Genomic DNA, 55,454 nt, shown 5'->3' on the forward strand with positions numbered 1-55,454 from the left:
CGCGCGTGAGCGACCGCCCCGGAGACATCGACGACTTCGAATCGTGCTTCGTGACGCTCTCGACTATCCGCATCAAACCGGCCGACAGCGAGGTGAAAGAACTAGACGCCGGCGATACCGAAGTCGACCTCGTCGACCTCCAAGGCGACGCGTCGGCACTCGTCGCAGACACCGAAGTCGAGGCGGGAGACTACGAGTACCTCCAGTTGGACGTGAGCGACACCGACGCCACGCTCACCGACGGGTCCGACGCGACGGTCGAAGTCCCCGGGTCGGCACCGCTGAAATTCGAGCAGTCGTTCGAAGTCAGGGCCGACGAGACGACGACGTTCACGGCCGACTTCACACCGGTCCAGACCGGAAACGCGGGAAAGTACGTCATCCAACCCGTCGCCGACGAGGTTTCTGTCGTCTACGAGTCCGAAGAGACCACGACGACTGAATCGGCGTCGACGAACACGACGACAGCGTCCACGAACACCACCACGACCGAGTAACCTCCAGGTTCACGAGCCAGAACACCGCTGACGCCCATCCCTCCACTCCCGGTGTCGTCCCCTCACGCACCGGCCCGCGTGGTCTCCGCTGACACGCCCCCGTTTCGGCCCACCGACCCACTCTTGTTTCACTCGCTGTTCTCTGACTCAATCGCACGACTGCGCGGCCCGATGGCGGCCCGCGTTGCCATGGTCGCAACTCCCTTTATCAGTGACCACCGACTTCCGGTGACATGGTACGGGTCTCGGCCGGTGCGCGCATCCACTTCGGGTTCCTCAACCTGAGTCTCGCCCGTGACCGACTCTACGGTGGGTTGGGCGTCGGACTCGACGAACCGAGCGTGGTCGTCTCCGCCGAACCCGCGACAGACATCCAGTGTCACCACCCTACCGCCCACGAGTACGCCGAGCGAGCGGTCGACCTTCTCGGCGTTCCGGGTGCACACGTCGTCGTCGAGCGGACACTGCCGCGACACGCTGGTCTCGGGAGTGGGACACAACTCGCACTCGCCGTCTTGCAGGCGGTTGCGACCACGACAGAGACCGACGTCAGTGTTCGACACCTCGCTCCCGACATGGGCCGCGGTGGCCGGTCCGGTGTCGGCGTCGCGTCTTTCGAACGCGGCGGTGCAATCATCGACGCTGGCCACCCGACGGCGCGGTTCACCACCGACCGACCGGAAGACGGGTCGTGGACGGTCCCAGCGGTCGCCGCACGGCACTCCGTCCCCGACGACTGGCGTTTCCTCCTCGTCGTTCCCGACGTCGAACCGGGGCGAAACGGCACGGCAGAAGAGGCGAGCATGCGCTCGGTCGTGGAGCGTGCAGACCCGGCGACGAGCGACCGAATCGCAGGTATCGTCACCCGCCGACTCCTCCCAGCCCTCGCAGACGGGTCCGCCGAGCGTTTCGGCGATGCGGTCGAATCCATCGGCCGACTCAACGGAACGTGGTACGCCGACGAACAAGGCGGGGTCTATCGGCCCCCAGTCGGTGCCCTCGTGTCGTCGCTGTCGGAGTCGCCTGCGGTGTATGGTTCCGGCCAGTCGTCGTGGGGGCCGACAGTCTACGGTGTGACCGACGCTTCCCGCGTCGACGAAGCTATCGAGGCCGGCAGAGTGGCGCTCGACGCCGCAGGAATCGACGGAACGGTCACCGTCGCACGCGGACGGAACCACGGTGCGAACGTCGAGTGACACTGGGTCGTAGCCGACTGAACAATCCGAGTGCTGGCAGACGGTGTCGGTGATTGGACGAGTCTGACACTCCCCGAAACGCCTATCCTTCGGCATCGAGACGGGTTGGACATGCACTCCATCCCCTTCGGGGTCCCTCGACTCGACAGCATCATCGGCGGTGGGGCACCGCCGGGAAACGTCGTGCTCCTCGCGGGGGAGTCCGGCGCAGGTGCGCGAGAGTTCCTCTACACGAGTGCGACGATGAACGCGCTGTCACGCGCCGACGAGGACCTCTTCGACCTGCACTATGGCACCCTCGACGACGCTGCCAGTCCACCACCGGAGATTCACTACGTCTCGTTCACCTCCGGTGAACAGTACCTTCGAGAAGAGATGGCGTACACGATGGACAGCGACATCGTGGAGGCTGCAATCGACTACATCGAGTTCCACGACCTGTCGCCGGAATACTTCCAGTTGAGTCCGATTCCACGCGAGTGGTACCTCGGGCAACCGACCCAGTTGGAAGACCTCGGTCACAGACACAACCGCGAGTCGGTGCTGGGCGCACTCGGAAACACACTCAGTGAGCACGCACCCGGGAATCTCGTCGTCATCGACTCGCTGACCGACCTCGTCGCCGGTCGGTCCGAGGACATGACGTGGTCGGACATCGCCATGGTGATGAAAGGACTCGAAAAAGCGTCCTACCAGTGGGGTGGACTCATCCTCGCCCTCGTGAGTACCGAGGCGCTCTCGGAGACGGAACTCGGTATTCTCAAGGGTGCGACCGACGGGACACTCCTGTTCAAATGGGAGACTGGCGGGTCGAAGCGGGCGCGAACGATGGTCGTCCAAGAGTTCCGTGGTGTCCTGTCGCGACTGGAGAGCGAGAACATCGTCCAGTTCGAGACGGAGATAAAAGAAAGCGGCCTCGACGTGAGCGACGTTCGGAAGATTCGTTGACTGTCGTCTCGGTATCTCGTTCAGGTGGCGACACCCATACGATTCGAGTGATTCGAACACCTACTGCCTCGGCGATAGTTCTTAAGGGCTCGTGGACGAACGCAACATGAAGATGGAAGGGGATGTTGGGGGCACGCTCCCGGAGGACCTCAGAGAGTGGGTCACCGCGCGTGCCGAAGCGCTAGATGCCGACCCGGCGACGGTGCTCGCGCGAGCGGTCAGCACGTATCGACTCGCAGTGACCGACTCGGGAGAGGCCCTCGACGACATCGAGTCCGTGCCGCGACAACTCGATACCATCGAAGGGCGCGTCGATGGCCTCGAAACGACACTGGACGAGAAGATAGACGACGTCCGGATGCGTGTCGTACAGGTCAAACGAGAGGCCGACGAGAAGGCCCCGCGTGACCACTCTCACCCCGACTTACAAGCGGGTATCGACCAGGTGACGAGCGATATCGAGGCCACGCGCGAGCGAGTGGCACAGATGGACGAGCGTGTCGACGCCGGGTTCGACAACTACGAAGAGATTCTCACGTACCTCGACGAGACGACGGCGACCCTCGACGAGAACCTTCGCGTGGTCGCACAATCGCTCGTGGACCTGCGCTCCCGTGCGGCCGACATCGAGGCGGCGGAACTCGAACGCAAAGCCCTCGCAGACCTGCTCCGCGTCGCAAACGACGCCGGCGAGCACAAGGCAACGTGTGCGGACTGTGGCCAGACAGTGCACCTCGACCTCCTCACCGAACCCCGGTGTCCGGGCTGTCGGACGTCGTTCGACGAACTGTCACCGTCGCGCGGGTTCTTCGGGTCGGCGACGCTCCACACCGGAGAACCACCCGCACTGGAGGGACGACCGGCGTCCAGCGAAGACGACGTAGCGACCATCTTGGACGAGACGGCCCCCGAAGAATCGGATTCCGTCGACACCACCGTCGAAACGGACGATACCGACGGACCGGTACGCGAGGCGGCGGCGAACGGAGAACACGCGAATGACTGACGACAGCGAACACAGCGAACAGGAACAGGCCACCGAGGACGACCAAGACACCTTCGACGACGCGCACACCGACGCCCTCGGCGACGGCCACGCAGACGACGACTACCCCGACGGTGACCAGACTGGCCCAGAACACGGTCCTACCGACGACGACGACCAAGACGCCGCGGCCCCGCTTTCGGACCTCGCAGGCCGGGTCGAAGAACGCCGAACCCAGTCTGATACGACGAAGTCGGCCCGTGACGAACTGTTCGAGTCCGTCCGCGTCGACGAACTGGACACGGACGACGTGTGGACCTCGCTGGTCGACGCGGACGAGGAGGAAGAACACGTCGGCGTCGGTGGCGACGCCGAACCGGTCGACGCGTCCGACGGCGTCTCGGACTACGTCGTCCCAAAGGCGTCGTACTGCCAGCGCTGTGAGTTCTTCGGCGACCCCCCGGAACTCGTGTGTTCGCACGAGGGGACTGCTATCGTCGAAGTCGTCGACACCGACCACTTCCTCGTCCGAAACTGCCCGATGGTCGACCCTGACGACGACTGACCCCTTCTCACGCGTTCGACTCTCACCGAAGAGAGTGACAGATTCTTAGTCGCGCGCCCACTACCCCCGGGCATGCAGTTTTGCGACGAATGCGGGTCGATGATGGTCTCGCAAGACGGTGTGATGACGTGCACGAACGACGAGTGTGGCGCGACCACCGAGCGAGACGAAGAGTTGGCCGAAGCGTTCGTCTCGACGGAGGCCCAATCCGGTGACGAACTCATCGAGACCGAAGAGGGTGCCGAGTTCGAGGGGAAGCCGACTGCGAAAGACGTTCACTGCGACGAGTGTGGGCACACAGAAGCGTGGTACACAATCAAACAGACGGCGTCTGCGGACGAACCCCCGACGCGATTCTTCAAGTGCAAAGAGTGCGGCTATCGCTGGCGCGAGTACAATTGAGGCCCCACATTGTTTGGACGGGAGTCTCGCCGAGACAAATCACAGGTGCAGTAGCGGTGTGAATTATATGTCCGGCAGCCTGAGATCCTGTGAGGCAATAATTTGAGCGCAGATACTGTTCTGGTCGTGGACCCGTCCAGCGACACAGCCGCGGGGCTGCGAGAACATCTCGAAGTGGTTCTCGACCACGCTGAAGTCGAACACGTCGAAACCGTCCAAGAGGCATGCTCAGCCATCGAAGCGCGTGATGTGGATGTCATTGTCTCAGAGTACGTGCTTCCAGATGCGGAATTTTCGACATTCGCCGACACACTCGGTACAGAGGCACCAACAACCCCACTTATTGTCTTTTCGTCGGCTCCGTTCGCGCTACTCAAGTCAGCCGTCGAAGTGGCAACCCTTGCAGACGTTCGAACAAAAGGGGGTCCAGACCAACTCGAGTTGCTCGCTGCATCGGTTTCACGGCTACTCACGTCCGCTCACAAAACACCGCCGACTGGATTAGACACGCTGTTTTCGGACCACGTCCTTCCAATGCTCCTCGTCGAACCGGATAGTGGCGATATCGTTGCTGTCAACGACGCTGCTGTTTCCTTCTACAAATACTCACACGCTGAACTCACCTCGATGGCGATTCAGGACCTAAACGCGCTTGACGCCGCGGAGGTCGCACGGAAACGTCAGCAGGCGCTATCGAAAGAATCCTCACATTTCGTGTTTCCACACCGGCTAAAGACCGGCGAACTCTGTACCGTCGAAGTGAATTCTACTCCCATCGAGTACGAAGGTGACGTCCTCCTCTTTTCGATTATTCAAGACATCTCCGCGCAGGTTGAATCCGAACAGGCACTCACCCTGGCAAAGACACGGTTCGAACGACTGAGTGAACAAAATATCGTCGGCGTGTACACTATCGAAGACCGGAGGTTTTCGTACGTAAACCCTGTCGCGGCAGATATCTTCGGGACCACGCCCGACCAGATGATTGGAACGTCCGTCTTCGATTATATCGCAGCAGAAGACCACGACCTCGCTGAATCGCACATCGCCAACCGGGAACGTGGCACTGCAGATGCAGCACACTACACATTCACCGGTGTCAGAAGTGACGGTACGCGAGTCCGTGTCGAAGCCCACGGCGGCAGAGTTCAGACAGACGACGGTGTCTCGATTGTGGGCGTCCTCATCGACGTGACGGATCGTGACACGTACGAGCGCGAACTTCACCGGTTGTCACAAGTGCTCAGGTACGTCGCACCTGCGATATACATCACAGACGCAGACGGTGCCATCGAGTATGTCAACCCGGCGTTCGAACGAATCACAGGATATACCGAAGCAGAGGCATTCGGGAGGAACCCCAACATCCTCAGTTCTGGTCGAATGGGGGAGGAGTACTATCAACAAATGTATGCGACACTCACCGCTGCTGAGGTCTGGGAGGAGTCGATTGTCAACCGGCGAAAAGATGGTGAGTTCTACTACGCATATCAGACAATCGCACCATATTTAGACGACGAAGGGACGATCGAGGGCTTCGTCGCAATCCAATCGGACACGACCGACGCGAAGATTCGAGAACAGATACTCGAAGTGTTCCAACGAATCTTTCGCCACAACTTACGAAACAAGATTAACATCATCAGAGGGAATACGGACCTTCTCGAGCCCTTAGTCGTCCAGACTCCCGAAGAGGCGTACATTGTGAGCATCCAGAACGCTGCAGAGGCTCTCAATTCGCTCAGTGAAAAAGCGGCAATCGTCTCTGAGACAGTCGACTCTTCGGACGGTGACAAACGAATCGACCTTAGCCGCCTTCTCGAACGCCAAGCGACGCAGTTCTCAGAAGCATATCCACACGCTACGATAACGTGTAATGGGCCAAAGAAACTGGTTGTTCCCGGAGACGGGTCGGTGGAAGTTGCGATTCACGAACTCCTCGAGAACGCGATTATACACACCGACCGCAGTGAGTCCGTCGTTGAGGTCACACTGCGGGAAGATGAGAGCGAGGAGATGGCCGTACTCGTGATTGCAGACGTCGGTCCCGGACTCACGGACGTCGAACGCCTCCCATTGGAACTGGGCAAAGAAACACCACTCCAACACACGACCGGGCTTGGCCTCTGGCTCGTCAAGTGGATTGTCACGAGCCACGGTGGTGAACTGCTGCTTGAAGACAACGAGCCGCGAGGACTGAAAGTGATTATTTCGCTCCCGCTCGCAGACGGGATATGAGTGGCCTGACGGCACCCCCACGTGCAGACCCCTGAGATTGTATTCTACCGTATGGTTCTCCGTATTCAGGAAACATAGAATATACCATATCGTTACATGTCATACACACATGTGAGCGAGGGGGCCGACAGGGCACCTTCACTCAAGGATAGTTAATCACGATGACATCACCAACACGTGGCGCTAACCAGCACGTAAATGTACGACGGTTGGACGGTGAATCCTCAGTCGTTGAGGCAATCGTTGAATCGGCGATTGAACTCGGAATCGATCCGGCGCAAACGTCTACCAGTCTTCAAGACACGGTCGACGTAGATGCGTTGACCACACTCGTAAAAGAGGCGTCGAGTACAGAGAGTACGCTTCATGTATCGTTCGATGTCTGGGACATCAATTACGTCGTGACGCCGCTCTCAGTAGTTGCAACAAGCCTCGCATGAGATTTTTTGTACTGCACGTTCCCTCTCCAGACGCGCGCGGACTGTCGTGCCATCGGTAGTACCGAGCATACGCAAAAATCAGCGTTCAGGCGGGCGTTGCAGTGTCCGCATCTGCACGTACGATCGGTTCTTCTCCTTCTTGTTTCGCTTCGAGCGCCCGGCGGTGAGCAACTCGAATGACCTCCTGCCACGGGAGGCTCATAACGACGAAGTCGTCGTCGGTGCGAAGCATTTCCTTCGTAGTTTCGGTCATGCTCCTCCACCATATTTCGATACGTTCGCCAGCGAAATAACTGCCATTCATCATTTCACAGACTTAGTATGTCTAAAGGACATCCGAATTTAGTGACAGCTCTTCGAGAGAGTCCAAATCACCAGATAATGGCAAGTGGGCGACAGGCAGGCGCAGGACCCTCGGACAGGGGCGGCCGGGACTATTGCGAGTACAGTTCTCTCCTTCCAAGAATCATCGTCTACCCCACGTCCCACCGTCTCCTAGCCTCACGTGACGGTGAGTTGTCCCACTCACCAGCCGGTTGTGACAGAGATGAAGTCCATGCACCCGTTCGAACCTGAAGTCAGGATACGATTGACAGATGATAAGGACGCACTCACAGCTGCACTCGTCGATGCAGCGCGCGAACTCGGTGTCCATCCAACCAGAGAACCCACTCGATTACAAGATGCAATCGACGTGGAGTCACTCGTCACGCTCGTCAGGAATTCTGACCCAGAGAGCGACCTACAGGTGTCGTTCACAATCTGGGATATTCGGTATCACGTGACGCAGGAGACGGTTGCCGCATCGAGCCGCGACTGAGCGACACGCCGGGCGTAGAGACGAGCCCCGGGTACGCGGGCGTCTGTGTCCAGTACTTACTGTGTCATCGATTCCTGACTGGCGGCACAGTTGTTCGGGCCGAGTTCGAGTTGGAACGCCACGTAGTTGGGAGTTTCAATCTGCCCGAGGTTGGTCTGGATAATCTGTTCGTGGTTCGACGGGCGCGGCGGCACGTCGGCGGTGATGTACTCGACGAACTCGTCTTCGGGCATCGAGAGTGCGTCCATCTTCGACTGCAGGTCGCCGAGCGTCGCGGTGTACGAACCGTCGTCGGCAGGGTCGGCGCTGTCACTGTAGTGGGCGGGCGCGACGATAGTCTCGTCCGCCAACGTGAGGATGCGGTTCTGGAGCGAGTCGTAGAGGGTTGCGGCCATGTCGGACGCACCGTCATCACCGTCTTCGAGGTCCGGGCGGGCGACGCTCTCGGTGAAGAGGCCGTCACCGCTGAGGAGGACGGCGTCGTCGACGAGGAACGAGGTCATCCCGGAGGTGTGGCCGGGCGTGTGAACCACGTCGATGGTGCTGTCGCCGACCGAAATCACGTCTCCGTGGGCGACGGTTTCGTAGTCGACGTCGTAGTCGATGCCGCGGGCGACTGCGGGTTCGGGGACGACGACGTCCGCCTCTGTCCGAGTCGCGAACGCCCGAACACCGCTGATGTGGTCGGCGTGGACGTGCGTATCGACAGCCGCGGTAATCTCCGCGCCGTACTCGCGGGCGACTTCGATGTAGTCGTCGACGAAGGCGAGGAGGGGGTCGACGACGACTGCCTCGTCACCGGAGACGACCATGTAGGCGAGACAGCCACTCGACGGGCGACTGAACTGCAGAACCGTTGCACTCGCGTCCGTCTCCAGTTCCTGATGGACGTAGAGGTTCGCCCAGCCGTTCATCCCGTACTGGAGGTTCTTGGCGTCGATGCCGGCCTGCTGAAGCATCCGGACTGCCATCTGACTCGTCTGGCCAGAGGCACAGACTGCGACGACTTCGCCGTCGGACGCACCGTTGAGGAGTTCCGTGGGGTCAACCGCCTGCAACTGTGTTACCGGGACGTTCAGCGCTTCGACGCCGTCGCCGTCGATGTGCCACTCGTCGAAGTCGTGGGGGCCGCGAACGTCGACGATTGTGACGTCCGTTCCGTTGTCGATGGTCTCCTTCAGTTCCGCGGGGTTGATGCTGGGGATACCTGCCATGGTGTCTGGTGCGAGATGCGGGCCAGGTGCACATAAGAATTCCCATCATATTGTGGTGATAATGCAAGACAGCCAACGGGGTTGTTTTTCCGCGGGAACGTTCCCACATCGCTCGAGTGGGTGACAAATGAGGCACACCACCCAGTTACCTTTCAAACGTTCGAGGATAGGTGTTCACAAAATCCGAACTGAGCGATGTGGGATCCAGACGTGTCTTGCCCAGAGGGAGCACAGCAGTTCGTGTCGCTGTGGGCGAGTGTAGTCAGTTGGCCGGTGCCTCAGTCGCCGCCACATCAGGGTCGACAGCGAACAGGTAGCCGTAGGGGACGAGGAGCAAACTTCCGCCCCATCCGACCACGATACCGAGCGTCCCGAATGCTGCACCGAGGACGCCGAGTGCCGCCACGTCGACAGCGAAGACGACACCGCAGAGGACGACGCTCCCGACGGCGAGTGGTCCCCACGCACGCCTCCGGAGACACAACCCCGCGAACAGGCCGAATGCAGCGACCACACCGATGAATGGGACGAGTGCGTATCGCATCGCCACCGACCCGGTTCCCGAGAGCGTCGTCGCGACCCACATGACTGCGAGGGTTGCCGGAAGGACGGCGAGCGCACTCCGGGTATCTACCGGTCGAGGACCGTCGCGGGTTTGGAGCGCCGCCAAGAGTCCGACTCCGGAGACGACGTACGCCCAGCCAATTGGGTTGAACAGGAACCCACCGACGGTGGCGAAGAAGTTCCCGGCGACTGCGCCCTCACTCTCCGGGCGGACGAGGTGGTACGTCCCGTCACGAACGTACAACCCGCTGACGACGAACGAATCCTGAGCGGCCGAGCCGTCGTCTATCGCCTTCCGCACCTCGGGGCTCGCGTCCGCGGCGGGGTCGGCAGTCGCCTCGGCGACGGTCCGCCAGTCAGTCGGCGAGAGAGTGATTTCCGCGCCGATTGGCTCGTCCGAGACGTCGAGAGAGAACCGATAGTACCGACCCTCGTAGACCGCGAACCGAACGTCGTCGTGTACGTCGGAGAGGACGATGTGCGCCTCTGGCTCGACAGACCCGTCGAATCGACCGGTCTCGACGGCGGTCTGGAGTGGGTCTTCGAGTTCCGGTGTTCCTGCGACGTGGTCAGTCAGGTCGACGACGTCGGCATCGTTCGTCGCGACGAGTTCTGGCGGCGTCTCCGCCGTCACCTCGTCGGCGACGTAGGTCGTCTGGAGACCGGCGGCGAGGGAGAACGACTGCGTGAAAAAGACGCCGACGACGAGGAGTGAGACGACGGCGGCGAACCGCGTTGGAGGGGCCATAGGGCGGCGTTCAGTCTGCACCGAAAAATGTCGTTCGGTCGACCGGTGTGCGCGCGTCAGTCCGCGGTCACGAGGTTGGGAACCAGAAAGTCGGCGACTGCGTCGGCGACTTTCTCCGTCTGTCCGACGAAGAAGTGGTCAGCAGCGAATTCGACCGTCGACTGGTGATACTCCTGTGCGCAGTCGACGACGGGTCGCCAGTCGGCGATGTCGTCGCGCGTGCCGTAGACGACCTGTACGGGGACGGGAATCTGGTCGAACACCTCGGTCACGTCGAGGTCTGCAGCGAGTCGCCCTGCGGGGCCGAGCGCAGAGACGGCTTCGATATCGGCACCATCGGCGGCGGCGAGCAGTGCCATCGCGCCACCGAAACTGAACCCAAAGAGCCCGACGCGGTCGTAGCGTTCGTTCGCCCACTCGACCGCTCTGCGGGTGTCGGCACGTTCACCGTATCCGTCGTCCCACTCGCCGTAATCGAACCGGAGACAGTCGATACCTCGGGCACGGACTGCGTCGCTCACTGCTTCGAGGCGAGCGTCGCCGCGATGACCGCCGTGTTGTGGATGTGGTGGACACGCGACGACGACGGCGTCGGAACGGGTTCCATCGGTGGCGGCCGTGTCGAGCGTCGCCCGTACGTCTCGCCCGCCGGGAACGAGAATCGTCTCAGCCATATCGACCTCTTACACTGGTGAGGTTTTAAGCCGAACGTCGCGTAGTTATTGGGTATGGGAATTCTCTCTCGCACGTCGTACGTCATCCGGTCGAAGATAAACGCCCTCCTCAACCGTGCGGAGGACCCAACGGAGACGCTCGACTATTCCTACGAGAAGATGCGCGACGAACTCCAGCAGGTCAAGCAGGGTATCGCAGACCTCACGACCCAAAAGAAGCGACTGGAGATTCAGAAGCGACGACTCGAAGAGAACGTCGAGAAGCACAACGACCAGGCGCGACAAGCAGTCCAGCAGGACCGTGAAGACCTGGCGCGCAAGGCCTTAGAGAAGAAGCAGGCCAAGATGAACCAAATCGAGGAACTCGACGGACAGATTGCGCGCCTCCAAGAGACGCAAGACACCCTCGTCCAGAAGAAAGACGAACTCCAGAGCCGTATCGAGGAGTTCCGCACGAAGAAGGAGACGATGAAGGCGCGGTACGAGGCCGCAGAAGCGTCGAGTCGCGTCTCCGAGGCCATGTCCGGCGTCGGCGACGAGATGGCGGACGTGGGGCGCGCCCTCGAACGCGCCGAGGAGCGAACCGACGAGATGGAAGCGCGCTCGGCCGCCATGGACGAACTCATGGAGTCCGGCGCTCTCGACGACGTTCTCTCCGACAAGGACTCTATCGAGCGCGAACTCGAAGCGGGTCGGACGAACGCGGAAGTCGACGCCGAACTGGAGACGCTGAAAGCCGAGATGGGCAAGTCGTCCGAACCGGCAGAAGCGGAAGCGCCCGAGACGGAGGCGGACGTCGACGTGGAAGAAGAAGTCGTCGACGAGGAAGTCGAGGCCGAACTGGAAGAACTGAAGAACGAAGAAGAGTCGTCGTGAAGACACCCTCCCGCACGCTCGGGAGTCGGTCGGTGCCACGCTGACACCGTTCGAGCGAGCGACACCACCGATTTTCGCGGACTACTACACCATGTCGAACGAGGGCGGGTCGTCTGGCGAACCCAGCGATAGGATGCGGGAGCGAGGGTCGACGAGTCGTGCGAAACTCTCTGTCTACCTCCGTGCCGACCGCTGGGTCGTCGCCGCCGTTCCGCTTGCAGTCATCTTCGTCAGCATCGTCGTTCTCGGAACACTCGACTCGACGACCCTTCGGAGTGCCGTGGAAGCCTCCGACCCGATAGAGACGCTCGCACAGGGCCTCCTCACTGCTATCGTCACCGGTGTCACACTCGTCGTCACCATCAACCAACTCGTCTTGTCTCAGGAACTCGGTCCACTGGGCGACCAGCGCGAACGGATGGAGGGGTCGATGGCCTTCCGCGACGACGTCGCCGACCTACTCGACGCGCCTGTTGCGCCACCCGAACCCTCCGCGTTCATGCGCTCGCTGGCTGAGAGTATCGCTGCGCGGGCACGAGCAGTCGGTGAGTCTGTTCCCGACGACGACACCGACGACGTGACGACGCGCGTCCGCGAGTTCGCCTCCGAAGTCGCAGAAAACGCCGACGAGGTGGCTACTCGTCTCGATGGCCGACAGTTCGGGTCTTTCGAGGTGCTCTCGGCGGCGCTGGACCTCAACTACTCGTGGAAGATATATCAGGCGACGAGACTTCGCGAGTCTCACGACGGCCTCTCGTCGGAGACGAAGGCGGCACTCGACGACCTGTGCGAGGCCCTCGAACTGTTCGGCCCCGCGCGCGAACACGTCAAAACGCTCTACTTCCGGTGGGAACTCGTCGACCTCTCGCGGGCGATGTTCTACACCGCAGTTCCTGCACTCGTCGCGAGTATCGGCGCGATTCTGTTCCTCGACACCCCCGGAAGCGCTCCCGGTACGACACTCGGCGTGTCGAACCTCTTGCTCGTCGTCGCCTCCGTCACCACCGTCTCACTCGCGCCCTTCGCAGTGCTCGCGGCGTACGTTCTCCGTATCGCCACGGTTGCCAAACGGACCCTCTCTATCGGTCCGTTCGTCCTGCGGTCAGAGACGAGAGCGGAGAACATCGACTGGGAGTCCTGACACACCCCGTGTGTCGGGCCTCGAACTCAGCGGAGGTGCGCGCCGGTCCCCGTTCGGTCGAGGTCGGCGAGGTCGATTGCGCCCTGCGGCATCGGAACGCCCTCGTAGGGGTCGTCAGCGAGTAAGAGCGACCCGTCGAGGTCCACGTAATCGAGGAGCGGTGCGAGGTGGCACCCGGCGGCGATTGCGGCGTTCGTCTCTATCATGCACCCGAGCATGACTTCGAGGCCGTGCGCGCGGGCGGTATGAATCGCGCGCTTCGCCTCGACGAGACTCCCACACTTCATCAGTTTCAGGTTCGCGATATCAACCCGGTCGGCTATCTTGGGGATGTCGTCGGCCGTGACACAGGACTCGTCGGCGGCGATGGGAAGCGCCGCGTGGTCGTAGACGAACTTGAGACCCTCGTAGTCCTCGGCGGGAACGGGTTGTTCGACGAACTCGACGCCGTAGTCTGCGAGGAATTCGCTCATCTCGACGGCCTCACGCGGCGTCCACGCCTCGTTCGCGTCGACGCGAATCGTCACGCCGGGCGCTTCGTCGCGGACGGCCTCGATGATAGCCTTGTCGCGGTCGGTGCCGACCTTCACCTTGAGGATGTCGTACCCGGCCTCGTAGGCGTCTGCGGTCTTTTCGCGTATCGTCTCGATATCGTCGAGACCGATAGTGAACGAGGAGGCGGGTGCGTTCTCGGGGTCGAGACCCCAGAGTTTGTAGAGGGGGACGCCGAGTCGCTTCGCCGCGAGGTCGTGGAGCGCGATGCTCACGGCGGTTCGCGCCGCCGGGTTGCGGCGAATGCGCTGTTCCATCCGGCGTTCTATCTCGTCGATGGCGTGCGGTTTCCCGACGGTTTCGACGACTTCGAGGAGGTCCGGGAGAACCGCTTCGACGGTATCCGCAGTCTCGCCGTAGTGAGACGACGGCGCGGCGGCACCGACGCCCGCCATCCCGCCCGAGTCTTCGATTCGGACGATGACGTTCTCGGCTTCCGTCTGCGTCCCGCGGGAGATACCGAATGGGTCGGCGAGCGACATCGAGATGCGTTCGAACTCCGTCGTGAGCATTCAGAACACCTCGTCGATGAGGTCCGTCGCGTCCTGTCGGACTGGGTCGACGGCGGGGACGCCGAGTTCGTCGGCGTACGCGTCGACTGCGGCGGCGGCCTCGTCGTCGTCGTCGACGTTCGACGTGTTGAGCGCACCGGCGACGATGTCCGCTTCGTGGACGGGCGCGGCGAGGTTCTCGTAGAGCGAGACGTACTCCGAGAGGTCGGGGAGGGCGAACGACTCGTAGCCGTGGATTGCATCGCGGGTGGACTCGTGACAGAGAATCAGTTTGTCCGCCATCGCGCCGTGGAGGATGCCGCAGGTGACCGCGGAGTAGGCGGGGTGAACGATGCTCCCTTGCCCTTCGACGAAGAGGACGTCGTACTCGTCGCCTTTCTCCAGAATCATCTCTTCGACGGACCCCGCGGTGAAGTCGCTCACGACGCGGTCGACGGGGTTGCCCCACCCGGCAATCATGATGCCGGTCTGGCCAGTCGGGATGAATCCGGCGTCGATACCCTGTTCGCGCGCGGCCTCGACGAGTTCGAGCGTCGCGGTCATCTTCCCGACAGAGCAGTCCGTGCCGACGGTGAGGACGACTTCCGCGTCTACGTCTGCGGCCGTTCCGTTGGCGACGCCGATGTCGTCGTGCGGTTTGCGAACATCGTTGATTTCGCACCCGTGTTCGTCGGCGAGGGCGGCGAACTCCTCGTCGTCGTTGAGGAAGTAGTGGAGGCCGGCGATGACGTCACACCCGCGTTCGAGGGCCGTGCGAACGTCTTCGCGCCACGTCTCGTCGAACCCGCCGCCGATGGGGGCGATGCCGACGAGGAGGGCGTCCGCCTCGGGCGCGTCGGCCATCGAGGAGACGATTGGCACGTCGGGGAGGTCACGACGGTGGTCCGCCGTCGAAGTGCCGGGTTTGTCGCGGTCGAGAACGGCCACCACGTCGTAGTCGGCGTACTTGAGGACGCCCGTGGCGGTCTTCGCGCGGTCGGGGAACTTCTCGTGTGCGAGGACGACGACTCGTTGTGGGTCGCTCATACTGGGTGTGACTACGTGCCACCCTAAAAGGTCGGGCGATTCGGCAGCGTCTGTCAGTGAATCGTCACCGATGATTCGAGTCGTACGTGAGTCACCTTCGGGGGTGTGATGTAACGAGTTAGCGCGTGGACAGGCGACTCAGATTCGGTACAGACGCGTCGTCCAGAACTCCCGCGAGGCTTCTTCGAGGGCCGTCTCCGGGTCGCCGCTGGCGTCGACCGTCGCGGTCAGCGACGCCCTGTCGCGGAACTCGCCGAGGATAGTTCGTTCGCCGAGGACGACGAGGTCAGACTCGTCTGTGAGGTGGTCGTCGAGCGCTTCGTGGCACGAGTCGAGGTGGTCGTCTATCTGCCCCTCGCGGATACGCTCGAAGCGTGCCTGCGAGAATCCACCCTTGGAGTGTGCCGACTTCACGTCGCTCTCGAAACCCGTCTCGTAGACGAGTTCGCCGTCGTCGTAGTGGCCGAGGGCGAACAGGTTGGAGCGGACGAGTGCGACGACAGTCTCGGAGGTGGGGAAGAACCAGTCGGGTTCGAGGACGAACCCGTCACCCCACGCGTCGAACTGGTCGGAGAGGCGCGGCGGTGAGAGGGCGACGCTCACGAGTCCGGCGTCGTCGGTGAGAGCGAGACAGGGTGCGGCCCGACGGACGAGAGAGACCCGGTCGCCGAACGCCGATTCGACGGCGGCGGGGACGGACTGTTCGTCGGCGACGACGGCGGTCAGCGCACCTTCTGGAGCAGTCGATACCGACCCTAAGCGGCGGACAACCTCACGGAGACGGTCGCCACCGAGGTCTTCGGTCCCGCGGAAGTCGAGTGAGTCGTCGTCGCCAGAGAGGCGTTCGACCCGGTCTTCGAGTTCGGTGATACGGTCTTCGAGGCGGTTGACCTCCGCCTCTGCGTCCTGTCGCGCCCGGACAGCGTCTTTCCGCCGGTCCGACTCGCCTTCGAGCCGCCCCGCTAACGCGTCGCGTTCGTCTTCCAACTCCGCGATGCGTTCTTTGAGTTCGGCCCGACCCAACAACTCGTCCAACATACGCGGAAGCGTGCGGGCCGACCACTTGAGAGTTCGGACGTTCGATGACTGTCCGTGCCACCGAACGACCGTTTACTCCCTCAGTCGTCACCCGACGCGGGTGCCAGTTCGGCCGCGCGCATGTACTCGTCGAGTTTGGCCGCCATGGTCTCGGCGAAGGCCTCGTCGTTGATGTCCGCCTCGGACTCTATCAGTTCGACGTGGTCGTCGAGTGTCGTCCTGAGCGCCTCGAATAACGCGTGGTCGGCCTCGGGGTCGTAGAAGTCCTCCCCTTCGACGTCGAGTAGTGAGACCCCGCCGAGCGGAAGGGCGAGGGCGGTCGGACCCGTCGCAGCGTTGAGTTTCTCGCCGATGATTCGACCGAGTTCGGCGCATTCGTCGGCGGTGGTCCGCATGAGTGTCACTTGCGGATTGTGGACGTGCAGGTGTCGGTCGCGGAACGTCTCTGGCACGTCGTCTTTCGCACCGAAGTTGACCATGTCCAGCGCACCAGTCGAGACGACTTGTGGCGTTCCGGTCTCGGCGGCAGCGTCCAGTCGCTCGGGGCCGGCACTGAGGACACCGCCGACGAGTTCGTCTGCCCACTCGGTCGTCGTCACGTCGAGGACGCCGTCGATGACGCCCTCTTTGATGAGATTCTCCATCGCCTGTCCCCCCGTTCCAGTCGCGTGGAAGACGATGGTCTCGTATCCCCGTTCTTCGAGATACGCGCGGGCGGTCTTGACACAGGGCGTCGTGACGCCGAACATCGTGATACCGATGGTCGGCCGGTCTTCGACGTCGACGCCGGGGTCGTTCGTCACCATCCCGACCATCGCGAGGGCGGCGTTCGAGATGACGAGTCGTGAGAGTTGGTTGAGTCCCTCGATGTCCGCCACCGAGTACAGCATCATGATGTCGCGCGATTCGACGTACGGCCGGACGTCCCCGGAGGCCATCGTCGATACCATCAACTTCGGGACGCCGTAAGGGAGTGCTCGCATCGCTGCCGTGGCAATCGACGTGTTCCCGGACCCGCCGAGTCCGAGGACGCCGTCGAGCGACCCCTCTTCGTGGAGTCGACTGACGATGGACGCCGCTCCGTCTCCCATCACCTCCATTGCTTCGCCTCGGTCTCCCTGTTCACGGAGTTCCGAGAGGGTCGACCCGCCTGCTTCGGCAACCGCCGCCGCAGTCGTGTCGGGTTCGATGTCAGGGTCTTCCATCACGCCCGTGTCGACGAGGTGCACGTCGACTCCCTTCGCGTTGAGGACGTCACGGGCGAACCCGATTTCCGCACCTTTCGTGTCGAGTGTACCGATGATGATGACGCTCATGTTCGTGAAAGTGGGTGCGCGCGAACGACGCGCTCAGAAATCTATCTCCTTGAATTCGCGGGCCTGGTCCTGAATCGCCTTCTCGGTCGGAAGCCGTTCGATGCTCGACGCACCGAAGAAGCCCACGACGTCTGTGGTGTTGTTCAGGATGTACTCGGCGTCGTCGGGCCACGCGATTGGGCCGCCGTGGCAGATGACGAGTACGTCTTCGTCGACGTCTTTCGCGGCATCACAGTGCGATTGAACGCGCTTTGCGGCGGCTTCGAGGTCCAGTGACGTCTCGGCACCGATGTCACCCGACGTCGTCAGCCCCATGTGTGAGACGACGACGTCTGCACCCGCTTCGGCCATGTCGCGGGCCTGTTGTTCTGTGAAGACGTACGGGCAGGTGAGCATGTCCTGTTCGGCCGCCTCGCGAATCATCTCGACTTCCTTGTCGTAGCCCATCCCCGTCTCTTCGAGGTTCTGCCGGAAGCCGCTGTCTTCGTCGATGAGTCCGACAGTGGGGAAGTTCTGGACACCCGAGAACCCCTGTCGTTTGAGGTCCGCGATGAACACGTCCATCTGGCGGAACGGGTCGGTCCCGTTGACGCCCGCGAGAACGGGTGTGTCTTCGACGACTGGGAGCACTTCGTGACCCATCTCCTGTACGATTTCGTTCGCATCACCGTACGGAAGCAACCCGGCAAGTGACCCACGGCCACCCATCCGATACCGGCCGGAGTTGTAGATGATGAGCAAGTCGACGCCGCCGCGTTCGGCGAACTTCGCCGAGATTCCCGTCCCTGCACCCGCGCCGACGACTGGTTCGCCCTCCGAAACCGTCTCACGAAGTCGTGAGAGTGACTCCTCGCGTGTGAATTGCATGTGTAGGACCACAAACAACAAGATTAATTATTAAATTTTGGGTCTAGATATCGAAATCGGCGTCGAGGGGGCGTGAGATAACCGAATATCGCGTGTCCGAAATTACTATCATTCTGCTATCCGATTTGCATGTGAGAGGATGGCTACCAAGAACTACGTCGAACCAGACATGGTCGACACACAGCAGTTCGATTGGGGGACGCTCAAGTGGATGTGCACGCCGGACGTGACTGGTGCGGACCGGCTCAGTGCCGGTGTCGTGCAACTCGAACCCGGGAAGGGTCACGAGTTACACACTCACCCCGACAGCGAGGAGATACTGTACGTCGTTCACGGCCGTGGAGAACAGGAAGTCGAGGGCGACACCCGGGAGATTACACCCGGTGAGATGGTGTACATCCCGGCCGGCGTCGAACACGGGACGGTGAATACGGGATGGGAGACGCTGACACTACTGGCAGTGTACGCCCCGCCCGGGCCGGAAGACGTCCTCGCGGAGCTCCCCGAGTGTACGATTATCCCTGCCGGAGAGATACCAGAACGGGACTGAATCTCGCCAAGAGCGTATCACGCGCCGCGGAGTATCACGTCTTGCGTCGTGACGGGTCGAACTCGTCGATGTCGTACCCAGCGTACCGAAGGAGTTCCGCGGCGCGAGTGGCGTCAGCGAGGAACACCGGTCTGTCGTCGGGAAGCGCGTCCGGGTCCACTGCGTCGCGCGGGAGTGCAAGTGTCCCTGCGGGCACGCCGTCGTCGCCAACGACGGGGAAGTGCGCGCTGTCGAGTTTCATCACGAGTGGGTAGTCGATTCGCTCGATACCCTCTCCGCTCGCGTAGACGTGCTCGTTCAGTCGCTCGTGCTCGGTGCGTTGGATGGCCGCCTCGGTACCGTCGTACGGTTCGACGTACAACCGGCCGAGGTAGTACCCGCTGGAGAATCGTTCGAACATCGCTACACGTTATCATAACTCACGGTTGACGATAAGCGTTGTCGGGACTCTTTATATCGGACCGCAATTCGACCGCTCAAAATGACGGGCGACGGGGCGGTAGCGGGGTCACAACGGGTCGTTCGTCGGTTCGACTCAGTCGTCGCCGCGCGTCGCCGCCGTCATCGACCAGACTGCGGCGGCACCGAGAAGCACTGCCGGAATCATCGGCAGCGCCAGCATCGCGGCGATGTACGGGAGGCCCGCCATCGCCGGCAGCGACGGAACGAGGTACACCGCTCCGGGGACGACGAGGAAACAGAGCGCGACGACACCGACGAGGGCCCAGCCTCGAGTACCGAACCCTTTCGGTTCGGGTTCGTCTGCCCCGATGTCTGATTCGCCCGGTCGGTGAACGTACGTATCCTCCCGAGACGTGGTGTCAGAGCTCACTATCTGGGATAACGACCACCTTGCCAAAGCCCTGTCGCTCCTCGATGAGTTCGTGTGCGCGTTCGATTTCGCTCATCGGGAGCGTCTCGCGGATTCGGGGCTCGAACGTCCCGTCCCAGACGAGTTCGAGGACTTCGTCTGCCTCACCGGGCGTCGCCATCGTCGACCCGATGACCGACAGTTGGTTCCAGAAGATGAAGTTGAGGCCAGCGCCCGGGTCTGGTCCCGTCGTCGCGCCACAGGTGACGACGCGCCCGCCCTTCGTGAGACTCCGGAGCGACTGTTTGTACGTCGCCTCGCCGATGTGGTCGACGACCATGTCGACGCCACGGCCGTCGGTCATCTCGTAAATCTTCTTCGAGAAGTCCTCTTCCTCGTAGTTGATGACGTGGTCGGCACCGCAGTCTTTTGCGTACTCGAGTTTCTCGTCGGTAGAGGCAGTGGCGTACACTTCTGCACCGGCGTAGTCGGCGATTTGGACGGCCGCGTGACCGACGCCACCGGACGCACCGAGCACGAGCACCTTCTCACCGGGGCGAAGTTCGCCGCGGTCGATGAGCATGCGCCACGCCGTCTGGAAGACGAGCGACGCAGACCCGGCGACTTCCCACGGGACGTCCTCGGGAACGGGGACGAGGTTCTCCTCGGGGATGGCCGCGAATTCGGCGTGGACACCGCGCTGGTGCTCACCGATGATGCGGAAGTCGGGTGCGAGCGTCGGGTCACCCTTGCGAGAGAACTCGTCGTCACCGTCTGCGACACCAGCGATGAGTGCGACGTGGTCGCCCGCTTCGAATCGAGTGACACGCTCGCCGACGTCGGTGACGACACCGGCCATGTCACTGCCGGGGATGTGCGGCATCTCTAGCTCGACGCCGGGAAGTCCTCGCCGCGTCCAGATGTCGAGGTGGTTGAGCGATGCTGCCTTCACGTCCACGAGTACCTCTTCGGGGCCGACTTCCGGGTCGGGGAAGTCACCGTATTCGAGAACGTCTCGGTCTCCATGTTCGCTAAATTGGACCGCTTTCATTCCGTTCGGACCCATGGAAGCGAATGATAAAAACATAGGTTTACGCCAATCGTCTTGCCACATGTACGACACACGTCGAAATAGACAAGTACAAACGTTCACACGTAACATAGTAAACCCAGACAGGGTTCTACACGAGACGACACGAACCGAAGATACACGTTCAAGACATGATTTGGCTCTTCACACGGCAGAACCGGCACACTGGTGAACGAATCACCAGTCGCGGTGGGGAGTTATCGTCAGATAGCCACCATCGATGACGCAGCACCCAACAGACCACGGTGAGGCGTTACTCAGTCTCCTCGTTCGCCGGTCGAGCTTCTTGGAGGCACTCGCCGAACGCCCTCGCGACAAGCGGACGCTGGCCGAGGACCTCGAGACGTCTCGGTCGACGGTCGACCGAGTCCTCCGGGACCTGATGGACGCCGGGTTCGTGCGTCACACGGAAGGCGTCTACGAACTGACTCTCCTCGGCCGGTGTTTGCTCGAAGCGTTCGGGCGGTACGAACGAACTATCGACGGGGTGTCGAGTGCACAGGAACTCCTCGAAATGCTCCCACCGGATGCACCAATCGACCCGGTGTTCTTCGCCGGGGCGCGGGTTCACACGCCAAGTCCGGAGATTCCAGATAGCGTCATTCAGCAACTGTTCGCGAGTGTCAAGGACTCGTCGACGTTCTATGGCATCGCCCCGGTAGCACTCGTCGGGCAACTTCGGGCGTTCACTGAAGCGGCGAACGACGGTGGGACGACCGTCGAGATGCTCATCGCCGACGAACTCTTCTGGAAACTCGTCGACGGTCCCGACTCACGCGAGGTCATCGTCGACCAGGTCGAGAGAGAGTCGGCGAACATCTACCGCGGGGAGGTCCCATTCAACTTTGGTCTGTGGGTCGTCGACGACGAGGCAGGCATCGCCGTCTACACCGATTCCGGAATCGGTGGACTCGCCCTCAACGAGACAGACGAAGCAATCTCGTGGGCGAGAGACCTCTTCGAATCGCTCCGGAAGGACGCAGAACTCGTCACGGTCTCGTCTATCGACGAGCAGTCACCCGGCGAAACGGAGTGACTGCCGGCGCGGGAACTTACTTTATCGTCCGCAGACCAAGCACTCGACGTGAGCGACCACGACCACAGTCACGGCCACGGCCACGAGGGAAGCGACGACGGTCATCACCACAACCACGACCACCACGAACACGACGTCGAGGAGATTCGATTCGCAGTCATCACCGTGTCGTCGACACGCAGCGTCGAATCGGACCCTGCTGGCGACGCCATCGAGGAGATACTTCACGACGCCGGCCACTCGCTGGCGGTCCGCCGCGTCGTCGACGACGACTACGACGAGATACAGACCGCAGTCGCCCGGATGGCAGACCGAGGCGACGTAGACGCGACCATCACGACGGGTGGGACGGGTGTCACGCCCGACGACCAGACGGTCGAAGCAGTCGAGAAGCTCTTCGAGAAGACGCTTCCGGGATTCGGCGAGTTGTTCCGCCGACTCTCGTACGACGAGATTGGAACACGGGTCGTCGGGACACGGGCGACGGCAGGCATCGTGGACGGACAGCCGGCGTTTTGCCTCCCGGGAAGCGAGAATGCCGCCCGACTCGGCACGAGTGAGATAATCGTCGCCGAAGCGCCGCACTTGACCGGTCTGGCGCGGCGCGATTCCGAATAGCAATCGGGTCGAGTTCTGCGTCGCCAGTCCCTCCCCGCTGAAGCCATGCCGAATGGGCCCCTCGGACGTGGCTTTCGGTGAGTGAGACGAACGTCGCCTGCGCCCACTGGAGGTTCGAATTCCACCGAACGGTGCCGTTCCCGTCGAACCGTTCGGGTACGAAACCGGCGGCCGTCGCCCGAACCTGTTCGCGTCTTCGACAATCCGACTGCAACGTCTGCCCAGTCGCGGCCTTTTAAGTTCGCGCACACGTTCCGGTCAGGTATGAGCCAGCAGTCCCCACGTGAGGAGGACGCAGACGACGTGTTCTCCAGCGGCAAGGACCCGAACCTCCGAAGTTCGGAAGTCACAGAAGGCCCCGACAAGGCCCCGCACAGAGCGATGTTCCGCGCGATGGGGTTCGACGACGACGACCTCTCGTCACCGATGGTCGGCGTCCCGAACCCCGCCGCAGACATCACGCCCTGTAACGTCCACCTCGACGACGTCGCCGACGCGGCAATCGAGGGCATCGAAGCGGCCGGTGGGATGCCTATCGAGTTCGGGACCGTCACTATCTCCGACGCCATCTCGATGGGGACCGAGGGCATGAAGGCCTCGCTCATCTCCCGCGAGGTCATCGCCGACTCCGTCGAACTCGTCTCGTTCGGCGAACGCATGGACGCACTCGTCACCGTCGCCGGGTGCGACAAGAACCTCCCCGGAATGATGATGGCCTCCATCCGGACCGACCTCCCGTCGGTCTTCCTCTACGGCGGGTCCATCATGCCCGGCCAGCACGAAGGCCGCGAAGTCACCGTCCAGAACGTCTTCGAGGGCGTCGGCACCTACGCCGAAGGCGAGATGAGCGCCGATGAACTCGACGACCTCGAACGCCACGCGTGTCCCGGTGCCGGGTCCTGCGGCGGGATGTTCACCGCGAACACGATGGCGTCCATCTCTGAGGCACTCGGCATGGCACCGCTCGGGTCTGCGTCGGCCCCCGCCGAGTCCAAAGAACGCTACGACGTTGCCCGTCGCGCCGGCGAGGCCGTCATCCAGTGCGTCGAGAACGACCTGCGACCCTCGGACGTGCTCTCGAAGAAGTCCTTCGAGAACGCCATCGCGCTGCAAGTCGCCATCGGCGGGTCGACCAACGCTGTTCTCCACCTGCTTGCACTCGCCGCCGAGGCCGGTGTCGACCTCGATATCGAAGAGTTCGACGAAATCTCGCGGCGCACGCCGAAGATTGCCAACCTCCAACCCGGTGGCACGCGCGTCATGAACGACCTCCACGAGGTCGGTGGTGTCCCAGTCGTCATTCGCCGTCTCCTCGACGCAGGTCTCTTCCACGGCGACGCGATGACCGTCACGGGCCGTACCATCGAAGAGGAACTCGACCACCTCGACCTGCCGGACGACGACGAGATAGACGAGGACTTCCTCTACACCGTCGACGAACCCTACCAGTCGGAGGGTGCAATCAAGATTCTCACCGGCAACCTCGCCCCCGACGGCGCGGTTCTGAAGGTGACCGGCGACGACAAGTTCCACCACACCGGCCCGGTCCGCGTCTTCGACAACGAAGAAGACGCCATGCGCTACGTGCAGGAAGGGCACATCGAGTCTGGCGACGTCATCGCCATCCGCAACGAGGGTCCGCGCGGCGGACCCGGGATGCGCGAGATGCTGGGCGTCACCGCCGCCGTCGTCGGGCAGGGCCACGAAGACGACGTGGCACTGCTCACTGACGGTCGATTCTCCGGTGCGACCCGCGGCCCGATGGTCGGACACGTCGCGCCCGAAGCGGTCGAAGGCGGCCCCATCGCACTCCTCGAAGACGGCGACGAGGTGACGGTGGACATTCCGAACCGCGAACTATCCGTGGACCTCACTGACGAGGAACTCGATGCACGGAAGGAAGACTGGGAGCCCAAACCGCCGGCGTACACTTCGGGCGTGCTGGCGAAGTACGCGCGTGACTTCGGGTCGGCGGCGAACGGTGCCGTGACGAACCCGGCACTCACGCGCGAGGACTGAACGAAACGCAGGTTTTAGCCGGGATTAGACGACGCGGTTCCGCAAGTCGTCGTCGCCTTCGTCTAACTTGCGTACGTTCTCGGCGATGATGTCGGCCAGACGCTCCCAGTACTTGGGCGTGTGACCCGCGTTGTGCGGCGTGATGAGGACGTTGTCGAAGTCCCAGAGGTCGTGGTCCGACGGGAGTGGTTCGGGGTCGGTCACGTCGAGTGCCGCGCCGCGAATGCCGTTGCTCCGAAGTTCGGAGACGAGTGCGTCGGTGTCGACGACGGGGCCGCGACCAACGTTGACGAGGACGGTGTCCGGTGCCATCGATTTGAACGCGTTCGCGTCGACGAGGCCACGGGTCGTCTCGGTCAACGGGCACGCGATGACGACGTAGTCGGAGCGAGCGAAGGCGTCGTGGAGGCCCTGTTCGTCGGCGAGTCCGACGACTTCGTCGGTTGGACCGCCCTTCTCCGGCGAGTACCGGACGCCGATGGTCTCGACGCCGAAGGGTTCGAGTCGGTCGACGGTGGCCAGTCCGAGGGCACCGAGTCCGACGACGGTGACCGTCGAGTCCTTCAGTTCGTGCGTCGGATACGACTGCCAGACGTTGTCCTGCTTCTGGCGTTCGGCGACGTCGAAGCGGCGGGTGAAGTAGAGGATGCTCCCCAGAACTTGCTCGGCGATGTTCGGGCCGTGGACGCCCGAGGCGTTGGTCACGGCAACGTCGTGTGCTTCCAGCGCCCCGATAGGGAGGTGACCGGTGCCGGCGAAGACGCAGGCGAACAGGTCGAGGTTCTCGGCCGATTCGAGAGCAGACTCGTCGACAGTGAATCCGGTGGCGACGCGGGCGCGAGAGAGTAAGTCGCGTTCTTCCGCGGGCGTCCGAGCGAGTGCAACCTCGTGGTCGGGGAGGCGGTCACGAAGCGTCTCTGCGAACTCCTCGGCAGAGAGTCCGTGAATCTTCTGCCGGAGGACGGCGACATCTGGGTCGGACATGGTCGGACTTGCCCGAAGACAGTGATGAATCTGTCCGATTCGGTCGGCGCCCCGTTATTCGAGTGGTCCTCGTCGCTGTCGCTGTTTCGAAATCGTCCGAGTGACTGCGACGGCGTCGACAGTCGGGTCGACGACGAACCGAGACCCATCTTCGCCGAGTCTCCACGCGACGGGGGCGTAGCCCTGCGGTGCGGGTCCGCCATCGACGAAGACGAGGTCTCCAGTTTCGTCGCGGAACACCACGGGCGCTCTGTTCTCGCCCGACTGGTCAGCGGTCATTGACCCGGAAATCGGCCGGACTGTCTCATAAACCTCCGCACCCAGTTATCAGAGTCGGTAGTCAGGCGACTGAAGCGACGCCTCCCCTGCGTGAACGTCTATCTCCATTGATACGCACACTGAACCCGAGGGTCGTATCGGTTCAGGGGGTTTAATACCCGAGCGAAGTGCTGTAGCGGTATGGAACGCGTAGACGTCGCCATCGTCGGTGGCGGTCCAGCCGGAACGTCGGCAGCACACGCTGCTGCGTCGGCTGGCGCTACCGCCGTGGTCTTAGAGAAAGGCGTCCCCCGAGCGGACCGACAGGGCCTCGGTCCGGATTCGACGGACGCGGCTGGTATCCTTGACTACTGGGTGGACATCATGGGAATCGACCCCGACGAGATGCCAGACGACGTCGTCCTCGACATCCTCGACCGGGCCGAGTTCATCGGTCCGAACGAGTCGCTGACGCTGCGAAGTACCGGTATCGACTCTTCGTACGACGAGTTCGGCTACACCTTCCACCGCGCGAAGTTCGACGACTGGATGCGGAGTCGTGCCGAAGAGGCAGGGGCCGAGTACCGTCTGAAAGCATCTGTCCGCGACGTGGAGACGGACCCCGACGCGGCAGTCGGTGCGGACGACCCGCGACACGTCGTCCGACTGGCGAACGGTGAAGACGTCGGTGCGGACTTCCTCGTCCTCGCCGACGGCCCACAGCGGACGGTCACGAACAAGGTCCTCGACAAGTTCCTCCCGTTCGACATCACCGACCGTCTCGCCGCGCCGAAGGTCAACCACATCGCCTACCAGGAACACCGCGAGTTCCCGCCCGAACTGTTCGACGAAGTCGACGGCGCGATAAAATTCTGGTGGGGCTACATGCCCGGTCACACGGCCTATCCGTGGATTTTCCCGAACGACAACAACGTCTGCCGCGTCGGTCTGACGATGCCAATCGGTCTCGACATCGACGAGGTGGAAGACCGAGACGATTACGAACTCCTCCGGCCCGAGGACGAACGCATCCCACAGGGCCGCGAGTACATCCGCCGCCTGCTCGAACAGGAGTACGGCGACGAGTACGACGTCGACGAGGACTTCCCCCTCGTCGAAGACCGAGGCAAGACCAAAGGAACCGAGACGTACGCCATCTCGTCGACGCGGCCTATCGACTCGCCCACGAAAGCGGGCATCACCGTGACCGGCGGTGCGATGGGTTCGACGTCGGCATTCCACGAAGGTGGCGACCACGTCGCCGTGCGCACCGGCGCTATCGCGGGCGAACTCGCCGCGTCCGGTGACGTGAGCGAGTACAACGAGCGCTGGAAGGACGCCATCGGCGACGAAATCCTCCGGAACGTCGCCATGGCCGAAATCGTCCACGACTACGGCCCGAGCGACTGGGACAAGACGTTCAAGGCCGCTCGCAAACTGCTGGCCAACGACGGTGGATACAAGGCGTTCGACCGGGCCAAACTCTCTGCTGGCTTCAGCGCTGCCAAACTCGCTACACGGTACAAGAAGACGAAGATGAAGTACCGCAACGGCAAGTACGTCCAACTCGACGAGTCAGCGTACACGCTGTAAGGGACCGAAGCTTTAATTCAGATTCTGAGGTTGTCTCAGACGATGCTCCCGTCTCAGTCTCGCCGACGCCTCCTCCGTGCTGGCCTCGCACTGGTCAGTACGGGTGTCGTGGCGTCCCTCTCTGGCTGTTCATCGTTTCGGGGGTGTTCGGACGCAGAGATTTATCTGCGAGCAGAGTTGGTCGGGAACGCGCCGTCGGACGCCACTGTCGTGGAGTCTGGCGACCCACGAGTCGCCAAGAGCGAGTGGATTCGGCAAGTCGTCGAAAGCGCGGCGGGTGGCCATCCACGCGAATCGAGCATCTCGGATTGCCTGAGTGATTACGACGCGCTTCGTGCTGACCTCGATGCCCTGCCCGAATCCGGCGGGCAGAACGACCGCCTGTACTACGTCCGCGTCGACGGACAGGTCGTCCGCTTGCGGGCCGTCTTCTTCGAAGGCGAGGAGGCGGCGCGGTCGGAACTCGTTTTACCCCCGACGAACTAGAACCGACTGCGTACCTCAAGTCCCCGTCCGAGTTGTCCCGCTTTGGGAGCGATGACAGAACGGCGAACCCGGGTGCGCAACATCTATAGCAACGTTTGCAAGTCAGTTCACACTCGACCGCACGATTACGAGCGGTCGGCTGTGCAACCAGTTGCAAACGCTGCTATCCTGGCCGGCGCACGCCGGCGTACTTCGGAACGTCCGCGCCCGAAAGACGGACCGCCTGGCACGAGGGTTTCCCGGTTGACGCGGCACGCCGCCTCGGGATGATACCGGCCGTTAGTGTTCTGGGCGACAGTCAGTGAGTAGCCCACTGTGGGCTACTTTCACCGAGAGACTGGACAGACACTGTTTGCTCCGAAGAGGTACCAGATGCCCCAAATGACAGTTGAGGCAACACTTCGTTTTAGGTCAGCCTAAACATCGAAAGTGGTTTAATTATTTAGGCAAGCCTAAACCACGTGAACGAAGACACAGCCAACTCGAAGTCGACGACGCGGAGGGCGTATCTCAAGTACGGTAGCGCTGTCGTCGGTGGTGGACTACTCGCCGGTTGCACTGGCCAGAGTGACTCCGGGACAGCAGAGACCGATACCTCGACGGAGACGACGTCGGAATCTGGAACGGGGTCGCCGACGGAGACGGACACGTCGTACGAGGTCTGTATGGAACCAAACGGCTGTCACACCCTCGACACGGTGCCCGAGGACTTCCTCGTCTATCATCAGGGCCCGGTCGACATGGTACTCTCACTGGGACAGTTGGACGGACTGGTCGCGGCCGCCTTCCCCTCGACGTTCCCGACGGGGTACTTCGACCAACTTCCCGGAATCTCGGTCGAACTCGACGACGTCACCGCGCTGAGTGAAGATGGCACCCCGGACAAGGAACTGTTCTACGAACTCGACGTCGACCTCCACCTCGTCGGGCACCACCCCGCGATGGAGTACTTCGAGTTCGACGAGACCGACCTCGCCGAACTAGAGGAGAACGTCGCTCCCTTCCACGGGAGTTGGATGCGTCGCCCCGATTACACCGACGGGCATCCGTACTACGGACTCTACGAGGGACTGGACAGATACGCCGAGGTGTTCCAGACGAAGGCTCGTGGACAGGCGTTCCGCGCTATTCACGACGACTTGGTCGGTAACCTGACCGCGGAGTTGCCGCCGTCCGAGGAACGCCCCTCGGTCGCGTACCTGAACACCAACTACTGGGGGGACGGCAAGACGGTCTACGCCCGTGACCCGACGGTTCCGGGCTACCAGACGAAACCACTCCGCGACCTGGGTGTGCCGGAACACGACGCGTTCGCGGGGCAGTATCCAGACGATAGTAACTTCATCAAGGGTGACTTCGAGTTGTTGCTCGACGTCGACCCGGAAGTCATCGTCTACCACGCGGGCATGAACGTTCTCCGTGACCCCGAAAAGAGCTTCGAGAACGACATCCTCGAGCCACTGCGTCAGGACCCAGTCGCGGGGGAGGTACGGGCAATCGACGAGGGGCGAGTCTATCCGTTCCACGAGTTCGAACAGGGGCCGGTAATCAACCTGTTCAACACTGAACTCCTCTCGAAGGCGCTCTACCCGGAGACGTTCGGGAGTCCCACCGGGATGGAGGCACCACCCGAAGAAGAACAGTTGTTCGACCGCCAGCGCGTCGCAGACATCATCGACGGAGACATCTGAGAACGAAGAGACCCCATCGAACTCGGTAGACGGGGCCTCGAAGAACGGGTGGATGTGTCGCGCCAACGATTCATCGTCTGGTGCGAGCACTCGAGGCAGACGGACTAGTGACGAGACGACACGGGGTGTTCGTGCTCAGACCAGTCGGCGAAATCGCGGCTTCCGAGTTCGCACGAGTGTTCGAGGCCGTTGGAACCATCTCCGCGCTGAGTCGGGTCGTCCGGCGGGACCCGGGGCGACCCGAGGGACGCGTACGCTTTTTATTCGTTTCGAGCGAATAGTTCAGGGACCGACATGGTTTCGCTCCCAGAGTCGATTCGCAGGCTGAAGCCAAGCCGTCGAGCCCGACACATCATCTACTACGTTATCGGCCTCGTGCTGCTCGTACTCCTGTACACGCTCGTGTACAATTTCGCGTTAGCACGACTAGAGGGTGTCGACCAGTCTCTCTTCGCGTCGTTCGAGTTCGTCATCCAGACGATGACGACCACTGGGTACGGTCAGGACTCGGACATCTGGAGCCATCCGCTCATGTTCCTGTTCGTCGTCACGACCCAGATTTCGGGCATCGCAATTGGGTTCTTTACGCTCCGTCTCATCATCATCCCCCTGTTCACCGGTGCCGAGGTCAACCTCGACGACCGACTCAGCCCCAAAAGCGGGCACGTCATCATCTGCGAGTATCGTCGCGACTCGGCAGTCCTTCTGGACGAACTCAGAGAATTCGGTATCGAGTACGTACTCATCTCGTCTTCACGGGAGGACGCCGAGGCACTCTCGAACCGTGGGTACGCAGCAATCCACGGCTCTCCGCAGGACGCTGAGACGTTCGAGCGAGCGAGCATCGACACTGCGAGGGCCGTCATCACGGACGCCGGTGATGCGAACGTCAACACGATACTCACCGTCCGGTCGCTCCGGTCAGATGTCGACGTCATCGCGCTGACCGACGACAGCGACATGCAAGAGATACTGCACAAGGTCGGCGCGGACACCGTACTGTCGCCTCACGGTGTCTTGGGGCACCGCCTCGCGGAGAAGGCCGTCGCCTCGTTCAGTTCCGAACTCAGGGACACCATCGAAATCGGCGGGGACACGAGATTGATGGAACTCCCAGTGTCCGATTCGAGCGAACTCGTCGGCCGGAGAATCCGAGATACCAACGTCAGGGAGCGAACGGGAGCGACCATCGTCGGTGCCTGGTTCGACGGCGAGTTACAGTTACCACCCAGCCCGGACGCCATCGTCGCCCCGAACACCGTGCTTCTGGTGTCGGGCGAGGAAGAGGCGCTCAAAGAATTGAGTGAGTTCATCCGCCCACCCCGTTCGTTCACCGAACACGAGCGATTCGTTCTCGTCGGCTTGGGCGAAGTCGGCCAGTCCGCAAGGCGAGTCATCGAAGAGTCGGGTGCAGAAGTCGTGACTATCGACCTCGAAGACAGGGCTGGAGTCGATATCGTCGGGGACGGTGGGTCGAGAGAAGTCTTGCTCGAAGCGGGTGTCGAGAACGCCGGTGCTATCATCGTCGGTGTGCCCGACGATTCGACAGCGCTCCTCACGTCCGTTCTGGCACAGTCGCTCAACCCGGATATCGAGGTGCTCGTCCGCGTGAGCGACGCGGACACGACGCAGAAGGCGTTCAGTGCCGGTGCCGACTACGTCCTGTCGGTTCCGCGAGTGAGCGCACGGATGGTCGCCAAAGAACTTCGCGGCGAGGACGTACTCGCACCAGCGAGTCAGATTCGCCTCGTTCGCGTGCTGGCCACACCGTTCGCCGGGTCGACACTGGCTGATTCGGGTATCTACGAGCAGACTGGGTGTCGCGTCATCGCCATCGAAGACGGCGAGGGCCAGACGAGCGCAGTCGACCCGCAGTGGCGATTCACCGGCAGCGAACGGATAACTATCGTCGGGTCCGACGAGACGGTGCAGAACTTCATCAGGCGGTTCGACGTCTCCCCGACTGAACTGCCCTCGTAGCCGTACTCACCGAGCAACTGTGGCTGTCGCTCCACCCCTCACGAGACGAATTCGACGCCCGTCACCTCGAACCGCGCTCCTCCGCGTTCGCTCTCAGTCACTCGAATTTCCCACCCGTGAGCGGTCACGATTTCCATCACGATACTGAGCCCGATTCCGGTTCCATCTTCCACGGACGAGTATCCTGCCTCGAACACCTCTTGGACGATGTGCTGAGGAATCCCCGGGCCGTCGTCTTCGACGTAGAAACCGTCCTCGACGAGACCGACGGTGACCGAGACGTCGCCACCGTGTTCGACACTGTTGCGAAAGAGGTTCTCGAAGAGTTGTTCGAGTCGGCCGGGGTCAGCACGTATCGACCGCTGGTCGTCGTCGACGACGAGCGCCGCGTCTCCGCTTTGTACGTTCGCCCACGACAGTTTCGCATGGGTCGAAAGTTCGACCGAGTCGACGGTCATCGCTTCCGAGCCTTCGCGGGCGAGTACCAGCAGGTCGCGAATGAGTGACTCCATCCGCTCGTGTGCTCTCGAGACGGCGTCGAGATGTTCGCTGTCGCACTCTTCGCGTGCCAGTTCCAGTCGCCCCTGTGCGACGGACAGTGGGTTCCTGAGGTCGTGGCTCACGATACTCGCGAACTTTTCGAGGCGATGGTTCTGGAGTGTGAGCTCCTGTTGGCGTCTCTGTCGTTCGGTGATGTCCCGAACGACTGCGAGAACCCGTACGTCGCCGTCGATAGTGGTCTCCCGAAGGTGGACCTCGACGGGGAGTGGTGCGCCGGACTTCGTCTTCGTCACCCACTCGAAGTGCAGCGGTTCTTCTCTCGCTGCCTGTCGCACCAGCTCTTCGGCCCGTTCAGCGGTGTACGGCGGTTCGTCGAGGTGTATCGCGTCGAAGTCCAGTTCGAGAAGCTCTTCACGACTGTACCCGAGCATCGAACAGAACTGCTCGTTCGTCTCGACGATTGCCCCGCCGCCTGGCTCGTGGAGCAGTACGCCGTCGGGCATCTTTTCGAATATTTCGTGGTAGTCGGACATTGCTGCGAACCGAACGGTGGGCGGCACGTGTTTGCGTGTCTCGAGAGGTGAGTCGGTGCCGGCACCGACTCGGCCTCGTACGAGTCGATACCGATGTAATCGACGGTGTGTCAGTTAGTGGTTCCGGCGAGTGGACACACCACAGTCGCAGGGTGGAGTCTCGTTCTGCTCGTGACGCATCCGGGAGTCACGTCCGCTGGACGCCGACGAAATACGCTGGCCCCGTACTCCAGCGACGTTCGAAGACGGTTCGATACGCGAAGACCACCTCCCAGTCACCTGCCGCAGTGAATCGTCTTCGCAGTTCTCCGGGTGAGAGTCCGTATATCGAGCGCTCGTCGTATCGGGCGTCGCCGAGGACGCAGTACAGTCCACCGCGTGGGACGACAGTGCCCAGTTCGGTGATGAAACGGTCACGCTCTCTGTCTCCGAGGAGGTGGAACATCGCTGAATCGACCACCGTTCGGAACGTGAGACCCGCGTCGGCAAGTCGTGAAACGTCCAGTGCGTCCCAGACGAGAAAATGTGCAGGTACTCGACGCCAGTTGGCTTTCGCGTTCGCCTGTTGCACCGCGAGCGCCGAGATGTCAATCCCGAGTACGTCGTACCCGTGGCGAGCGAGGAACAGTGACAGTTCGCCAGTCCCACACCCAACGTCGAGAACCGGGCTCTCGACGAGGCCTGCTTCGAGGAGACTGACGAACACGCGCTGTGGGCGGCCGATATCCCAGTTCGGGACCCCGGTGTACGCCGCGTCGTACACGTGGGAGAGCGGTCGGTCTCGGGGTGACGTTGGTGCGCTCATGGACTCGCTCCACCCACCGACAGAATCATACCCTCCCCTTCAGCGGGCAATCACGTATCCGTTACTCACTCCCGCCGTACACACGAGTCGACCCGTGCGGGTTCGTTCCCCGAGTGACTTTCTCCCTACCGGTTGATACCACAGTATGGACGACCGGATTTCGGTGACGCATGCTGACGGCGACCCGGTGAGTCGCCACCCCCTCGAGTTCGTCGAGCGGAAGGGGATTGGACACCCCGACTCGCTCTGCGATGGCGTTGCAGAGGCTGTTTCCCGCCGTCTCTCTCGGTTCTACCGCGACGAATTCGGTCGCATCCACCACCACAACACCGACAAAGTCCATCTTGGGGCCGGTCGGTCACGACCGGTGTTCGGCGGGGGGACAGTCGTCGACCCGATATACGTCCTCGTCGGCGGACGCGCAACGACGAGTGTGGATGGCGAGTCGCTGCCGATAGACGACCTCGCAACTGCTGCTGCGCGGGACTACCTCCTCGAGACGGTCCCGGAACTGGACCCCGAACACGTCGTCGTCGAGACGCGAATCGGGCAAACGTCGGGCGACCTTGGGTCGCTGTTCGACCGCGGTGAAGAACCACTGGCGAACGACACGAGCATCGGCGTCGGTCATGCACCCGGCACGCAGACAGAACAGTTCGTCCGAACCCTCGAACCCCGACTTCACCGTGAACTCTCTGCCGTCGGAAAAGACGTTAAGCTGATGGCACTCCGTCGAGGTGACAGGCTCTCGCTGACGGTTGCGGCCGCTGTACTCGATTCGGCCGTCGATAACCTGAACGAGTACCGCGACGTACTGGCCCAAATCGAATCACTCATCGAACAGCACGCCGAATCGACCATCGACTACCCAGTGTCGGTCACCGTGAACAACGCGGACAACTTCGCCGAAGGGCAGGTCTATCTCACGACGACCGGCCTCTCGGCCGAGGCGGGTGACGACGGGAGTGTGGGGCGCGGCAATCGCGCGAACGGTCTCATCACACCACACCGTCAGATGAGCCTCGAAGCGACTGCCGGAAAGAATCCGCTCACACACGTCGGGAAACTGTACAACCTCCTCTCGCTCCGAATCGCGCGGCGACTTCACGACGAACTGGGTGCCACCTACAGCGGTGTCGAACTCCTCTCTCGTATCGGTGACCCCGTGGCAGAACCGTGGGCCGTCGACGTGGTCAGTACGGTCGACGAACACGAAGCAGTCCGAGACGCCATCGTAGACGAGTTCGGTGACTTGGACGACCTGCGGTCTGCCCTCCTCGACGGGCGTCTGCCCGTCTTTTGAGGTCGGCACCCCAACCCAGCCGTGAGAGGGTGCGAATTCATATCGTCGCTACGCGATGCTCTCGCATGAGTCGGCGGAAACGCGATATCGAAGCAGAGGCACGAGTCCGAGGCGACTCCATGGAGGTGTTCTCGGCACTCGCGAACGACACGCGACTCGCGATTCTGTTCGCGCTCGCCGAGGCGGAACAAGAACTCGATGGCCCGGTCTCGTTTTCGGACCTGTACAAGCGAGTCGATATCGACGATAGCGGACGGTTCAACTACCACCTCAAGACGCTCACCGAACACATCGTCGCCCGGTCCGAATCCGGGTACGAGCTTCGATACGCGGGGCGACTCATCTACCGGGCTATCAAAGCCGGGTTCTACGCCGGCGAGCAAACGCTCCCACCGACACCTGTCGACAGCACCTGTGTCATGTGCGGCGCGAATTTGGTCGCAAGATACGACGATTCCAGACTGGCAATCGAGTGTCACGAGTGTGCCGACCTCTACTACCTCGTGACGCTCCCACCGGGCGCACTCGTCGACCGAACGCCGGACGAAGTCTTGCGAGCGGCGGACCAGCACGTGCGCTCCGACATCACACTCGTGTCACACGGCGTCTGTCCGTACTGTTCGGGGACTATGACAGCGACGCGAGACCGCGTCTCGGATTCGCCGACAGGCAACGTCTACATCCACCACTTCTGTGTGCAGTGTGACCAGCGAATCATCAGTACGACCGTCGGCGAACTGTTCCTCTCACACCCCGCAGTCGTCGCGTTCTTCTTCGAACACGGAGTGAACTTGTTCGACAAACCCTGTTGGGAAATCGAGTTCTGCGTCACAGACGAGTTCACGTCGGTCTCCTCGGACGACCCGTTACAACTAACGTTCGAGTACGCGCTGGCGGGAGATGTCATTCGCGTCTCGCTGGACGACGAGTTAGAGACGGTCGACGTCTCGGTCACGACGGAATCTGCGACGTAGCAGTCACACCCTTTTGCATCCGCAACGCACCACGTCTTTCGGTATCGTGGGTGGGAGAGTCAGTACGCGTCTTCCGGTGCGCCCATCGAGTCGTAGTATCGTTCCATGAGTTCGACCGACCAGTCGGGTTGTGCGACCGGTCCACGCGGGCCGAACTCGCGCATGTATGGTTTGATATCGAGAACTGGCGACCCGTCGATTGCGTCCAACCCGCGAACGGTGACCGTGTGGCCATCGACGGCGACGATTTCGCACCGCGAGAGGGCGAGTCTGTTGGGGCGGCGTTTCGCACGCTGGGCGAAGATTCCAACCGATGGCCAGTCGGACCGATTGCGCGGATGGCGTGCCGCCGTCTCGACGCTGTTGGGGTCGACCCGGTCTACGTGGAAGATGACCTCTGCGTGTGAGAACGAATCGAGTCCACGCAGTGATGCCGCTGGTAGCCAACGACTGTCGAGTTCTATCGTCGAGATGACTGCCCCCCAGTGGTCGTCCGCCACCTCGGTTCGAGGGGAACGAACGATGCCGATGGGCGAGAGTTCGATAGTCTGCGGTCTATTCACCATTAGTTGTCCTCCGGACTGCGGAACCAGAACTGTGACTTCAAGAGGGCGTCACGATGGGCGGGCGACTCCACGTCGGTGGTTCGCTTCTGGCCGTGTTCGGTGACTGTGAGCGTCTCGTCTGAGAGCGTCAGTCGTCCCGTCGGCGTCGCAACCGTCGCGAGCAACCCGCCGGTGAAGTTCGAGTCGGATGACGTCTGCTGATACGTACACATCTCTTCGAAGTCGTGTACCGACCGCGACGCGGTGGTGAATTCGTACGCAGTCACCCACTCGTCGTCACGTAGTCGCTGTGCGGCATACGGGTGGTCAGCAGTGTCGGGTGGCAGTACTCGGTACGTCCCGCTCACGTCAGTGACTGGTTCGGACGTGAGCGGAAGCGGACGACGTGTGAACTGTCCGAATCCCACGTCGACGAGGTACGGTTGGTCGAGTGCCACGAGGAGTGCCATGTGGTCGAACGGAGGGCCGACGCTCCCACCGTCGTCTCGGACGCGGCCTTCGACGAGACGAGTCTCGAAACCGAGTGTGGCGAGAAGCCATCCGAACAGCGAGTTGAGTTCGTAGCAGAACCCGCCCCGGCCACGGTCGACGACTTTCTCGTACGTCGATTGGAGGTCGAGTTCGATGGGGGTACCACGTACGACATCGACGTTTTCGAACGGAACAGACAGGAGGTGGTTCGCCTGAAGCGCCGCGAGTGTCTCGACATCGAGAGACTGGGAGTCGTCCACGGACGCAGAGAGACGAGCGAGGTAAATCTCCGTTTCGAGCGGAACCTCGTCAGATGAGCGCGGCTGGGGTGGGAATTCGATGTCGGTCATTCGGTAAGAGAGGCCACGAGACGCTCTCGGGAAGGCTGGTCGTCGATGGAAGCGTATCGAACCGCGTCGACGCCGAGGGTATCGACACGCTCGGCGAGTGAGTCACTCGTGAACTCGCCGTCACCATCGAACGCGTCTTCGACGTTCGGGATGGCGACTTCGTGTGGGAGGACCCACGCACCGAGTGACCGACAGACCGTTCGGAGGTGTGCGAGCGTCGTCACCGGGAATCGACCTCCAGCGACGGCGAGCAACCCGACCGTCTTTCCCTCGAACTCGGAGCGTCCGCAGTAGTCGAGAGCGGTTTTCAAGACCGAGGAGTACGACCCGTGGTAGACCGGCGTCCCGAGCAAGAGTGCGTCGGCATGGGCCACTCGGGTACGCAGGGCCTCAACGTCCTCACTTTCGTTGGCGTCAGGGTCGAATACCCGAACGTCGAGCGCCGAGTGGTCGATGAGGTCTGTCGTCGCACCGATTCGCTCGGCAGCATCTACGGCGTGCTGAAGGGCGGTACGTGTGTGGCTGCCGTCTCTGAGGCTCCCGGAGAGGGCAACGACGTGGGGGTGTTTGGAAGGCATCGGTTCTGAGGTGCCCGCAGATGAAAGATAACTATTTGCGGAAACGCATTTATGTTGGAGAATTGTTATTATTAGCAACGTGGGTCGTGTCGTACGCTATCACCGACTGAAACGTCTTTCTGCAATCGCTTATCACCGTCCTGTGCATCGAGCGGTCCATGAGTACAGGAGAGACGAACCGAGAGTGTGGTGACGAATCCGATACTGGCCAGTCCGACGACGACAGGCAGGTCACTCCAGTTAGTGGTCCACGAATGCTCCTTCGGGCCGAAGGTCTCGCAGTCTTCGCCGCGTCGGTGGGGGCGTACTACGCGCTCGGCGGCCCACTCTGGTTGTTCGTGGTTCTGGCGCTCGCACCGGACGTATCGATGGTCGGGTACCTCGCCGGCGCACGAATCGGCAGCGCAACCTACAACGCGTTCCACACCCTCGTCGCGCCGGTAGTGCTCGCAGCGGTTGGACTCTGGCACGCTGCTCCGTTCCTCGTCTGGGTCGCGCTCCTCTGGGCAGCGCACATCGGGATGGACCGCGTCGTCGGATACGGGTTGAAGTACCCCACTGAATTCAGCGACACCCATCTCTCACGGCTCCGCAACGTGGACGACGGTGTCAGCTCCCCCGATATCGAGACCACTCTCCACTGACGGTGCTCGTCGCGTCACCTCGCCGGAAGACTGCTGACCGTCGGCTGGGACCGCCGCCAACTCACCACCACGGCCATCGCTGCGAGTGCGGTTCCCACGAGGAGGAACGGGAACATCTCCGGTGCGAGTCCGAGGAACTCCCCGGTCAGGTTCATCAGTCCGTGGAAGAGGAGGACTGCGAGGACGCTCCGTTGCGTGTTGTTGTACACCCAGACGATGAGGAGCGTCTGGAGGACGATAGACGGGAGCCACCACCAGAGTTCCGGGTTGAACGTCGTGTTCGCGTAATAGCCGGGGAAGTAGACGAACGGTGCGTGCCAGACGGCCCACGTTCCGCCGTTGATGAGCCCAGCGACTGTCGGACTGAACCGCTCTTGTAAGGCGTCGAGGTAGTACCCACGGAGACCGATTTCTTCGACGAGCGGGAAGACGAACGACAGGACCAGCATGAACGCGAGCGTTTCGGGGTCCGTCAGGACGCCCCAGACGATGTCCAGCGGTCGGTCCGACACGCCGAGTGCGAGTGCGGCACCCGCCACGAGGAGATTGAACGCCGGCCAGAAGAGCAGAATCGTGACCAGCCACTTCGGGCTGATACGCTGAACGTCGGTGAGGCGTCGCCACATTCCACGGAGTCGCTCAGTGCCGCCTGTGAGAAGTGCCAGCGTGACGCCGGCGAGGAGGGGACTCGCACCACCGACGAGAAAGAAGAGTACGTTTGGGAACGACCAGACAGACGTCTCTGAGACCAGTATCGGTGCCCAGAACACGAATGCCCACCCGAGATAGATGAGGGGGAATCCCCAGGGCCGCAACTGTACTGCTACGTTCTGCAACCGTCTGTACGTCGTCATCGTCAACGTCCTCTGTTCGAGAGACGCGCCGTCGTGACGTTACGTTTGAGGAGTTTCCCGAGTGACGGGAACTATCACCGCGTGGATGCGTCTCCCCGCGTTCCCCACCGTCGTCGCTCGGCTCAGCCAACGAATCCGTGGGCGATGCCAGCAGCGAGGAGCGTCCCGCGCCGGTCGGTGAGCCATCCGGTCACGAGGCCGACGAGAAACACGACGACGAGGAGTGGCCACGACGACAGTGGGTAGTATCCAATGTGCGCGAGTGAGAAGACTGCTGCCTGACCGACGATAGCGGTGAGACGGCCATACCGTTCGTCGAGGAGTTGCTGGAGGAACCCACGGAAGAGCGTCTCTTCTTGAAACGCCGCGATAGCGAATCCGAAGAACCAGCCGAGGAGGAGATTCACGCCGAACCCGCCTGCTTGAGCGCCACTATCCGTGGCAGGCGACGTCGCTGACGCCCCAGCGCCGCCGTTTGGTGCCAACTCGGGGAAGGCGAGCGTCAATCCGAGCACGCCGACGACGGTGACGACGAGGATGGCGACGGTGCCGGCGATACCCCAGAGGATGTCACCACGAAGTTGCTGTCGGTCGAACCACCACGCACGCAGGTCGACGCCGACCCACCGCGTGAATCCGAGATAGACGACACCGACCGAGAGGACGACGAAAATGCTCCCGAGGAATGCGAGGAAGACGGGGTCGGTGCTGTAGACACCGCCGAAGTATCGGTCCCAGACGCGCGCCAGTACCGCCCGGAGAACGACGAAGACGCCGAGCAAGACGAGCCCACGAATTTGCTGTGTACGAGTGAACGTTGCCGTCGAAAGCGACCCCGACGACGGTGATTCGACTCGTTCCATACGAACACTGCGTCTCGCGGGTAGTTAGATAGTCTTCCCATTCCGATACAGCGAGAATCGTTCAGAGCGACGACGCTCTCGTCCCCACTCGGGCGAGGGTCTACAACGCCCCGTAGACGATGTGCCAGACGATATTCGTCCAGAAGTGAACGCCGATGGTGGCCATCACTCGGTGTCGGCGGAAGAGGACCGTCGCGACGGCCGAGCGGAGACTATTGAGGACGAACAGTTCGCCCAGCAACACGAACGGGACAACCTCTATCTGGTCGTACTATCGCTCGAACGAGCGCCCTCCTCATCGAAATACCGGCGGCCGACATCGTCTCCAACCCGGGCGAATCAGGCACTCAGTCGTCTGCTTCCACAGATTCTGCCCGCGGTATCGTCACGTCCGTCAATCCGGCTTCTATCTGCTCGCGTCGAGCCTCGAACTTCCCGGGGAGGACGAGTCGCCCACCGAGGTCGTCGAGTGGTTCGTCGCTCGCGTACCCCGGGCCGTTGGTGGCGAGTTCGAACAGGACACCGCCGAACTCGCGGAAGTAGACCGAGCGGAACCAGTGGCGGTCGATTTGTGGCGTCGGTCGGAGTCCAGCCGATTGGACTGCGTTTCGCATGGATTCTTGGTCCTCGTCGGTCGGTGTCTGGAAAGCGACGTGGTGGACCGTTCCGTGGCCCTGTCGGCTACTCTCGATGGTCGGGAGCACGTCGACGTACTTCCCGACGTGGCCGGACGCGGCGAATCGGGTTCGCTCGTCGCCTGCCATATCACCCTGTGCCTGTTCGGTTCCGACTTCTTCGAACCCCATCGTCTCCAGTAAGTCCATCGTCGGGTTGGGGTCGGCCACCCAGAGCGTCACCGAGTGGAACCCGCGAATCGCGACTTCCTCGGGGACGAACTCCGTCCACGGGACAGTCGGGTCGTCGTCGGGGATGACGACTTCGACGAGTTCGACCGGCAGGCCGTCCGGGTCGCGGAAGGGGAGGACCGTCTCACCGAAGCGTTCGATTCGGTCGTCGTAGTCGACGCCGTACTCGTCGAACCTGTCTTCCCAGAAGTCGAGGCTTCCCTCGGGGACGCGGAACGCGGTCCGTGACACCTGTCCTGTCCCGACCTTCCCGCGCGAGAGGTTCTCCCACGGGAAGAAGGTCATACTCGTTCCCGGGGTTCCCTCAGCGTCCGTGAAGAAGAAGTGGTAGGTGCTGGGGTCGTCTTGGTTGATCGAGCGTTTGGCGAGTCGCAGGCCGAGTGTTTCGACCCAGAAGTCAAGATTCTCCTGTGGGTCGCCAGCGATACACGTCACGTGGTGAATGCCCGGTGTCGGAGTGGGTGTTGCCATTGTCACGTGATACGGGCCGGAAGGACTTGAGTTTCTGGCGACGTGAGTGTAACCGGGTGGTGGCGATGGTCACTGCCGCAGTGGTTTGGGGAGGGAGGTGTTCTGCCGGGGTGCGTCATTCCTCGAACGCGTATCACCTTCCTGACTCAGACGATACCCGCCATATCACCGGACCACGGTTCGCCGTGGCCCGAGAGTAACACCACCTCGCCGCACGATTCGAACTTCCGTATCGACGCCCACGCCTTCTCTGCATCGTAGTGTATCGGTGGCAACACTGTGGGGTTCGTTTGTTCTCCGGTACGCACGTTGAGCGTCATCAGCGCATCCCCGCAGAAGAGGACACCTCGGTCTGGGAGGTAAAATGCGGACGACCCGGCGGTGTGACCGGGGACGTGGATGACCGTCGGGTGACCGGGAACGTCGAGTTGGTCACCGTTTTCGAACACCTCGAACTCCGTGAGCGGTGGGACCGACCCGACGCCCGAGCGGACAACTTCGACGAAGTACGCCATCGTGGGGGGCCGCCACAGGTTCTTCAGGAAATCCACCGGCGGGAGTGACCGGGACATCGTGTTCGCGCGCTTGACATCCGCCGGGTGAATCCACACCGACGCCCCACTGGCTTTCCGGAGCCATTCGGCGAACCCGATGTGGTCGAGGTCACCGTGTGTGACGAGGACCGCCTCGATGTCTGCGAGGGTGTATCCGAGTGCGTCGATACCCTCAATTAACAGGTCCCAGTGGCCGGGGAGGCCGGCGTCGATGATGGTGAGCGCACCGTCTTCTTCGACCACGTACCAGTTGATACGCTTCGTCCCGAATCGGGTGACTCCCTCGGCGACGTGCTGTCCGCGAATAGTGTTCATGGTTGATGATGGTCCGCAGAAGGCATTACATCGGTGTCACGTTCTCGTGGAACGAGAGACAGACTCGAACTGACTCACTCAGTCTGCGCTCGCGTCTCGTCGAGCGACTCGGAGTCCGCTCGAACCGACGCGTAGACGCGCTCGGCCCACTGGCGGGCGATTGGTGCGTCCGTATCGACGAAGACCTGCATGAGGCCCGTCGACCTGTCGTACCCGCCGATACCGACACGCTCGTCGAAGATAGCGAGGCCGTAGGGGAGTTCGTCGCGCGTTCGGAGGGTCAGATGCCCGCTCTCGATTGCCTCACGAGCGCGTTCAGGGTACGTCTCGAAGAGTTTCTCCACGATTGCTGGGAGGTAGATAATCTCGGTCTCTGTCGCGCTGAACAGGTGTTCGTGGAACTCACCGAGGGCCAAGGGAGCCATGTGAGTCGTGTTGAAGCCACGGAACGTCTCCGTCTCGCGGGCGAGTGTAACGAACCGCTCGACGGGACGGTAGGGGTCTTCCGGGTCCGCCACCGTGACCGTCGCGTCGACGAAGGGTTCGACGACAAATTCCTCGTGGTCGTCGCAGATGACTTCGAGGAGCGGCGTCAGTCGCTGGGCGGTTCGCACGTTCGCCTCGAACCGAAGCACTTCTTCGGCGATTGCCTCGCCGCGGCCGGTCAACTCGACGCGGTGGTCGACTCGTCTGGCGAGTCCGTGTTCGTCGAGCCACTGCACGAACCGGTGACTCGTCGCCTTCGAGACACCGAGTTTGTCTTCGAGCGTTCGCCTGTCGAGCGGGTCCGCTAAGAGCGCTTCCAGAACCGGTCCGTGACGGACGATGTCGACGAGTTCGTCCGTCTCGATGCGGTCGCCTGCCGTCGCTAATTGACGACCTAAGTGGCGACGGTTTCGAGCGTCGTCGAGTATCGCATCGAGAATCTGCGACCCCGGAGGTGGGTCCTCGTCGTCGGGACGGTGGGGGCCGAGAGCGTGCATGATAATCACTAGCTAGTTGGTGGGGTCGAATAGTAACTCTACCCACGACGTGAAACGGGTTCCGCGGCGTGAGAGACCTGCCACGGAGTGAGACGGACACTGGTCGGTGAGGCTAACGACCGTGCGACCCTATCGCAGTACATGTCGACCGACCTCGTCACCGACCAGCAGATACGGGAATTTGCAGCAGACGTTCTCGGGACCGTCGTTCGACCTGCCGATGCCGACTACGACGACACCCGGGCGGTCTGGAACGGAATGATAGACAAGCGCCCTGCTCTCATCGTTCGGTGCACCGGCGTCGCCGACGTGGTCCGGTCGGTGACGTTCGCCCGCGAGAACGACCACCTCGTGGCAATCCGCGGTGGGGGCCACAACGTCGCTGGAACGGCAGTCTGCGACGGCGGTATCGTCATCGACCTCTCGGAGATGACCAGTGTGCGTGTCGACCCAGAGGAGCGAACCGCGTGGGTCTCGGGCGGCGCTCGGTGGGTCGACGTCGACCACGAGACGCAGTTGTTCGGTCTCGCCGCACCCGGCGGTGTCGTCTCGGACACCGGCGTCGCAGGCCTCACGCTTGGAGGTGGAATCGGCCATCTCCGTCGGAAGTACGGCCTCAGTTGTGACAGTCTCCAGTCCGTGGACCTCGTGACCGCGGAGGGCGAATTCATCACCGCCAGCGAAGACGAACACCCAGACCTCTTCTGGGCCCTCCGTGGTGGCGGCGGCAACTTCGGCGTCGTCACCGGGTTCGAGTTCAACCTCCACCACGTCGGGCCAGACGTTGCGACCTGTCTGGTGTTCTACCCGGCCGACCGACTTACCGACTATCTCAGCGCGTACCGCGAGTACGTTCGGTCGGCGCCCGACGAAGTCAGCACCCTGACGTTCGCCGGCGTTCTCCCCGACGAAGACCTCTTCCCGGACGCAGTCGACGTTCCGAAACTCGGGATAATGGGCTGTTACGCCGGTCCCGTCGAAGAAGGACTGGAGGCACTGGCACCGCTTCGTGAGTTCGGTGACCCCATCGCCGACTTCAGCGACGTGATGCCGTACGCGGCGTTCCAGCAACTGCTCGACGAAGACTACCCCGACGGGATGCGGTACTACTGGAAGTCACTCTATCTGGATGGACTCTCTGACCGGGCACTCGAACGCATCGAACACTGGGTCGACACGGCACCATCGCCGCTTTCGACAGTCGACGTGTGGCACCTCGGTGGCGCGGTAGCCGACGTGGGTCTGGCAGAGAGCGCGTTCGCCGGGCGGCAGGCCCCGTTCCTCCTCGGCGTGGAGGGGAACTGGGTGGACGCCGATGCCGACGACGAAAACGTCGCGTGGGTCCGTGATTGTCTCGACGACATGCGGGAGTTCTCAGACGGGTCCGTCTACCTCAACTTCCCGGGATTCTTCGAGGAAGGAGACGAGATGATAGAGTCGGCGTTCGGCGCGGCGTACGAACGCCTCGTCGCGGTGAAAACCGAGTACGACCCGACGAACCTGTTCCGGGTGAACCAGAACATCACACCGACGACGTGACTCACACGCGATGGAGGAATGCCAGCACCTCCGCGTATGCTGCATCGTACTGGTCGCGGAACACGCAGTGACCGGCGTCGGGAACGTGGACGAGGCGGCCGTTTGCCAACTCGTCGGCGGCGGCGAGATGGCCCGCCCTCGTTTCCGGGTCGGCGTCGGCCTTCAAGATGAGCGTCGGAGCCGTGATATCGCCGAAAGCGTCCTTCGTCGCCGGGAATCCGGCCCGTGAAATCTCTGCTATCTCCGGGCGGCACTCGGTTCGTGCAACAGCGAGGGTTCGTGCGAGGTCAGGACGCGTTTCGGCGTACGCTGCTTCGAGTTCGTCGACACCTCGTTCCGACCACTTTCGCACTGTCTCTCGGACCGAATGCGCGCGCTCCGCGGGAGTCGAATCCGAACGTTCCAGCATGCCTGCTGGGTCTTCGAGGACGAGCGCTCGTGGAAGTTCGGGGTGCAGTGCAGCAGTCCACGCGACGGTGTCCCCACCCATCGAATGCCCGACGAGAATCGGGTCTTCGAGACCGAGTTCGGTCACGACGGCCACGAGGTCTTCGACTCTCGCTTCGATTGTGTACCCGGATTCGGGAGCGTCTGAACGGCCGTGAGCGCGGGCGTCGTAGGCGACCACGTCGTAGTCGGCGGCTAAGTCTTCGACCAGCGGTCTCCAACACCGGCCATTGTCGGAGAATCCGTGTGCCAAGACCAATGGTGGCCCGTCACCAGTTCGGTAGTACTGCAACGAGACGCCCTCCGAGCAAACGGTTCCCGTGGTCCAGTCGTCTGGCACGGTCATGCCCGCACACAGACGCGGCGGTGGTGTAAAAGTACGACTCGACTCAGGCGAGAAGGCGTGTCAGGTCGGAGAGCGAGTCGATTTCGTGCGTTGGCGTCGCCGTGAGGTCGGTTTCACGACAGTGTGGTCGCCGAATGAACACTGAGTCCACCCCGGCATTGTGCGCTGCGACCACGTCGCTCTCGCTGTCGCCGACGTAGAGTGCTGAGGTCGCATCGAGGTCTGCTTCCGCGTTGTCGAGATAGTGGGTGTTTGGCTTCTTCAGCGACAGACTCTCGATAGTCATCTCACGGCCGTAAAACGTGTCGAACAGCGGTTCTAGCTCGAAGAAATCCAACTTGAACTCGATGGTGCTGTGGTGGTTATTGCTCACGACGCCGCGTCTGCCCGGCAGTTCCGCTATCGCCGCCACGTCGTCGTATCGGTCCCGTGCGCCGCGTTTGAAAGCCTCGAACTGCGACTGTTCGTCGCGCCGTTCGCGTGCATCCCAGAACGACTCGGCGTCGATATCGTACGTGCGACAGATATCGTAGAGTCGGTCGGCGGTCACGCCGCCGACGATATCGTCGAGGTGTTGCTGACTGGGTGTCTCGATGCCCACGTCGCGGAAGGCATCCCGCGTGGCAGCGAGTTGGGTTTCGTATGCGGGGGGTTCGACGAGAACTCCGTCGCTGTCGAACACAATCGCGTCGTACTCGGTCACACGAACCACGTTCGTTGCCACGTTGATTGACATTTCAGTCGGCGTCGAAGCACGCGTGCCAATGCCCGACGATAGTGTCCGACGAGGAATATTACAGCAGAGAGCGTTTCGTTAATCGGTGGTTATTGCGACGGGAGTCGTCGGTGGAACACCCTGCTCAGGGCGAACAACACCGCTGCCAGAAGACCCGCCGGAATAGCGACCATCGGCACGGTCACGGGAATGACGGCACCACCGAATGGGTTTTCACCGCCAGCAGCGAGGAACGCCGCGATTGCGTCCTCACCGGCGAGACCGAGGAGGAAGAACCCGTCGACGGCGACGACGGCCAAGACACCGGTGATGAGGCTAATCAACGACGCGACTTCTTCGACGTTCAGCAAGTGACTGGCTTCTCGCTCGCTCAACGACTGTTCTCGCTGGAGTCGGCGGAAACCGACGTACACGAGGCTGAGTGCGGCAATCGTCACGATGGTACCCGCGTACGCCCCGAGGACCAATATCTTCGGGGACGAACCGAGTGGGTCGCCACCGGGAAAGAGCGCACGCGTCGAGGGAGGTAACGTCATCGCCAGCGGGAAGACGAGTGTGAGCCCAGCGAGAATCAGGCTCTGCCACGCGAGCTTTTGTGATATCGACTGCTTAAACAGACTTCGCCGCCGGACGCGAAGTTGTTCGTAGGGGGACCCGTCTATCAACGCCGACGCGATGGGGTCTTCGAAACTGTCGTCTTGGACCATACTGTACAATCGACGGGTCAGGTACCGCAGTATAAAATATAGTCGGTCGAAAAATCCTCAGTTTACTGTGATTGTTCGATAATAGTGGCATTTCGACGGGTGTGGTGAGACAATTAATATACACTTCAACCACCCGTTCACCTCCTGGTCGAGTCGAGGGGGTTCGCTAACGGTTCTTCCGGTAGTTTGCCTCGATTTCGTCGAGGATGGACACCGCTGTTTCACCGACGACCCACGGGCGACTGGGACGACATCTGAGCCGAGACAGACACACGTTTTTGGTCGCTGACAGTGACCAGTCGAGTATGAAGACGCGTCCACTGGGCGAGACCGGTCACGACAGTAGCATCATGACGTTCGGCACTATCGCGCTCAACTGGCTCGAACAGGAGGGTGCAGACCAGATGGTCGAACTCGTGCTCGACAGAGGGGTCAACCACTTCGACGTGGCCCCGATGTACGGGGACGCCGAACTGAAGTTAGGGCCGAAACTCCGGCAACACCGAGACGACATCTTCCTCGGGTGCAAGACGCAGGAGCGAACCTACGAAGGCGCGAAGCAAAAGCTCGAACAGTCGCTCAACCGCCTCGGCGTCGACCACATCGACCTCTATCAGGTCCACGGCCTCGAATACGAGGAAGAACTGGACACCATCACGGGCGAGGGTGGCGCGCTCGAAGCCTTCAGAGAGGCCAAAGAGGAGGGACTCATCAGCCACATCGGCCTGACGAGTCACAGCGAACCACGACTCATCCTCGACGCTATCGACCGTATCGACGACCTTGAGACGCTCATGTTCCCGATGAACCCCGTCGTCGCAGGCAAAGACGACCCGGACCACGACTATGCGGCGGTCCTCGAACGAGCAGACGAGGAGGGCATCGGAACGCTCGGAATCAAGGCCTTCGCGAAGGGACCGTGGCCGTCGACAGACGAACTGCCGGAAGGGGACCGCCCGTACGCGAACTGGTACGAACCGGTCGATACTCCCGCCGAAATCGCGGAGCGGTTCGACTTCGCTGCGTCGCAGGGCCTGACGAGCGTCGTCAGCATGGGCGACCCGAAGCTGATGGCGATGGTCCTCGACGCGGCACAGCGATACGACGGGATGGACGAGGCCGCACAGCGGTCGCTCATCGAAAAACTCCGCCACGACGAGAGTCCGGTGCCGGAGCAACTCCACCACTGACGCCGACATCCAACCAGACACCGAATGGACGTTCCAACGACAGTCAGGGCCGCCCTCGAAGACCGACCGGTCTCCGGTGCCATCTGTCTGGAAGCGGGTGCTGGCGTCGGCAACACGACGGCCGGACTGCTCGCCGCAGGTGCGAGTCGCGTCTACGCGGTTACGACCAATCCCGACCACGCCTCACTCGTCCGGGAGCGAGTCGCACCCGACGACACAGACCGGACCGCTGTCCTCGAAGCAGACGTTCGCACGCTCCCACTGGCAGACAGTTCGGTCGAAATTATCACCGCCCACGGGTTGTTCAACCTGCTCGCACCGGAGACGCTCGACGCAGTCGTGAGTGAGTTGACTCGGGTCGCCGCACCGGGGTGTCACCTCGTCGTCGACGACTACGACCCACTCCCCGAGACTGCTGCTGTCTGTGACCTCTTCGCCCTCGAAAACGCCGTGTCTGAACTGGCGAACGGGACCCCCGCGCTCACGTTCTACCCGGCGGGCGTCCTCCGTCGGTCGTTCGTCGCCGCGGGGTGGGAGTTCGACCGAGAGCGAACCCTCCTTGACCCGGTTCCGTGGACGAAAAAACACCTCCGAGCACACGCGAACGCGACCAAATCACTTGCGTCGAAGCTCTCGCCGGAACTGGCGGACCCACTCACTGAGGAGGTAGAACACCTCAGGAGGGCTATCGGTGACGAATCGGTCGGGCAGATGTTCAGCCTCGCGTTCCGACGCAGATAGTGACCGTCTCTTTACATAATTTCGCTTCAGGGAGCGTTTTAGTACGGATAGTGCGTCGAACGACGTAGGGAGGGATGTCGGAACGCCGTCACCCGCGACGACTTCGGCCCTCCACTCCACACCCAACACGCCTTCGACACCCTCTCCACGTATGAATGCAGACGCCTACCTCGTCCGACTCGGACTCGACCCCGACGCGTTCGTGGAACCCACTCTCTCGGCCCTCGAACAGTTGCAGCGAGCTCACGTGCAGACGGTTCCGTTCGAGACACTCGCCGTCACCGGCGACCCCTTCGACGAATCCGACGACGGCGACGGCGTTCGCCTCGAACTCCCCCACCTCTTCGAGAAAATCGTCGAACGCGAGCGCGGCGGGTTCTGCTTCGAACTCAACGGTCTGTTCAACTGGTTGCTCTGTGAACTCGGATTCGACGCCGACCGAATCGCTGCCCGCGTCGTCGGCGACGACGGTGCAGGACGCCCACCGGCCAATCACCACGCGAACGTCGTCGAACTCGACCGGAGATACGTCGTCGACGTTGGGATGGGCGTCCCGACGATGCGGCGTCCACTCCCGCTCGATGGGACGGTCCGTACCGACGACGTGGGCGTCTCGTGGCGCGTCGTCGAGTGTGACCGACCGGACGAGACGTACACCACACAGTATCGAGTCGGGTCGGGCGCGGACTGGCAGGACAGATACTACTTCTCGGACACACCGCGGGAACTGACGTACTTCGAGGCGACGTGCGACTACCTCCAGTCGGCACCCGAATCGCCGTTCACCGGCGACCCCGTCGTCTCCCGTGCGAGCGACGATGGCTACGTCAAACTCAGGCCAGACAGTCTCATCCGGCACGTCGGGTCCGAGGAGACGGAGGACCCTGTCGAAGAGGGTGCGTGGCACGACGTCCTCGAACGCGAGTTCGGACTCCGATATCGAGTCGCCTAACCGGACCTCTCGCCCTCGTAGGCGTCGAACCACCCTTCGACGACGCCCTTGAGCGCGCCGGTCGTCGTTCCGAGATTGAGCATCTGGTAGTCGGTACTCGCTTTCTCGTTCACGTCGTCCATCCCGAATCCGAGGCCACCGACGGGCACGCCGGCGTCGACGGCGGTTGTCCGAATCGTCTCGACGGCCTCCTGCACCTTCGGATGGTCTATCTCGCCGGGGACGCCCAGCGAGACGGAGAGGTCGAACGGCCCGATGAACACGAATCCGAGTTCGGGAACGGCCAAAATCGCATCGAGGTTCGCCAGCGACTGTCGATTCTCGATGGTCACGCCGACGAGTGTTTCCCCGTCTTCGGTGGCGACGTAGTCGTCTGCGAGGCCCCAGCGCCGAGCACGCGGCGACGCGAGACCCCGGTCACCCGGCCCACCGTCGTATCGAAACCGCGACGAACGGACCGCAGTCCGAACTTCGTCGGCGGATTCGACGCGAGGGAGGAACACGTTCCTGACGCCGAGGTCCAACGCCTTCCGAACGAGTGTGGGGTCGGTGCTCGGCAGTCGGACGACTAACTCGGTTCCCGTGCGTTCCGCCGCGCGAAGCAGGTCTTCTATCGAACCGGCGTGCCACGGACTCGGTCCACCGTGTTCGAGGTCGACCCAGACGAAGTCGAGGCCGAGGTCACCGTAAAATTCGATGAGCGTCGGACTGTACGCGGTGTCGAGGACGCCGAGTGCGACGCCGCCTTCGTCGAAACGCGCGCGGAGCCCGTTCTGTTGTCGTGGCGCAACCATGCCAGTGGTACGACACGTATTCGGAAAAAGGGGCGTGACGACGAGAACAGGACTGTCGCGTTCTGGTCTCTCCTCAGACGTGCCACCGAGTCCGGCCGGGACCGGAATCAGAACCGAACCGTGACTGTGCCCGAGAGTAACGCCCTACCACCCCGATTCCGTGATTGCTAGCCGAGAAACTGCGGCGGACGAGCGCGAGGTGCCCGACTCGACGCAGGAGCGTCTCAGGCCCGTGTTCAGAACAGGCCGTGAATCGTCCCGTCGTCGTCAACGTCGATGTCGAGCGCGGCGGGGTGTGCCGGGAGTCCCGGCATCGTCATCACGTCGCCCGTGAGTGCGACGACGAATCCAGCACCTGCGGCGGGGTAGAGTTCGCGGACGTGGAGCGTCCAGTCAGTCGGTACCCCTGTGTTCGAGGCGTCGTCGGACAGCGAATACGGCGTCTTCGAGAGACAGACCGGAAGCGAGTCGAAGCCCTGTTCGGCGAGTCGGCCGAGGTCTTTCTCGGCTTGCTTCGAGAACGTCACGTCTGCCGCGCCGTAGACGCGCGTGGCGACTGCCGTAATCTTCTCGCGGAGTGAGTCGTCGAGTTCGTACGTCGGGCGGAGGTTCGCCTGGCCCGACTCGACCTGTTCACGGACGAGTTCGGCGAGTTCCGCGGCACCCGGTCCGCCCTCGGCGTGGGCCGTGGAGACTGCGGCAGGTATCTCACGGTTCGCGCACGCGTCGAGAATTGCATCGACTTCGGCGTCGGTGTCGTCGGGGAATCGGTTGACGGCGACGACGACGGGGAGACCGAAGTCCCGAATCGTGTTCACGTGGTGGAAGAGGTTCGGAAGACCGTCGCGGACCGCGTCGGGGTCGGGTTTCGCAAGCACGTCGAAGTCGGCCGGCCACATGTCGAGTCCGTGGCGCTTGAGGCCGCGAACCGTCGCGACGACGACGACTGTCTCCGGTGCCGCACCTTCGCGGGCGACGATGTCGAGGAACTTCTCTGCGCCGAGGTCAGCGCCGAATCCTGCCTCCGTGACGAGATAGTCTGTGTACGCGAGGCCAACGTCGTCGGCGACGAGCGTGTTGGTTCCGTGTGCGATGTTCGCGAAGGGTCCGCCGTGGACGAACGCCGGCACACCCTCGATAGTCTGGACGAGGTTGGGTCGCAGTGCGTCTCGAAGCAGGGCGCTGACCGCCCCGGTTGCACCGATATCGTCGACGGTGACCGGCGCGCCGTCGCGGTCTGACGCGACGACGATTCGGCCGACACGGCGACGAAGGTCTGCGAGGTCCGACGCCAGACAGAGGACGGCCATCAGTTCGGACGCCGCGGTGATGCCGAACCCGTCTTCTCGCGGCGGACCGTTGACGCTCCCGCCGAGTCCGACGACGGTCTCTCGGAGCGCTCTGTCGTTCACGTCGAGCGAGCGTGTCCACGAAATCCGGTCGACGTCGATGTCAAGTTCGTTTCCGTGGTGTACGTGGGCGTCCAGCATCGCCGAGACGAGGTTGTGGGCGGCCGTGAGCGCGTGGATGTCGCCGGTGAAGTGGAGGTTGATATCCTCCATCGGGAGGACCTGCGAATAGCCACCACCGGCGGCACCGCCTTTGATACCGAAGACGGGGCCGAGCGACGGTTCACGGACCGCGACGGCGACGTTCTCGCCGAGGTGGGAAAGTCCCTGCGCGAGACCGACGGAGATGACGGTCTTTCCCTCGCCTTTCGGTGTCGGCGTGATGCCGGTGACGAGGACGAGCGACCCATTTCGACCACGTTCACGGGCGGTATCGACCGCATCCTGCGTGAGTTTCGCCTTGTTCGACCCGTAGCGCTCGATATCCTCGGGAGCGAGGCCGAGTCGGGCGGCGACTGTCTCGATATCATCCAGTGTTGCTTCCCGGGCGATTGCCTCGTCGGATGGAATCTCGGATGTGAGTGTGGAGTGTGACATACTGGTCTCTGTCTGATAGTTCGGACAGAAGACGAATGAAAGGGGTTCGTGACTCTAAGAAGCCGAGAATCGAGGGAGAGAGACCCACACACGCCGGCGAGTGAGTCGGTCGCCGCAGTAGGTTACCCTGTCTCGTCGGGAGGCGTCCACCCATCTCCGAGGTCGACGAGGTGGTTCACGCTTCCCGGACCGGTACCAACGTCGGCAGGGGACGAGAGCGCGGCGTGTGTGAATGCGATTCCGTGCTGGACGGCCGACGCCAGGTTGTCGCCGTGGGCGAGTCGCGCGACGATGGCGCTGGAGAGCGTGCATCCAGACCCGTGGGTCGCTTCGGTGTCGATGCGCGGGTTGGTGTACGTCGTCGTCTCGTCGGGAGTGACGAGCCAATCGACGACGGTTCCGTCAGCAGTCTCGACGTGCCCGCCTTTCAGGAGGACGGCGTCGGCACCCCAGTCGAAGAATCGCTCCGCGACGGCCCGAACGTTCTCGGGGGTGTTTGGGACGACACCCGTCAGTTCGGCCGCTTCGTCCGCGTTGGGCGTCACGAGCGTCGCCTGTGCGAAGAGGTCGATGTAGGCGTCGATGGCGTCTGTTTCGAGTAACCGGTCGCCCGACGTAGAGACCATCACCGGGTCCACGACAATCGGTCCGTCGTAGTCGCGAAGGCAATCAGCGACCGTTTCCACCCCGCCAGCGGTGGCCAACATACCAAGTTTGACCGCACCGACGTCGAAGTCGCGGTGGACGGCGTCGAACTGGGCGCGGACCGCCTCGGTCGGAAGGACGTGCGTCCCGGCGACCCCCTGTGAGTTCTGCGCAGTCGCGGAGACGAGGACAGACCCACCGTAGACACCGAGGCGAGTCATCGTCTTGAGGTCCGCTTGGATTCCGGCCCCACCGCCCGAGTCGCTAGAGGCGATAGTGAGCGCGTACGGCGTCGTCTGAGGGGCAGGCGACGCTGTTCCTCGTGGTGTTTCGGTCACGGTTCACACCTCGATGCGCTCGATTCGGCCGGTCACGTCGGGCGCGGCGTCGGCGAGTCCCGCGACGGCGTCGAGGAAGGCAATCTTGTAACTCGCCGGGCCGTGGTACTCGCCGAACGACCCGTCTGCGGCCAGTTCGCCAGCGAGGCCGTACGAGGCAGTCGCAGAGAGCGCCGCCTGAAGCGTGTCGCCCATCGCCGCCGCGAAGACGGCGAGCGTCACCCCTTGCATGCACCCGGTTCCGACCACGTTCCCCATCATCGGGTGACCAGTGTGGATTTCGAACGCTTCCTCCTCGGTGGCGACGATATCCGTCTCGCCGGACGCGACGACCACAGCACCCGTCTTTCGGGCGCAGGCGATGGCCGACACGGCGATATCGCCGTACTCGCCGACGGACTCGACGCCACGAACCTCGGCGTCGTCGCCCGCGATGGCCGATATTTCGCCGTAGTTCCCGTTGAGAACGTCCACGTCGAGGTCCGTGACGAGACGGTCGGCGACGCGCGTTCGAGTCGGCGTCGCGCCGACCCCGACAGGGTCGACGACGAGTGGGACGCCGGTGTCGTTCGCCGCCTCGCCGGCGGTCAGCATCGTCTCTTCGCCCGTCGCACTCACGGTCCCCATGTTCAGGAGACACCCGTCGGCGATGGCGACCATGTCGGCGACTTCGCGCTCGTCGTCCGACATCACCGGCAACCCACCCCAGTGGAGGGTGATGTTCGCCACGTCGTTCACCGTCACTTCGTTCGTGACCGAGTTGACGAGCGGTGTCGCCTCCAAGACTGTCGAGAGTGCCGCTTCGAGAGGCACGTCGAGAGCGGTCATCGCTGTGTCCTCCCCGATTCGACCGCAGCAGCGAGACGGCGCGTCGCCGCCGCCGGGTCGTTAGCGGCCGTAATCTCTGAGATGACGGCGACACCGTCGGCACCTGCGGCGACGACATCGGCGGCGTTCTCCGCCGAGATACCACCGATGCCGACGAGCGGAATCGACACGGCGTTGGCGACTGCTTCGACCGTCTCCAGACCGATTTCGGTCTGTTCGACCGTGGTCTGCTTCGACGACGTTACGAAGACGGCACCGACGCCGAGGTAGTCCGCTTCTGCGTCCTCGGCGGCCTTCGCACCCGCGACAGTCGACACCGAGCGACCGATGATGGCGTCTGGGCCCAGTTGGGCACGCGCGACGTCGACGGGAACGTCGTCGTCGCCGAGGTGGACGCCGTCCGCGTCGACTGCGACGGCGATATCGACCCGGTCGTTGACGACGAGTGGGACACCGGCGTCGGCGGTCATCGCACGGAGTTCGCGGGCGAGGTGGTATCGCTCGCAGGCGGGGACGTTCTTCTCACGAAGTTGGACGACGTCGACGCCGCCCTCGAGTGCGGCCGAGACCACGTCCACCGTCGACCGCGCTTCGGAGAGGGTCGACTGAGTGACGAGGTACGTATCCATCGAGATATTCATTGGTTGTATTAGTCAGTGTTCGACCGGGCCGTGAAAACAGTTGTTGATGGATACCCAACACGAGTGGAGGGAGAGAGAGGGACCGGGAATCTCGTCAGTTGAGGTCGGTTCGCCGGAAGACGAGGTACCCGAGGACCAGTGGAATCGTGGTCCACGCCGCGAGGACGAGCGCGAAGACCCACCACTGCGCGTAGAACGGAACTGGGCCGCCGAGGAGTGCCTCCGCACCGGGTATCGC

General features: G+C 62.4%; 60 protein-coding genes (2 of these 60 only partly in view). 26 read left to right on the forward strand and 34 right to left on the reverse strand.

The annotated features are described in order from the left end of the window. From GJR96_RS10005 to GJR96_RS18535, 8 genes are all read left to right on the forward strand, one after another. Window positions 1–497: the 3' portion of a DUF4382 domain-containing protein gene (locus GJR96_RS10005; RefSeq protein WP_151162802.1), read on the forward strand. The gene continues 115 nt to the left of window position 1, outside the view; the window shows 497 of its 612 coding nt (coding positions 116–612); its start codon lies off the left edge, out of view; its stop codon occupies window positions 495–497. 233 nt (window positions 498–730) lie between these two features. After that, window positions 731–1,693 carry a beta-ribofuranosylaminobenzene 5'-phosphate synthase family protein gene (locus GJR96_RS10010; protein WP_151162803.1) on the forward strand — a complete coding sequence of 321 codons (963 nt, stop codon included), beginning with the start codon at window positions 731–733 and terminating at the stop codon, window positions 1,691–1,693. A 111-nt stretch (window positions 1,694–1,804) separates the two neighbouring features. Continuing rightward, entirely contained in the window at window positions 1,805–2,641 is an 837-nt protein-coding gene (locus GJR96_RS10015; protein ID WP_151162804.1) for an RAD55 family ATPase, read from the forward strand. 112 nt (window positions 2,642–2,753) lie between these two features. Then, entirely contained in the window at window positions 2,754–3,647 is an 894-nt protein-coding gene (locus tag GJR96_RS10020) for a hypothetical protein (RefSeq protein ID WP_151163995.1), read from the forward strand. Continuing rightward, window positions 3,640–4,191 carry a hypothetical protein gene (locus GJR96_RS10025; protein WP_151162805.1) on the forward strand — a complete coding sequence of 184 codons (552 nt, stop codon included), beginning with the start codon at window positions 3,640–3,642 and terminating at the stop codon, window positions 4,189–4,191. The genes GJR96_RS10020 and GJR96_RS10025 overlap by 8 nt, the downstream gene beginning before the upstream one ends. A 72-nt stretch (window positions 4,192–4,263) precedes the next feature. Then, entirely contained in the window at window positions 4,264–4,593 is a 330-nt protein-coding gene (locus GJR96_RS10030; protein ID WP_151162806.1) for a transcription factor S, read from the forward strand. Between the two features lie 534 nt (window positions 4,594–5,127). Further along, window positions 5,128–6,831: a sensor histidine kinase gene (locus GJR96_RS10035; protein WP_191965840.1), complete on the forward strand. Its 1,704-nt coding sequence runs from the start codon at window positions 5,128–5,130 to the stop codon at window positions 6,829–6,831. Window positions 6,832–6,992: 161 nt separating this feature from the next. Next, on the forward strand, window positions 6,993–7,271 hold the full coding sequence (locus GJR96_RS18535; RefSeq protein WP_191965841.1) for a HalOD1 output domain-containing protein: 279 nt from the start codon (window positions 6,993–6,995) through the stop codon (window positions 7,269–7,271). An 85-nt stretch (window positions 7,272–7,356) separates the two neighbouring features. On the opposite strand, the gene GJR96_RS10040 is transcribed toward GJR96_RS18535, so the two are convergent. Further along, window positions 7,357–7,524: a hypothetical protein gene (locus tag GJR96_RS10040; RefSeq protein WP_154326209.1), complete on the reverse strand. Its 168-nt coding sequence runs from the start codon at window positions 7,522–7,524 to the stop codon at window positions 7,357–7,359. A gap of 336 nt (window positions 7,525–7,860) precedes the next feature. Between GJR96_RS10040 and GJR96_RS10045 the strand changes: the two genes are divergently transcribed. Then, complete coding sequence (locus GJR96_RS10045; RefSeq protein WP_151162808.1) at window positions 7,861–8,091, forward strand: HalOD1 output domain-containing protein; 231 nt, start codon at window positions 7,861–7,863, stop codon at window positions 8,089–8,091. Window positions 8,092–8,147: 56 nt separating this feature from the next. Here GJR96_RS10045 and GJR96_RS10050 read toward each other — a convergent pair whose 3' ends face one another. From GJR96_RS10050 to GJR96_RS10060, 3 genes are all read right to left on the reverse strand, one after another. Then, window positions 8,148–9,305: an MBL fold metallo-hydrolase gene (locus GJR96_RS10050; RefSeq protein WP_151162809.1), complete on the reverse strand. Its 1,158-nt coding sequence runs from the start codon at window positions 9,303–9,305 to the stop codon at window positions 8,148–8,150. 262 nt (window positions 9,306–9,567) lie between these two features. Next, window positions 9,568–10,617, reverse strand: coding sequence for a hypothetical protein (locus tag GJR96_RS10055; protein ID WP_151162810.1), 1,050 nt, complete (start codon window positions 10,615–10,617; stop codon window positions 9,568–9,570). 56 nt (window positions 10,618–10,673) lie between these two features. After that, window positions 10,674–11,291 carry a dienelactone hydrolase family protein gene (locus tag GJR96_RS10060; RefSeq protein WP_151162811.1) on the reverse strand — a complete coding sequence of 206 codons (618 nt, stop codon included), beginning with the start codon at window positions 11,289–11,291 and terminating at the stop codon, window positions 10,674–10,676. Window positions 11,292–11,345: 54 nt separating this feature from the next. Here GJR96_RS10060 and GJR96_RS10065 point away from each other — a divergent pair, with 54 nt between their 5' ends. Together GJR96_RS10065 and GJR96_RS10070 are read left to right on the forward strand one after the other, a co-directional pair. Beyond that, window positions 11,346–12,167, forward strand: coding sequence for a PspA/IM30 family protein (locus GJR96_RS10065; protein ID WP_151162812.1), 822 nt, complete (start codon window positions 11,346–11,348; stop codon window positions 12,165–12,167). 91 nt (window positions 12,168–12,258) lie between these two features. Next, window positions 12,259–13,308 (forward strand): hypothetical protein, encoded by a 1,050-nt coding sequence (locus tag GJR96_RS10070; RefSeq protein ID WP_151162813.1) that lies wholly within the window; start codon window positions 12,259–12,261, stop codon window positions 13,306–13,308. 26 nt (window positions 13,309–13,334) lie between these two features. Here the strand turns inward: GJR96_RS10070 and GJR96_RS10075 are convergent, their stop codons facing one another. The 5 genes from GJR96_RS10075 to GJR96_RS10095 form a co-directional block, all read right to left on the reverse strand. After that, window positions 13,335–14,372, reverse strand: coding sequence for a dipeptide epimerase (locus GJR96_RS10075; RefSeq protein WP_151162814.1), 1,038 nt, complete (start codon window positions 14,370–14,372; stop codon window positions 13,335–13,337). Continuing rightward, window positions 14,373–15,398: a DUF1611 domain-containing protein gene (locus GJR96_RS10080; protein WP_151162815.1), complete on the reverse strand. Its 1,026-nt coding sequence runs from the start codon at window positions 15,396–15,398 to the stop codon at window positions 14,373–14,375. Window positions 15,399–15,536: 138 nt separating this feature from the next. After that, complete coding sequence (locus tag GJR96_RS10085) at window positions 15,537–16,436, reverse strand: Vms1/Ankzf1 family peptidyl-tRNA hydrolase (protein ID WP_151162816.1); 900 nt, start codon at window positions 16,434–16,436, stop codon at window positions 15,537–15,539. 80 nt (window positions 16,437–16,516) lie between these two features. Then, window positions 16,517–17,752 carry a Tm-1-like ATP-binding domain-containing protein gene (locus tag GJR96_RS10090; RefSeq protein ID WP_151162817.1) on the reverse strand — a complete coding sequence of 412 codons (1,236 nt, stop codon included), beginning with the start codon at window positions 17,750–17,752 and terminating at the stop codon, window positions 16,517–16,519. A 33-nt stretch (window positions 17,753–17,785) separates the two neighbouring features. Further along, the gene (locus GJR96_RS10095) at window positions 17,786–18,619 is read right to left on the reverse strand and encodes a phosphoenolpyruvate hydrolase family protein (protein WP_151162818.1); all 834 of its coding nucleotides are present in this window, start codon (window positions 18,617–18,619) and stop codon (window positions 17,786–17,788) included. A 139-nt stretch (window positions 18,620–18,758) separates the two neighbouring features. Between GJR96_RS10095 and GJR96_RS10100 the strand changes: the two genes are divergently transcribed. Continuing rightward, on the forward strand, window positions 18,759–19,169 hold the full coding sequence (locus GJR96_RS10100) for a cupin domain-containing protein (protein ID WP_151162819.1): 411 nt from the start codon (window positions 18,759–18,761) through the stop codon (window positions 19,167–19,169). A 34-nt stretch (window positions 19,170–19,203) separates the two neighbouring features. Here GJR96_RS10100 and GJR96_RS10105 read toward each other — a convergent pair whose 3' ends face one another. The 3 genes from GJR96_RS10105 to GJR96_RS10115 all read right to left on the reverse strand — a co-directional run bounded on the left by GJR96_RS10105 (window position 19,204) and on the right by GJR96_RS10115 (window position 21,031). Beyond that, window positions 19,204–19,569, reverse strand: a complete 366-nt coding sequence (locus GJR96_RS10105; RefSeq protein ID WP_151162820.1) for a DUF5802 family protein — start codon at window positions 19,567–19,569, stop codon at window positions 19,204–19,206. Between the two features lie 135 nt (window positions 19,570–19,704). Next, on the reverse strand, window positions 19,705–20,001 hold the full coding sequence (locus GJR96_RS10110; RefSeq protein ID WP_151162821.1) for a hypothetical protein: 297 nt from the start codon (window positions 19,999–20,001) through the stop codon (window positions 19,705–19,707). After that, the gene (locus GJR96_RS10115) at window positions 19,991–21,031 is read right to left on the reverse strand and encodes a zinc-binding dehydrogenase (RefSeq protein ID WP_151163997.1); all 1,041 of its coding nucleotides are present in this window, start codon (window positions 21,029–21,031) and stop codon (window positions 19,991–19,993) included. The genes GJR96_RS10110 and GJR96_RS10115 overlap by 11 nt, the downstream gene beginning before the upstream one ends. 259 nt (window positions 21,032–21,290) lie before the next feature. On the opposite strand from GJR96_RS10115, the gene GJR96_RS10120 reads away from it, so the two are divergent. The 3 genes from GJR96_RS10120 to ilvD all read left to right on the forward strand — a co-directional run bounded on the left by GJR96_RS10120 (window position 21,291) and on the right by ilvD (window position 24,743). Then, window positions 21,291–22,106, forward strand: coding sequence for a helix-turn-helix transcriptional regulator (locus GJR96_RS10120; protein ID WP_151162822.1), 816 nt, complete (start codon window positions 21,291–21,293; stop codon window positions 22,104–22,106). Between the two features lie 48 nt (window positions 22,107–22,154). Further along, on the forward strand, window positions 22,155–22,724 hold the full coding sequence (locus GJR96_RS10125; RefSeq protein WP_151162823.1) for a MogA/MoaB family molybdenum cofactor biosynthesis protein: 570 nt from the start codon (window positions 22,155–22,157) through the stop codon (window positions 22,722–22,724). A gap of 264 nt (window positions 22,725–22,988) precedes the next feature. Further along, on the forward strand, window positions 22,989–24,743 hold the full coding sequence (gene ilvD, locus GJR96_RS10130; protein ID WP_151162824.1) for a dihydroxy-acid dehydratase: 1,755 nt from the start codon (window positions 22,989–22,991) through the stop codon (window positions 24,741–24,743). Window positions 24,744–24,767: 24 nt separating this feature from the next. Here ilvD and GJR96_RS10135 read toward each other — a convergent pair whose 3' ends face one another. Next, on the reverse strand, window positions 24,768–25,727 hold the full coding sequence (locus GJR96_RS10135; RefSeq protein ID WP_151162825.1) for a D-2-hydroxyacid dehydrogenase: 960 nt from the start codon (window positions 25,725–25,727) through the stop codon (window positions 24,768–24,770). A gap of 54 nt (window positions 25,728–25,781) precedes the next feature. Beyond that, a complete protein-coding gene (locus GJR96_RS10140) occupies window positions 25,782–26,006 on the reverse strand; it encodes a hypothetical protein (RefSeq protein WP_151162826.1) in 225 nt (74 codons plus the stop codon). 180 nt (window positions 26,007–26,186) lie between these two features. Between GJR96_RS10140 and GJR96_RS10145 the strand changes: the two genes are divergently transcribed. The 4 genes from GJR96_RS10145 to GJR96_RS10160 all read left to right on the forward strand — a co-directional run bounded on the left by GJR96_RS10145 (window position 26,187) and on the right by GJR96_RS10160 (window position 31,735). Next, window positions 26,187–27,578, forward strand: coding sequence for an NAD(P)/FAD-dependent oxidoreductase (locus tag GJR96_RS10145; RefSeq protein ID WP_151162827.1), 1,392 nt, complete (start codon window positions 26,187–26,189; stop codon window positions 27,576–27,578). Window positions 27,579–27,620: 42 nt separating this feature from the next. After that, window positions 27,621–28,064 carry a Tat pathway signal protein gene (locus GJR96_RS10150; RefSeq protein ID WP_151162828.1) on the forward strand — a complete coding sequence of 148 codons (444 nt, stop codon included), beginning with the start codon at window positions 27,621–27,623 and terminating at the stop codon, window positions 28,062–28,064. A 461-nt stretch (window positions 28,065–28,525) separates the two neighbouring features. Further along, the gene (locus tag GJR96_RS10155; protein ID WP_151162829.1) at window positions 28,526–29,755 is read left to right on the forward strand and encodes an ABC transporter substrate-binding protein; all 1,230 of its coding nucleotides are present in this window, start codon (window positions 28,526–28,528) and stop codon (window positions 29,753–29,755) included. 294 nt (window positions 29,756–30,049) lie between these two features. Further along, window positions 30,050–31,735, forward strand: coding sequence for a potassium channel family protein (locus tag GJR96_RS10160; protein WP_151162830.1), 1,686 nt, complete (start codon window positions 30,050–30,052; stop codon window positions 31,733–31,735). Between the two features lie 38 nt (window positions 31,736–31,773). Here GJR96_RS10160 and GJR96_RS10165 read toward each other — a convergent pair whose 3' ends face one another. Both GJR96_RS10165 and GJR96_RS10170 read right to left on the reverse strand, forming a co-directional pair. Next, entirely contained in the window at window positions 31,774–32,769 is a 996-nt protein-coding gene (locus GJR96_RS10165; protein WP_151162831.1) for a sensor histidine kinase, read from the reverse strand. Between the two features lie 187 nt (window positions 32,770–32,956). Beyond that, window positions 32,957–33,574, reverse strand: a complete 618-nt coding sequence (locus GJR96_RS10170; RefSeq protein ID WP_151162832.1) for a class I SAM-dependent methyltransferase — start codon at window positions 33,572–33,574, stop codon at window positions 32,957–32,959. Window positions 33,575–33,719: 145 nt separating this feature from the next. Between GJR96_RS10170 and GJR96_RS10175 the strand changes: the two genes are divergently transcribed. Next, window positions 33,720–34,877 (forward strand): methionine adenosyltransferase, encoded by a 1,158-nt coding sequence (locus GJR96_RS10175; protein WP_151162833.1) that lies wholly within the window; start codon window positions 33,720–33,722, stop codon window positions 34,875–34,877. Window positions 34,878–34,942: 65 nt separating this feature from the next. Continuing rightward, window positions 34,943–35,851, forward strand: coding sequence for an ArsR/SmtB family transcription factor (locus GJR96_RS10180; RefSeq protein WP_151162834.1), 909 nt, complete (start codon window positions 34,943–34,945; stop codon window positions 35,849–35,851). A gap of 59 nt (window positions 35,852–35,910) precedes the next feature. Here the strand turns inward: GJR96_RS10180 and GJR96_RS10185 are convergent, their stop codons facing one another. Genes GJR96_RS10185 through GJR96_RS10195 form a run of 3 tightly spaced genes read right to left on the reverse strand, consistent with a single transcriptional unit; the run spans window position 35,911 to window position 37,816 of the window. Beyond that, the gene (locus GJR96_RS10185) at window positions 35,911–36,417 is read right to left on the reverse strand and encodes an SAM-dependent methyltransferase (RefSeq protein WP_151162835.1); all 507 of its coding nucleotides are present in this window, start codon (window positions 36,415–36,417) and stop codon (window positions 35,911–35,913) included. Next, window positions 36,417–37,238 carry an arylamine N-acetyltransferase family protein gene (locus GJR96_RS10190; RefSeq protein WP_151162836.1) on the reverse strand — a complete coding sequence of 274 codons (822 nt, stop codon included), beginning with the start codon at window positions 37,236–37,238 and terminating at the stop codon, window positions 36,417–36,419. The genes GJR96_RS10185 and GJR96_RS10190 overlap by 1 nt, the downstream gene beginning before the upstream one ends. Further along, window positions 37,235–37,816, reverse strand: a complete 582-nt coding sequence (locus tag GJR96_RS10195; RefSeq protein ID WP_151162837.1) for an NADPH-dependent FMN reductase — start codon at window positions 37,814–37,816, stop codon at window positions 37,235–37,237. Before GJR96_RS10195 ends, GJR96_RS10190 begins: the two co-directional genes overlap by 4 nt. A 158-nt stretch (window positions 37,817–37,974) precedes the next feature. Here GJR96_RS10195 and GJR96_RS10200 point away from each other — a divergent pair, with 158 nt between their 5' ends. Beyond that, a complete protein-coding gene (locus GJR96_RS10200) occupies window positions 37,975–38,460 on the forward strand; it encodes a DUF4260 domain-containing protein (protein WP_151162838.1) in 486 nt (161 codons plus the stop codon). Between the two features lie 14 nt (window positions 38,461–38,474). On the opposite strand, the gene GJR96_RS10205 is transcribed toward GJR96_RS10200, so the two are convergent. The 6 genes from GJR96_RS10205 to GJR96_RS10230 form a co-directional block, all read right to left on the reverse strand. Beyond that, a complete protein-coding gene (locus GJR96_RS10205; RefSeq protein ID WP_191965842.1) occupies window positions 38,475–39,314 on the reverse strand; it encodes a CPBP family intramembrane glutamic endopeptidase in 840 nt (279 codons plus the stop codon). A gap of 122 nt (window positions 39,315–39,436) precedes the next feature. Next, complete coding sequence (locus tag GJR96_RS10210) at window positions 39,437–40,177, reverse strand: CPBP family intramembrane glutamic endopeptidase (RefSeq protein ID WP_151162839.1); 741 nt, start codon at window positions 40,175–40,177, stop codon at window positions 39,437–39,439. Window positions 40,178–40,277: 100 nt separating this feature from the next. Continuing rightward, window positions 40,278–40,421: a hypothetical protein gene (locus GJR96_RS10215; RefSeq protein ID WP_154326212.1), complete on the reverse strand. Its 144-nt coding sequence runs from the start codon at window positions 40,419–40,421 to the stop codon at window positions 40,278–40,280. A gap of 103 nt (window positions 40,422–40,524) precedes the next feature. Then, complete coding sequence (locus GJR96_RS10220) at window positions 40,525–41,514, reverse strand: VOC family protein (protein ID WP_151162840.1); 990 nt, start codon at window positions 41,512–41,514, stop codon at window positions 40,525–40,527. Between the two features lie 146 nt (window positions 41,515–41,660). Beyond that, entirely contained in the window at window positions 41,661–42,383 is a 723-nt protein-coding gene (locus GJR96_RS10225) for an MBL fold metallo-hydrolase (protein WP_151162841.1), read from the reverse strand. A gap of 74 nt (window positions 42,384–42,457) precedes the next feature. Next, on the reverse strand, window positions 42,458–43,366 hold the full coding sequence (locus tag GJR96_RS10230; protein ID WP_151162842.1) for a helix-turn-helix transcriptional regulator: 909 nt from the start codon (window positions 43,364–43,366) through the stop codon (window positions 42,458–42,460). Window positions 43,367–43,507: 141 nt separating this feature from the next. Here GJR96_RS10230 and GJR96_RS10235 point away from each other — a divergent pair, with 141 nt between their 5' ends. Then, the gene (locus tag GJR96_RS10235) at window positions 43,508–44,905 is read left to right on the forward strand and encodes an FAD-binding oxidoreductase (protein WP_151162843.1); all 1,398 of its coding nucleotides are present in this window, start codon (window positions 43,508–43,510) and stop codon (window positions 44,903–44,905) included. Window position 44,906: 1 nt separating this feature from the next. On the opposite strand, the gene GJR96_RS10240 is transcribed toward GJR96_RS10235, so the two are convergent. The 3 genes from GJR96_RS10240 to GJR96_RS10250 all read right to left on the reverse strand — a co-directional run bounded on the left by GJR96_RS10240 (window position 44,907) and on the right by GJR96_RS10250 (window position 47,141). Then, window positions 44,907–45,698 carry an alpha/beta fold hydrolase gene (locus tag GJR96_RS10240; protein WP_151162844.1) on the reverse strand — a complete coding sequence of 264 codons (792 nt, stop codon included), beginning with the start codon at window positions 45,696–45,698 and terminating at the stop codon, window positions 44,907–44,909. A gap of 43 nt (window positions 45,699–45,741) precedes the next feature. Next, a complete protein-coding gene (locus GJR96_RS10245) occupies window positions 45,742–46,401 on the reverse strand; it encodes an HAD family hydrolase (protein WP_151162845.1) in 660 nt (219 codons plus the stop codon). A 122-nt stretch (window positions 46,402–46,523) separates the two neighbouring features. After that, a complete protein-coding gene (locus GJR96_RS10250; protein ID WP_151162846.1) occupies window positions 46,524–47,141 on the reverse strand; it encodes a hypothetical protein in 618 nt (205 codons plus the stop codon). Between the two features lie 305 nt (window positions 47,142–47,446). On the opposite strand from GJR96_RS10250, the gene GJR96_RS10255 reads away from it, so the two are divergent. From GJR96_RS10255 to GJR96_RS10265, 3 genes are all read left to right on the forward strand, one after another. Further along, window positions 47,447–48,331 carry an aldo/keto reductase gene (locus GJR96_RS10255; RefSeq protein WP_151162847.1) on the forward strand — a complete coding sequence of 295 codons (885 nt, stop codon included), beginning with the start codon at window positions 47,447–47,449 and terminating at the stop codon, window positions 48,329–48,331. 24 nt (window positions 48,332–48,355) lie between these two features. After that, window positions 48,356–49,072, forward strand: a complete 717-nt coding sequence (locus tag GJR96_RS10260; RefSeq protein WP_151162848.1) for a class I SAM-dependent methyltransferase — start codon at window positions 48,356–48,358, stop codon at window positions 49,070–49,072. A gap of 151 nt (window positions 49,073–49,223) precedes the next feature. Continuing rightward, window positions 49,224–50,024 carry an arylamine N-acetyltransferase family protein gene (locus tag GJR96_RS10265; protein WP_151162849.1) on the forward strand — a complete coding sequence of 267 codons (801 nt, stop codon included), beginning with the start codon at window positions 49,224–49,226 and terminating at the stop codon, window positions 50,022–50,024. On the opposite strand, the gene GJR96_RS10270 is transcribed toward GJR96_RS10265, so the two are convergent. The 6 genes from GJR96_RS10270 to GJR96_RS10295 all read right to left on the reverse strand — a co-directional run. After that, window positions 50,021–50,818 (reverse strand): HpcH/HpaI aldolase family protein, encoded by a 798-nt coding sequence (locus GJR96_RS10270; RefSeq protein WP_151162850.1) that lies wholly within the window; start codon window positions 50,816–50,818, stop codon window positions 50,021–50,023. The two genes, GJR96_RS10265 and GJR96_RS10270, sit on opposite strands and share 4 nt — an antisense overlap. Before the next feature lie 236 nt (window positions 50,819–51,054). Beyond that, window positions 51,055–52,764, reverse strand: coding sequence for a formate--tetrahydrofolate ligase (locus tag GJR96_RS10275; protein ID WP_151162851.1), 1,710 nt, complete (start codon window positions 52,762–52,764; stop codon window positions 51,055–51,057). Between the two features lie 122 nt (window positions 52,765–52,886). Next, window positions 52,887–53,747, reverse strand: a complete 861-nt coding sequence (gene thiD / locus GJR96_RS10280; protein WP_151162852.1) for a bifunctional hydroxymethylpyrimidine kinase/phosphomethylpyrimidine kinase — start codon at window positions 53,745–53,747, stop codon at window positions 52,887–52,889. A gap of 3 nt (window positions 53,748–53,750) precedes the next feature. Next, a complete protein-coding gene (gene thiM / locus GJR96_RS10285; protein ID WP_151162853.1) occupies window positions 53,751–54,575 on the reverse strand; it encodes a hydroxyethylthiazole kinase in 825 nt (274 codons plus the stop codon). Further along, window positions 54,572–55,204 (reverse strand): thiamine phosphate synthase, encoded by a 633-nt coding sequence (thiE, locus tag GJR96_RS10290; protein ID WP_191965843.1) that lies wholly within the window; start codon window positions 55,202–55,204, stop codon window positions 54,572–54,574. Before thiE ends, thiM begins: the two co-directional genes overlap by 4 nt. Before the next feature lie 106 nt (window positions 55,205–55,310). Then, window positions 55,311–55,454, reverse strand: the end of a protein-coding gene (locus GJR96_RS10295; protein WP_151162855.1) for an ABC transporter permease subunit. It continues 693 nt past the right edge of the window; 144 of the gene's 837 nt are visible here — the last part of the coding sequence; its start codon lies beyond the right edge, outside the window; it ends in the stop codon at window positions 55,311–55,313.

It is taken from the genome of Haloferax litoreum, from assembly GCF_009674605.1.
Classification (GTDB): Archaea; Halobacteriota; Halobacteria; order Halobacteriales; family Haloferacaceae; genus Haloferax; species Haloferax litoreum.

Coding starts and splice junctions, on each gene's coding strand:
- GJR96_RS10265 (WP_151162849.1), top strand. CDS start 49,224: ATGAATGCAGACGCCTACCTCGTCCGACTCGGACTCGACCCCGACGCG.
- GJR96_RS10055 (WP_151162810.1), bottom strand. CDS start 10,617: ATGGCCCCTCCAACGCGGTTCGCCGCCGTCGTCTCACTCCTCGTCGTC.
- GJR96_RS10080 (WP_151162815.1), bottom strand. CDS start 15,398: ATGAGCGACCCACAACGAGTCGTCGTCCTCGCACACGAGAAGTTCCCC.
- GJR96_RS10085 (WP_151162816.1), bottom strand. CDS start 16,436: ATGTTGGACGAGTTGTTGGGTCGGGCCGAACTCAAAGAACGCATCGCG.
- GJR96_RS10220 (WP_151162840.1), bottom strand. CDS start 41,514: ATGGCAACACCCACTCCGACACCGGGCATTCACCACGTGACGTGTATC.
- GJR96_RS10225 (WP_151162841.1), bottom strand. CDS start 42,383: ATGAACACTATTCGCGGACAGCACGTCGCCGAGGGAGTCACCCGATTC.
- GJR96_RS10175 (WP_151162833.1), top strand. CDS start 33,720: ATGGACGACCGGATTTCGGTGACGCATGCTGACGGCGACCCGGTGAGT.
- GJR96_RS10145 (WP_151162827.1), top strand. CDS start 26,187: ATGGAACGCGTAGACGTCGCCATCGTCGGTGGCGGTCCAGCCGGAACG.
- GJR96_RS10120 (WP_151162822.1), top strand. CDS start 21,291: ATGACGCAGCACCCAACAGACCACGGTGAGGCGTTACTCAGTCTCCTC.
- GJR96_RS10115 (WP_151163997.1), bottom strand. CDS start 21,031: ATGAAAGCGGTCCAATTTAGCGAACATGGAGACCGAGACGTTCTCGAA.
- GJR96_RS10050 (WP_151162809.1), bottom strand. CDS start 9,305: ATGGCAGGTATCCCCAGCATCAACCCCGCGGAACTGAAGGAGACCATC.
- GJR96_RS10100 (WP_151162819.1), top strand. CDS start 18,759: ATGGCTACCAAGAACTACGTCGAACCAGACATGGTCGACACACAGCAG.
- GJR96_RS10255 (WP_151162847.1), top strand. CDS start 47,447: ATGAAGACGCGTCCACTGGGCGAGACCGGTCACGACAGTAGCATCATG.
- GJR96_RS10240 (WP_151162844.1), bottom strand. CDS start 45,698: ATGACCGTGCCAGACGACTGGACCACGGGAACCGTTTGCTCGGAGGGC.
- GJR96_RS10275 (WP_151162851.1), bottom strand. CDS start 52,764: ATGTCACACTCCACACTCACATCCGAGATTCCATCCGACGAGGCAATC.
- GJR96_RS10015 (WP_151162804.1), top strand. CDS start 1,805: ATGCACTCCATCCCCTTCGGGGTCCCTCGACTCGACAGCATCATCGGC.
- GJR96_RS10010 (WP_151162803.1), top strand. CDS start 731: ATGGTACGGGTCTCGGCCGGTGCGCGCATCCACTTCGGGTTCCTCAAC.
- ilvD (WP_151162824.1), top strand. CDS start 22,989: ATGAGCCAGCAGTCCCCACGTGAGGAGGACGCAGACGACGTGTTCTCC.
- GJR96_RS10105 (WP_151162820.1), bottom strand. CDS start 19,569: ATGTTCGAACGATTCTCCAGCGGGTACTACCTCGGCCGGTTGTACGTC.
- GJR96_RS10030 (WP_151162806.1), top strand. CDS start 4,264: ATGCAGTTTTGCGACGAATGCGGGTCGATGATGGTCTCGCAAGACGGT.
- thiM (WP_151162853.1), bottom strand. CDS start 54,575: ATGACCGCTCTCGACGTGCCTCTCGAAGCGGCACTCTCGACAGTCTTG.
- GJR96_RS10200 (WP_151162838.1), top strand. CDS start 37,975: ATGAGTACAGGAGAGACGAACCGAGAGTGTGGTGACGAATCCGATACT.
- GJR96_RS10260 (WP_151162848.1), top strand. CDS start 48,356: ATGGACGTTCCAACGACAGTCAGGGCCGCCCTCGAAGACCGACCGGTC.
- GJR96_RS10150 (WP_151162828.1), top strand. CDS start 27,621: ATGCTCCCGTCTCAGTCTCGCCGACGCCTCCTCCGTGCTGGCCTCGCA.
- GJR96_RS10135 (WP_151162825.1), bottom strand. CDS start 25,727: ATGTCCGACCCAGATGTCGCCGTCCTCCGGCAGAAGATTCACGGACTC.
- GJR96_RS10230 (WP_151162842.1), bottom strand. CDS start 43,366: ATGCACGCTCTCGGCCCCCACCGTCCCGACGACGAGGACCCACCTCCG.
- GJR96_RS10020 (WP_151163995.1), top strand. CDS start 2,754: ATGGAAGGGGATGTTGGGGGCACGCTCCCGGAGGACCTCAGAGAGTGG.
- GJR96_RS10025 (WP_151162805.1), top strand. CDS start 3,640: ATGACTGACGACAGCGAACACAGCGAACAGGAACAGGCCACCGAGGAC.
- GJR96_RS10140 (WP_151162826.1), bottom strand. CDS start 26,006: ATGACCGCTGACCAGTCGGGCGAGAACAGAGCGCCCGTGGTGTTCCGC.
- GJR96_RS10035 (WP_191965840.1), top strand. CDS start 5,128: ATGCTCCTCGTCGAACCGGATAGTGGCGATATCGTTGCTGTCAACGAC.
- GJR96_RS10270 (WP_151162850.1), bottom strand. CDS start 50,818: ATGGTTGCGCCACGACAACAGAACGGGCTCCGCGCGCGTTTCGACGAA.
- GJR96_RS10180 (WP_151162834.1), top strand. CDS start 34,943: ATGAGTCGGCGGAAACGCGATATCGAAGCAGAGGCACGAGTCCGAGGC.
- GJR96_RS10210 (WP_151162839.1), bottom strand. CDS start 40,177: ATGGAACGAGTCGAATCACCGTCGTCGGGGTCGCTTTCGACGGCAACG.
- GJR96_RS10060 (WP_151162811.1), bottom strand. CDS start 11,291: ATGGCTGAGACGATTCTCGTTCCCGGCGGGCGAGACGTACGGGCGACG.
- GJR96_RS10185 (WP_151162835.1), bottom strand. CDS start 36,417: ATGGTGAATAGACCGCAGACTATCGAACTCTCGCCCATCGGCATCGTT.
- GJR96_RS10040 (WP_154326209.1), bottom strand. CDS start 7,524: ATGACCGAAACTACGAAGGAAATGCTTCGCACCGACGACGACTTCGTC.
- GJR96_RS10070 (WP_151162813.1), top strand. CDS start 12,259: ATGTCGAACGAGGGCGGGTCGTCTGGCGAACCCAGCGATAGGATGCGG.
- thiE (WP_191965843.1), bottom strand. CDS start 55,204: ATGGATACGTACCTCGTCACTCAGTCGACCCTCTCCGAAGCGCGGTCG.
- GJR96_RS10065 (WP_151162812.1), top strand. CDS start 11,346: ATGGGAATTCTCTCTCGCACGTCGTACGTCATCCGGTCGAAGATAAAC.
- GJR96_RS10160 (WP_151162830.1), top strand. CDS start 30,050: ATGGTTTCGCTCCCAGAGTCGATTCGCAGGCTGAAGCCAAGCCGTCGA.
- GJR96_RS18535 (WP_191965841.1), top strand. CDS start 6,993: ATGACATCACCAACACGTGGCGCTAACCAGCACGTAAATGTACGACGG.
- GJR96_RS10195 (WP_151162837.1), bottom strand. CDS start 37,816: ATGCCTTCCAAACACCCCCACGTCGTTGCCCTCTCCGGGAGCCTCAGA.
- GJR96_RS10165 (WP_151162831.1), bottom strand. CDS start 32,769: ATGTCCGACTACCACGAAATATTCGAAAAGATGCCCGACGGCGTACTG.
- GJR96_RS10205 (WP_191965842.1), bottom strand. CDS start 39,314: ATGACGACGTACAGACGGTTGCAGAACGTAGCAGTACAGTTGCGGCCC.
- GJR96_RS10190 (WP_151162836.1), bottom strand. CDS start 37,238: ATGACCGACATCGAATTCCCACCCCAGCCGCGCTCATCTGACGAGGTT.
- GJR96_RS10090 (WP_151162817.1), bottom strand. CDS start 17,752: ATGAGCGTCATCATCATCGGTACACTCGACACGAAAGGTGCGGAAATC.
- GJR96_RS10250 (WP_151162846.1), bottom strand. CDS start 47,141: ATGGTCCAAGACGACAGTTTCGAAGACCCCATCGCGTCGGCGTTGATA.
- GJR96_RS10170 (WP_151162832.1), bottom strand. CDS start 33,574: ATGAGCGCACCAACGTCACCCCGAGACCGACCGCTCTCCCACGTGTAC.
- GJR96_RS10075 (WP_151162814.1), bottom strand. CDS start 14,372: ATGCTCACGACGGAGTTCGAACGCATCTCGATGTCGCTCGCCGACCCA.
- GJR96_RS10095 (WP_151162818.1), bottom strand. CDS start 18,619: ATGCAATTCACACGCGAGGAGTCACTCTCACGACTTCGTGAGACGGTT.
- GJR96_RS10235 (WP_151162843.1), top strand. CDS start 43,508: ATGTCGACCGACCTCGTCACCGACCAGCAGATACGGGAATTTGCAGCA.